General features: G+C 48.7%; 52 protein-coding genes (1 of these 52 running past the window's edge). 10 read left to right on the forward strand and 42 right to left on the reverse strand.

Going from position 1 to position 57,671, the window contains the following annotated elements; all coding sequences use genetic code 11:
• Positions 1-462: 462 nt before the first annotated feature.
• The 6 genes from B5F94_RS07745 (at position 463) to B5F94_RS07770 (ending at position 3,338) form a co-directional block, all read left to right on the forward strand.
• Positions 463-840, forward strand: a complete 378-nt coding sequence (locus B5F94_RS07745) for a TnpV protein (protein ID WP_002586617.1) — start codon at positions 463-465, stop codon at positions 838-840.
• A 127-nt stretch (positions 841-967) separates the two neighbouring features.
• Positions 968-1,276 carry an ArsR/SmtB family transcription factor gene (locus tag B5F94_RS07750; protein WP_002586618.1) on the forward strand — a complete coding sequence of 103 codons (309 nt, stop codon included), beginning with the start codon at positions 968-970 and terminating at the stop codon, positions 1,274-1,276.
• 88 nt (positions 1,277-1,364) lie between these two features.
• Positions 1,365-2,378 (forward strand): permease, encoded by a 1,014-nt coding sequence (locus B5F94_RS07755; RefSeq protein ID WP_002586619.1) that lies wholly within the window; start codon positions 1,365-1,367, stop codon positions 2,376-2,378.
• Between the two features lie 18 nt (positions 2,379-2,396).
• The gene (locus B5F94_RS07760; protein ID WP_002586620.1) at positions 2,397-2,774 is read left to right on the forward strand and encodes a thioredoxin family protein; all 378 of its coding nucleotides are present in this window, start codon (positions 2,397-2,399) and stop codon (positions 2,772-2,774) included.
• A 2-nt stretch (positions 2,775-2,776) separates the two neighbouring features.
• Positions 2,777-3,169 (forward strand): arsenate reductase ArsC, encoded by a 393-nt coding sequence (locus B5F94_RS07765; RefSeq protein WP_002586621.1) that lies wholly within the window; start codon positions 2,777-2,779, stop codon positions 3,167-3,169.
• A gap of 1 nt (position 3,170) precedes the next feature.
• Positions 3,171-3,338, forward strand: coding sequence for a cysteine-rich KTR domain-containing protein (locus tag B5F94_RS07770; protein ID WP_074141147.1), 168 nt, complete (start codon positions 3,171-3,173; stop codon positions 3,336-3,338).
• Positions 3,339-3,391: 53 nt separating this feature from the next.
• On the opposite strand, the gene B5F94_RS07775 is transcribed toward B5F94_RS07770, so the two are convergent.
• Together B5F94_RS07775 and B5F94_RS07780 are read right to left on the reverse strand one after the other, a co-directional pair.
• The gene (locus B5F94_RS07775) at positions 3,392-4,828 is read right to left on the reverse strand and encodes a MobA/MobL family protein (RefSeq protein ID WP_002586622.1); all 1,437 of its coding nucleotides are present in this window, start codon (positions 4,826-4,828) and stop codon (positions 3,392-3,394) included.
• A 234-nt stretch (positions 4,829-5,062) separates the two neighbouring features.
• Positions 5,063-5,278: a helix-turn-helix domain-containing protein gene (locus B5F94_RS07780; RefSeq protein WP_002586623.1), complete on the reverse strand. Its 216-nt coding sequence runs from the start codon at positions 5,276-5,278 to the stop codon at positions 5,063-5,065.
• Positions 5,279-5,450: 172 nt separating this feature from the next.
• On the opposite strand from B5F94_RS07780, the gene B5F94_RS07785 reads away from it, so the two are divergent.
• Both B5F94_RS07785 and B5F94_RS07790 read left to right on the forward strand, forming a co-directional pair.
• On the forward strand, positions 5,451-6,125 hold the full coding sequence (locus B5F94_RS07785) for a helix-turn-helix domain-containing protein (protein WP_225363674.1): 675 nt from the start codon (positions 5,451-5,453) through the stop codon (positions 6,123-6,125).
• 107 nt (positions 6,126-6,232) lie between these two features.
• A complete protein-coding gene (locus B5F94_RS07790; protein ID WP_002586625.1) occupies positions 6,233-7,531 on the forward strand; it encodes a tyrosine-type recombinase/integrase in 1,299 nt (432 codons plus the stop codon).
• Positions 7,532-7,808: 277 nt separating this feature from the next.
• Here the strand turns inward: B5F94_RS07790 and B5F94_RS07795 are convergent, their stop codons facing one another.
• From B5F94_RS07795 to B5F94_RS07970, 37 genes are all read right to left on the reverse strand, one after another.
• Positions 7,809-8,051 (reverse strand): hypothetical protein, encoded by a 243-nt coding sequence (locus tag B5F94_RS07795; protein WP_087329178.1) that lies wholly within the window; start codon positions 8,049-8,051, stop codon positions 7,809-7,811.
• A gap of 370 nt (positions 8,052-8,421) precedes the next feature.
• Positions 8,422-9,654 (reverse strand): tyrosine-type recombinase/integrase, encoded by a 1,233-nt coding sequence (locus B5F94_RS07800; RefSeq protein ID WP_087329180.1) that lies wholly within the window; start codon positions 9,652-9,654, stop codon positions 8,422-8,424.
• Positions 9,655-9,667: 13 nt separating this feature from the next.
• A complete protein-coding gene (locus B5F94_RS07805; protein WP_087329182.1) occupies positions 9,668-9,955 on the reverse strand; it encodes a hypothetical protein in 288 nt (95 codons plus the stop codon).
• 746 nt (positions 9,956-10,701) lie between these two features.
• Complete coding sequence (locus B5F94_RS07810; RefSeq protein WP_087329184.1) at positions 10,702-10,881, reverse strand: hypothetical protein; 180 nt, start codon at positions 10,879-10,881, stop codon at positions 10,702-10,704.
• Positions 10,882-10,932: 51 nt separating this feature from the next.
• Entirely contained in the window at positions 10,933-12,807 is a 1,875-nt protein-coding gene (locus B5F94_RS16190) for a hypothetical protein (protein ID WP_143383258.1), read from the reverse strand.
• 20 nt (positions 12,808-12,827) lie between these two features.
• The gene (locus tag B5F94_RS07815; RefSeq protein WP_087329186.1) at positions 12,828-13,421 is read right to left on the reverse strand and encodes a hypothetical protein; all 594 of its coding nucleotides are present in this window, start codon (positions 13,419-13,421) and stop codon (positions 12,828-12,830) included.
• Between the two features lie 342 nt (positions 13,422-13,763).
• Positions 13,764-14,546, reverse strand: coding sequence for an IS21-like element helper ATPase IstB (gene istB / locus B5F94_RS07820; RefSeq protein ID WP_087189598.1), 783 nt, complete (start codon positions 14,544-14,546; stop codon positions 13,764-13,766).
• A complete protein-coding gene (gene istA / locus B5F94_RS07825) occupies positions 14,539-15,762 on the reverse strand; it encodes an IS21 family transposase (RefSeq protein ID WP_087189599.1) in 1,224 nt (407 codons plus the stop codon). The genes istB and istA overlap by 8 nt, the downstream gene beginning before the upstream one ends.
• Before the next feature lie 558 nt (positions 15,763-16,320).
• Positions 16,321-17,826, reverse strand: a complete 1,506-nt coding sequence (locus B5F94_RS07830) for an S-layer homology domain-containing protein (RefSeq protein ID WP_087329188.1) — start codon at positions 17,824-17,826, stop codon at positions 16,321-16,323.
• A gap of 102 nt (positions 17,827-17,928) precedes the next feature.
• On the reverse strand, positions 17,929-19,560 hold the full coding sequence (locus B5F94_RS07835) for an ABC transporter ATP-binding protein (RefSeq protein ID WP_087329189.1): 1,632 nt from the start codon (positions 19,558-19,560) through the stop codon (positions 17,929-17,931).
• Positions 19,541-20,020: a hypothetical protein gene (locus B5F94_RS07840; RefSeq protein WP_143383259.1), complete on the reverse strand. Its 480-nt coding sequence runs from the start codon at positions 20,018-20,020 to the stop codon at positions 19,541-19,543. The genes B5F94_RS07835 and B5F94_RS07840 overlap by 20 nt, the downstream gene beginning before the upstream one ends.
• An 11-nt stretch (positions 20,021-20,031) precedes the next feature.
• On the reverse strand, positions 20,032-20,952 hold the full coding sequence (locus tag B5F94_RS07845; RefSeq protein ID WP_087329193.1) for a hypothetical protein: 921 nt from the start codon (positions 20,950-20,952) through the stop codon (positions 20,032-20,034).
• A 91-nt stretch (positions 20,953-21,043) separates the two neighbouring features.
• Positions 21,044-21,310 carry a PqqD family protein gene (locus B5F94_RS07850; RefSeq protein ID WP_087329195.1) on the reverse strand — a complete coding sequence of 89 codons (267 nt, stop codon included), beginning with the start codon at positions 21,308-21,310 and terminating at the stop codon, positions 21,044-21,046.
• On the reverse strand, positions 21,307-22,008 hold the full coding sequence (locus tag B5F94_RS07855) for a hypothetical protein (RefSeq protein ID WP_087329197.1): 702 nt from the start codon (positions 22,006-22,008) through the stop codon (positions 21,307-21,309). The genes B5F94_RS07850 and B5F94_RS07855 overlap by 4 nt, the downstream gene beginning before the upstream one ends.
• A 2-nt stretch (positions 22,009-22,010) precedes the next feature.
• The gene (locus B5F94_RS07860; protein WP_087189271.1) at positions 22,011-22,199 is read right to left on the reverse strand and encodes a hypothetical protein; all 189 of its coding nucleotides are present in this window, start codon (positions 22,197-22,199) and stop codon (positions 22,011-22,013) included.
• A gap of 18 nt (positions 22,200-22,217) precedes the next feature.
• Complete coding sequence (locus B5F94_RS07865) at positions 22,218-30,716, reverse strand: beta strand repeat-containing protein (RefSeq protein ID WP_087329199.1); 8,499 nt, start codon at positions 30,714-30,716, stop codon at positions 22,218-22,220.
• A gap of 40 nt (positions 30,717-30,756) precedes the next feature.
• On the reverse strand, positions 30,757-31,482 hold the full coding sequence (locus B5F94_RS07870) for a tyrosine-protein phosphatase (protein ID WP_087329201.1): 726 nt from the start codon (positions 31,480-31,482) through the stop codon (positions 30,757-30,759).
• On the reverse strand, positions 31,479-32,240 hold the full coding sequence (locus B5F94_RS07875; protein WP_158100265.1) for a CpsD/CapB family tyrosine-protein kinase: 762 nt from the start codon (positions 32,238-32,240) through the stop codon (positions 31,479-31,481). Before B5F94_RS07875 ends, B5F94_RS07870 begins: the two co-directional genes overlap by 4 nt.
• A 166-nt stretch (positions 32,241-32,406) precedes the next feature.
• Positions 32,407-33,117: a YveK family protein gene (locus B5F94_RS07880; protein WP_087270039.1), complete on the reverse strand. Its 711-nt coding sequence runs from the start codon at positions 33,115-33,117 to the stop codon at positions 32,407-32,409.
• Between the two features lie 285 nt (positions 33,118-33,402).
• The gene (gene galE / locus B5F94_RS07885) at positions 33,403-34,422 is read right to left on the reverse strand and encodes a UDP-glucose 4-epimerase GalE (protein ID WP_087270036.1); all 1,020 of its coding nucleotides are present in this window, start codon (positions 34,420-34,422) and stop codon (positions 33,403-33,405) included.
• Between the two features lie 70 nt (positions 34,423-34,492).
• On the reverse strand, positions 34,493-35,857 hold the full coding sequence (gene glmM, locus B5F94_RS07890) for a phosphoglucosamine mutase (protein WP_087329203.1): 1,365 nt from the start codon (positions 35,855-35,857) through the stop codon (positions 34,493-34,495).
• A gap of 35 nt (positions 35,858-35,892) precedes the next feature.
• Positions 35,893-36,555: a UDP-N-acetylglucosamine pyrophosphorylase gene (locus tag B5F94_RS07895; RefSeq protein WP_087329205.1), complete on the reverse strand. Its 663-nt coding sequence runs from the start codon at positions 36,553-36,555 to the stop codon at positions 35,893-35,895.
• A gap of 69 nt (positions 36,556-36,624) precedes the next feature.
• Positions 36,625-37,038 (reverse strand): adenylyltransferase/cytidyltransferase family protein, encoded by a 414-nt coding sequence (locus tag B5F94_RS07900; RefSeq protein ID WP_087329207.1) that lies wholly within the window; start codon positions 37,036-37,038, stop codon positions 36,625-36,627.
• A 52-nt stretch (positions 37,039-37,090) separates the two neighbouring features.
• A complete protein-coding gene (locus B5F94_RS07905; protein ID WP_087329209.1) occupies positions 37,091-38,245 on the reverse strand; it encodes a CDP-glycerol glycerophosphotransferase family protein in 1,155 nt (384 codons plus the stop codon).
• Entirely contained in the window at positions 38,229-39,764 is a 1,536-nt protein-coding gene (locus B5F94_RS07910) for a lipopolysaccharide biosynthesis protein (RefSeq protein ID WP_143383260.1), read from the reverse strand. Before B5F94_RS07910 ends, B5F94_RS07905 begins: the two co-directional genes overlap by 17 nt.
• Before the next feature lie 107 nt (positions 39,765-39,871).
• Entirely contained in the window at positions 39,872-40,840 is a 969-nt protein-coding gene (locus B5F94_RS07915; protein WP_143383261.1) for a glycosyltransferase family 2 protein, read from the reverse strand.
• Between the two features lie 25 nt (positions 40,841-40,865).
• Complete coding sequence (locus tag B5F94_RS07920; protein WP_087329215.1) at positions 40,866-42,413, reverse strand: DUF1919 domain-containing protein; 1,548 nt, start codon at positions 42,411-42,413, stop codon at positions 40,866-40,868.
• A gap of 35 nt (positions 42,414-42,448) precedes the next feature.
• Positions 42,449-43,444 carry a glycosyltransferase gene (locus B5F94_RS07925; protein WP_087329217.1) on the reverse strand — a complete coding sequence of 332 codons (996 nt, stop codon included), beginning with the start codon at positions 43,442-43,444 and terminating at the stop codon, positions 42,449-42,451.
• Positions 43,407-44,549 (reverse strand): hypothetical protein, encoded by a 1,143-nt coding sequence (locus tag B5F94_RS07930; RefSeq protein ID WP_087329219.1) that lies wholly within the window; start codon positions 44,547-44,549, stop codon positions 43,407-43,409. Before B5F94_RS07930 ends, B5F94_RS07925 begins: the two co-directional genes overlap by 38 nt.
• A gap of 11 nt (positions 44,550-44,560) precedes the next feature.
• The gene (locus B5F94_RS07935; protein WP_087329221.1) at positions 44,561-45,457 is read right to left on the reverse strand and encodes a glycosyltransferase family 2 protein; all 897 of its coding nucleotides are present in this window, start codon (positions 45,455-45,457) and stop codon (positions 44,561-44,563) included.
• Between the two features lie 31 nt (positions 45,458-45,488).
• A complete protein-coding gene (locus tag B5F94_RS07940) occupies positions 45,489-46,037 on the reverse strand; it encodes an acyltransferase (RefSeq protein WP_087329223.1) in 549 nt (182 codons plus the stop codon).
• 27 nt (positions 46,038-46,064) lie between these two features.
• Positions 46,065-46,820, reverse strand: coding sequence for a glycosyltransferase family 32 protein (locus B5F94_RS07945; protein WP_275533182.1), 756 nt, complete (start codon positions 46,818-46,820; stop codon positions 46,065-46,067).
• A complete protein-coding gene (locus B5F94_RS07950; RefSeq protein WP_087329227.1) occupies positions 46,820-47,623 on the reverse strand; it encodes a glycosyltransferase family 2 protein in 804 nt (267 codons plus the stop codon). Before B5F94_RS07950 ends, B5F94_RS07945 begins: the two co-directional genes overlap by 1 nt.
• A gap of 17 nt (positions 47,624-47,640) precedes the next feature.
• Positions 47,641-48,726 carry a glycosyltransferase family 4 protein gene (locus B5F94_RS07955; protein ID WP_087329229.1) on the reverse strand — a complete coding sequence of 362 codons (1,086 nt, stop codon included), beginning with the start codon at positions 48,724-48,726 and terminating at the stop codon, positions 47,641-47,643.
• Positions 48,727-48,840: 114 nt separating this feature from the next.
• Positions 48,841-49,821 (reverse strand): ATP-grasp domain-containing protein, encoded by a 981-nt coding sequence (locus B5F94_RS07960; RefSeq protein WP_087329230.1) that lies wholly within the window; start codon positions 49,819-49,821, stop codon positions 48,841-48,843.
• Positions 49,821-50,486, reverse strand: coding sequence for a sugar transferase (locus B5F94_RS07965; RefSeq protein WP_204247478.1), 666 nt, complete (start codon positions 50,484-50,486; stop codon positions 49,821-49,823). The genes B5F94_RS07960 and B5F94_RS07965 overlap by 1 nt, the downstream gene beginning before the upstream one ends.
• A complete protein-coding gene (locus B5F94_RS07970; protein ID WP_087329234.1) occupies positions 50,486-51,712 on the reverse strand; it encodes a DegT/DnrJ/EryC1/StrS family aminotransferase in 1,227 nt (408 codons plus the stop codon). Before B5F94_RS07970 ends, B5F94_RS07965 begins: the two co-directional genes overlap by 1 nt.
• A gap of 577 nt (positions 51,713-52,289) precedes the next feature.
• Here B5F94_RS07970 and B5F94_RS07975 point away from each other — a divergent pair.
• Both B5F94_RS07975 and B5F94_RS07980 read left to right on the forward strand, forming a co-directional pair.
• Positions 52,290-53,831 carry a phage tail sheath family protein gene (locus B5F94_RS07975; RefSeq protein ID WP_087329236.1) on the forward strand — a complete coding sequence of 514 codons (1,542 nt, stop codon included), beginning with the start codon at positions 52,290-52,292 and terminating at the stop codon, positions 53,829-53,831.
• Positions 53,832-53,842: 11 nt separating this feature from the next.
• Positions 53,843-54,268 (forward strand): phage tail protein, encoded by a 426-nt coding sequence (locus B5F94_RS07980; RefSeq protein WP_242965629.1) that lies wholly within the window; start codon positions 53,843-53,845, stop codon positions 54,266-54,268.
• Positions 54,269-54,341: 73 nt separating this feature from the next.
• Here the strand turns inward: B5F94_RS07980 and B5F94_RS07985 are convergent, their stop codons facing one another.
• The 3 genes from B5F94_RS07985 to B5F94_RS07995 all read right to left on the reverse strand — a co-directional run.
• The gene (locus tag B5F94_RS07985; RefSeq protein ID WP_087329238.1) at positions 54,342-55,808 is read right to left on the reverse strand and encodes a recombinase family protein; all 1,467 of its coding nucleotides are present in this window, start codon (positions 55,806-55,808) and stop codon (positions 54,342-54,344) included.
• Positions 55,809-55,917: 109 nt separating this feature from the next.
• Entirely contained in the window at positions 55,918-57,666 is a 1,749-nt protein-coding gene (locus B5F94_RS07990) for a DUF927 domain-containing protein (protein WP_143383262.1), read from the reverse strand.
• Positions 57,609-57,671, reverse strand: partial view of a hypothetical protein gene (locus B5F94_RS07995; protein ID WP_087272358.1) — the 3' end only. It continues 294 nt past the right edge of the window; 63 of the gene's 357 nt are visible here — the last part of the coding sequence; its start codon lies off the right edge, out of view — the gene reads right to left on this strand; its stop codon occupies positions 57,609-57,611. Before B5F94_RS07995 ends, B5F94_RS07990 begins: the two co-directional genes overlap by 58 nt.

A 57,671-nucleotide genomic window follows, 5' to 3' on the forward strand; every position in this document is an offset into this window, starting at 1 on the left:
TCATGAAGGATATGGCCCCCTCTCGTCAAGTTGTTGTCTGCAACTCCAACTATAACCGATGAGGCCTTATCCTTCATCCTTTTTTATCCTTCTGTCCAATATCTATTGTAGTCCTACAAGGCAGGAAATCGGGTTAAAAAACAGGTTATTTCCACGCTCTCGGAATTGTGGTAAAATGATAAGTATAAAAAGACAAATCGGAATTTGAATATCAGTAAATTATGACCTCTCAACAGAGGTTACAGTGTTTTAATAAAATCCTCCAAAAGCCTTGAAAATAAAGGATTTATCGCAATGTGTCTGCCTTATCTCTTTATACGGTTACACACAAGTTTACTCTTTCCCTCATTGCTCATAAGGGCAAATACAAGGGCAAGAAAATCTCATAACAAGATATAACAAAGTGTGGCAATCGGAGAACTGTGATGTATGTGCGAATATATTATAACGGAGGATTTTTCAATGGACAAGTACATTTACGATGATAAAAATGGTCTGTGGTATGAACTGCAAGGAGATTATTATATCCCATGTCTTATCTTACCAGCCGAAAAAGAACAGCCTATTGGTTTGTGGGGACAGCGGCACTTGCGGTATCTGAAAGAATACCGCCGAGCCACCTACATAACCTTGTTCACAAGCGGCAGACTGAACAATTACCTTGCTGACATCGACAGGCAGGCGCAGGAACGCATGGAAAGGCTCACAGAGCAGATGAAACGGGTGCAGGGTATTACGGAGCAGTTAAAGGCGGAAAACGCTTTGGAATGGACACAGAGAATGAATAACATACGGGCGTGTGCAAAGGAGATTGTGGAAAAAGAAATCATCTTTGCATAAGAAGACAGCGGTAGGATTTAGTTTTCCTACCGCTGTTTCACTTAAATCAAAAAAATATATTGACATTTTTCTATGTGTTGCATATAATAACACATAGACATTTATCTATAGGAGGTGATTGAGAGAGATGGATGAAAAAAGAATTGCGGCAATTTTCAAAGCGTTTTGTGATGAAAACCGCATTAGGATTATAAAACTGCTGCGTTCAGGTGAAAAATGTGCTTGCAAGTTGCTAGAAGAAATCAATGTCACGCAGCCTACGCTTTCCCACCATATGAAAATTCTTTGTGACGCTGAAATAGTTGTCGGGCGCAAAGAGGGAAAATGGACACACTATTCTATTTCAGAAAAAGGTGTGGAGCAGGCAAAAGAATGTTTGCGGCAGTTGACAACACTTGATGTTGAAAGCGAAAACAAGTCGTGCTGTGAAAAGTGAGGAAGTTTATTGATTGCTTTTCCGCACGGCTTATATTCGGGACGATAAATCGACATATTTCAATATAACTATATGAAAGGGGCTTTTTATGGAGACACTAAAAACAATTTGGGACTTTTTTCAAAATGAAGTCCTTGGTATGAACTGGCTGAATCGCCTCATTGAAACATTTTTGAACGCTTGCGGTTTAGATACCACGGGTAAAATAGGAGCGAGTATTCAGTTTTTCATCTATGATACCATAAAAATTATGGTACTGCTCGGCGTTTTGATTTTGATTATCTCGTATATTCAAAGTTATTTCCCGCCCGAAAGAGCTAAAAAGATACTCGGCAGATTTCACGGAATATGGGCGAATATCATCGCCGCTCTGCTCGGTACGGTAACACCGTTTTGCTCGTGTTCTTCCATTCCGTTGTTTATCGGGTTTACAAGCGCAGGTTTGCCGCTTGGCGTTACATTCTCCTTTTTGATTTCTTCGCCGATGGTTGACCTCGGAAGCCTTGTCTTACTGATGAGTATTTTCGGCTGGAAAGTTGCTGTTTTATATGTAATATTCGGTTTGGTAATCGCTGTGGCTGGCGGAACGCTAATTGAAAAGTTGCACCTCGATAATCAAGTGGAAGAATATATCCGAAACGGTCACTCGATTGATGTTCCGCAGGAGGAACTGCATTTCAAAGACCGTATGAAATTTGCGTGGGAACAGGTTGTTGAAACCGCTAAAAAGGTTGCTCCTTATGTTCTGATCGGCGTGGGCATTGGTGCTTTCATTCACAACTGGATTCCTGAAGAATTTATTGTCAAAGCACTTGGCGAAAATAATCCGTTTGGCGTAATTCTTGCTACGATAGTCGGTATTCCGATGTATGCGGATATTTTCGGTACAATTCCGATTGCAGAAGCCCTGCTTGCAAAAGGTGCTTTGCTCGGCGTTGTCCTTTCCTTTATGATGGGCGTTACTACGCTTTCGCTCCCTTCAATGATTATGCTTCGCAAGGCGGTCAAACCGAAACTGCTTGGTATTTTCATTGGAATATGTGCTGCTGGTATTATTATTGTAGGCTATCTTTTCAACGCAATACAATATTTAATTGTTTAATTTTAGGAGGTTATTATTATGGCATTATTTAACTTTGGAAAGAAAAAGGAAGAAGAAAAGAAAACACCTGCTTGCGCTTGTAGCTGCGGTTGTGCTGCCAGCGAAGCAGAAAGCATTACAAACGATTGCTGTCCTGATTTGAAAGAGGGAGAAATCTGCTGTATCAAAGTGTTGGCAGGTTGTAAATCCTGTCACGAACAATTTGAATACACAAAGCAGGCAGTAAAGGATATGGGACTTTCCGTAGAGGTCGAATACATTACCGATATGCAGAAAGTAATGGAATACGGTGTTATGAGTATGCCTGCCCTTGTTGTCAACGAAAAGGTTGTTGCTATGGGTAAGGTTTTGAAAGCTGCTGATGTGGTTGCTCTGCTGCACAAGCTGGGGTTTTAACGATGGATAAGAAAAAGGTAGCCTTTATTTGTGTGCATAACTCCTGCCGCAGTCAGATTGCAGAAGCACTTGGAAAACATTTGGCGGGAGATAAGTTTGATTTCTATTCTGCCGGAACAGAAACAAAATCACAAATCAATCAGGACGCTGTGCGGCTTATGAAACAGCTTTATGGGATAGATATGGAGCAAAGCCAGTATAGCAAGACGATTGATAAAATCCCTACGCCCGATATTGCGATTTCAATGGGGTGTGATGTCGGTTGTCCCTATATCGGTAGAGCGTTTGATGATAATTGGGGACTTCCCGATCCGACGGGCAAAAGTGATGAATGTTTTATACAGGTCATTGAGAGAATATCTCAAAAAATAAAAGACTTGAAATTAGAAAAGTAACATGAAAGCCACAGAATGGATATATTGCCCTATCTGCGGCAATAAAACTCGCACAATGATACGGGAAGATACAGAATTAAGAAACTTCCCTCTCTACTGTCCGAAGTGCAAAAAGGAAACAAGCATCAATGCTCAGGATATGAAAGTCACGCTTGCAGAACACAAATAAGATTTTTATGTATGCCGCCGCATGGGTGATACCATAGCGGCGGTTTTTCGTGCCTATCGGCTGTCTCTGTCAAAGGATTTCTTTCTCTGTCTCGGCTGGTTTCTCTGCTTACCCTCCGCCTGAAGCTGACGCAGGCGTTTCAGCACGCTCTCTCGTTCAGGCGGCTTTGCCTGCTCTTTTTTGGCGGGTTTCTGTTTTTCCCTGACCTGTTGCTCCCATGCGGCAAGGTCACGATTGAACTGCTCCACAACAGCCTCCGCCTTACGGTAGGTTGCCATGTACGCCTGCACATCGGGATAACCGTCCTCTTTCAGAACATCGGGCAGTTTATCCAGCTTTTCAGCGATTTCCTTTTCTGTCCGCTGTATCTGCTCTGTGAGCGCCTTGCGCTCCTTACCCTTGAAAATCCCTTTTGTATCGGCAAGCTGTTGTTTCAGCTTCGGAAGTACCGTATCCTGCAAATGCCGGATTTCTTTCGCCTTATCCTGCGCCTTTATCATCAGCTTTTGCATGGTACGGAACTCTGCCATATCTATTTCAAGGACAGGCTTCGGCGGCATATCGTGTTCACGGATTAAGTTTTGCAGGAAGTCCTTAGCCTTGTTTACGATACTGCGGAACAGACCCGGCAGCCAGCCCTTGCTTTTGATAGACTGGCTCGCCTTTTCGTGTATCTCTGTCTGCTTGACTTCTAAAATCTTTGCTTCGGAGATACCTGATAATAACGCCATATCCGCTGTCCTGTTCCATTCCTGCCTTGCGGCATTATCGGCTTTGATTTCGTCCTCTTTGGGATTATTTTTGCCGATTTTCTTGGCCGGAAGATAGACGCTGTTTTTATCAAATACCTTTAAGTGCTGCTCAGGATCGGAGATATGGCAGTTAATAAGTTCTGTATACACTTCCTTTATCTCTCGGAGAAAAGGCTCTCCCTTAAAGCGTGTATCTTTGGTAGTAAACAGATGGCTTTCGTATACCTCGCCTTTTTTGATGACGGTACAGCCTTTCCGTATCTGCCCGTCCTCCCCCGTGATTTCCTTTTTGGTGCGGACACGCTTTCCAGTCTCGTCAAAGAACACGCTGCGGGAAGCAACCTTTACATCAGGTTCGGGGAGCAACCTCCTCTCGCTGAAAATCAGATGGATATGATAATTTGTCTTGCGCTTGTTGTGGTGGAGGGCGGACACGCACTCCACACCGTACCGCCTGCGGAACTCCTCTGTAAAGTCCGTGAGTACCTGCTGCGGCTCGTATTGCGTATAGATTTCGGGCAAGGCGATAATCAGTTCCCTTGCTTCGATACATTTGCCCTCTGTGCCGCTGCGCTGAAACTCCTGCTGGCTTTCCCTTGCAAGGTTGCTCCAAAAGGTGCTGTCGGCGGTGCGGTAGGTGGCATAGAGATTTTCCTGCCTTGCATGGCTTGTAATATACGATATTCGCCCTTTGACATTGGGCAGTTTTGACATCTGGATAAAACTGTGTCTCGGCATACATCATCTCCGTTTTCTGTTGTCAAGGTGCGTCCTTTTTTTGCAACCGTTTACGGTTGTGGCTGTCGCTGCGGCAGCGGTGACAGCCCCGTATCATACGCCGCAGGCGGTTGATACGGAAGCCCCCTGCAAGGGCGAAATACCCGGAGTACAAATCGAAGATTTGTGCGAGGGGTGTATTTCGCTCTCAAACGCCGAGGGCTTAGGGTTACTTTCCGAAAAGAGAATGGATGGTCATTCCACTCTGCGGACATCATCGGGCTTCAGAAGATTTCTTCCCTGATTGACCGTCAGAAACCGTTCCAGCGTGTCCCTGCGGATAATGGTCTTGCGCCCCACTTTGAGGACGGGCAGCTTTCCCCATTCCACCAGCTTCCGCATGGTGTTCCTGCCGATACCCGTACATTCTGCGGCTTCCTCTATGGTAAGTCCCATTTTGACTGCGCTCATTCTATCAACCTCCTTTTAGAATACTCATTTTGCAACTACTGTTTTATCATTATACTTATTCTGCCATCTCTTGTCAACCTATTTTGCAACCATTCATAGTTTATTTACAACTTTTATTGAGATAAAGGTTGCAAAATAAGTATCGGCGTGTTATACTGATACCAGTCAGGAGGTGAACACCTTGAAAAAAGAAACCACATTCACCGCAAAACAGGTCGGTAGGAGGATTAAGGAACGCCGCACAGAGTTAAACATTACCATGCCGGAACTTGGCAGGCGTGTAGGCGTGAACAAATCCACCATTCAGCGGTATGAAGCGGACGGAGTTGATCCGAAGCGCACAATGGTTATCAACGGTCTTGCGGAAGCGTTGCTCACAACTCCCGAATGGCTGACAGGTCTTTCCGATGATAAGGAATATGACACCTATACTCTTTGCCAGCGGGATATTGAGGAACACATCAGGAAATATCTGGACACAGTTTCCTATACAGTAAAGGGCGAGCCGCACCAGCAGCTTCTCACGACATTTCTCGGCAAGATGGTTGACCTGTATACGGTTATGACCTGCTACTTTGCTGATGCTATGGAGGAAGTTGACCGTGTGGCGGAGGACAAAGGGCTGAAAGAGTCTCTTGGACGGTACGCCATAGAGTCCGGGGCAATCATGGAACAGGTATACCGCAAGAAGATGGAAGTACCGATTGAGGATATGAAACGGTTTTTAGACGGGATTTTACATATCCACGATGAGGGGCGCACAAGAATGTCGATGGGCGCACTTTTCGGGATAGTGGAGGAAGCCGAAGAAAGGCTTTCCGAAAAAGAAAATTCCGTGGCACCTTGACAAGTAAAGACGCCAGTTGACTTTCACTGGCGGAAGTGACACAATTACTTTACGCACACCATATGTCACAGTCCCGATTGCCACGGATAGAAAGGAGTTTTTTATCTATGGCAAAAGGTTCTGTAAGAAAGAAAGGCAAAAAGTGGTACGGACGCTTTTATATTGAAGATGAAAGCGGCAGAAAAGTGCAGAAAGAGTTTGCAGGCACAGAGAGCAAGGCGGAAACAGAAGCCATGCTCCGCAAAGCGATAGCGGACTATGAGGAAAAGCAGTTTGTCGGGAAAGCGGAAAACATCACGGTAGGCGATATGCTGGATATGTGGGTAGAGGAAGAACTGAAACCCGGCAACTTAAGCAACGGGACGGTCATGTCCTATCAGGGAACGGTCAACCGTATCAAGCAATATCCCATTGGCAAACGCAAGCTGAAAACCGTGACCGCCGACCATTTGCAGGCGTTCATTGATTTTCTGAGCTACGGTGGGACAAACCCGGACGGGACAACTTCAAAGCCCATGAGCAAAGGATATATGCTCCTGTTCTCGGCGGTGTTGCAAAATTCCTTCCGCTTTGCGGTTTTCCCGAAAAAACTGATTACCTTTAACCCTATGCAGTATGTGAAGCTGAGGGGCAGGAAGCAGGAAACGGATATTTTCTCGGACAGTGAGGAAGATACTTCCAGTATTCCTACTATCACCCATGAACAGTTCCAAAAGCTGGAGGAATTTCTCAAGGCAAAAGATAATCCCGCCTTGCTGCCTGTGCAGATAGCGTACTACACGGGGCTTCGTATCGGGGAAGTATGCGGCTTGACTTGGCAGGATATTAACCTTGAGGAACAATATCTCACGGTACGCCGAAGCATGCGCTATAACGGAACAAGGCACACAACCGAAGTGGGAACGACAAAACGGAGCAAAGTCCGCACCGTTGATTTCTGCGACACGCTGGCGGCAATCCTGCGGGCGGCGAGAACAGAACAGCGCAAAAACCGTTTCCGCTACGGGGAGTTTTATCACCTGAACTACTACAAAGAAGTAAAGGAAAAAGGGCGCACCTATTATGAGGTTTACAGCCTGCAAAGGACAGAGGAAGTCCCGGAGGATTACAAGGAAATCTCCTTTGTCTGCCTGAGAGCAGACGGGGCGTATGAAGCGCCGAGTACGGTAGGGATTATGTGCAGGGCGGCAAAGAAGAAAGTGAAAGGGCTTGAAGATTTCCATTTCCACACGCTCCGTCACACCTACACAAGCAATCTGCTTTCCGGCGGCGCAAAGCCGAAAGATGTGCAGGAACTTCTCGGACACTCCGATGTCAGTACCACAATGAACATCTACGCTCACTCTACAAGGGAAGCGAAGCGCACTTCCGCAAGGCTGCTGGATAAGGTGGTCGGCGGGGAATAAAAAGTTGCCCTTGTTTCGGCTCGTAAGGGCAAAAACAAGGGCAAACAGATAAGGTTTGAATGAAAAACAGGCGTGAAGCCTTGAAAAATCAATGGTTTTTGAGGATTAGATAGTTAAATCAGAATTTGAAAGGAGAAAACTCATATATCCGTTAGTATCTGTTTTTATTATAGTGGTCGGTGCGCTACTATTGGTTTTTGCAAATAAAATTATAAAAAACAACAAGGTTAATCGAATTGGCATTAAAGTGGTTGGCGGTATTTTAATTATAGTTGGTTTACTTCAGGATACCCTTACCGTCTTGAACCGTCCAGGTCACGGAGTGGCCCGTATGACCGCAGTAGTCGCTGGGCAGGGCTATGGTTTCTGTCCCCTCATATCCCTGGGGCGCAAACAGGCGGATCACGCCGTCTGATACGGTGTAGCTTTGCCCGGACAAACCGTCCGCTGCCCAAGCGCCAGTGGTCAGGCCCAGGGCAAGGCAAAAGGCCAGTGTTATAGACATCAGTCTTTGCTTCATTGTTATGCTTCCTTTCACTGCTTGATACGGTCAAGTTATGATGTAATGGTAGCATATATCAGTCCAATACGCAAGGAACGCAGCAAAATTGAAAATTCCTCATTTTTATATTTTTCAGAACAAAAAAGACTTAAAACCGTAGTTTCAAGTCTTTTTTCACTCTCTCGAGTTGGTGGAGATAAGCGGGATCGAACCGCTGACCTCTTGAATGCCATGGAAATAATTTGAATTTTACCCCAATTTCAACATTACTTTATGTACCACCAAAAAAGCAAAAATGCCACATCAAAACTAAACTATGCTACCCAAATCCCATTCACTTTAATTAGATAAATTTTAGCCAAATCGGGAGCCACCCCCAATTAGCCATTTAAAAGACTAACCCTTTTGAAATCTGCTCCAACATCTCTTTATTCTTTTTTGCCCTCTCTTCTCTCTGTTTATCTACATACTTCTGAGCCATACGACTATCCTCATGGCCCAATAGTTGCATAACATGAAAGACCGTAGCATCAGGCTGATTACTTAACAAGGTTGCAGCGGTGTGCCGCAGACGGTGAGGCCGTAACCTATCCACTCCAGTTCCTGACTTCTTCAAATAACGATTAAGAGCAGTTCGGAAGCCGTCACAAGTCCACGATGGCCCCTTAACCGTTCCAAAAACAAAATCTTCATCAGAGGTTTTTGTTTTGCTAACTGTAGGTGCTTTTTTTCTCCACTCCATCAGATACTCAATTAAACTATCAGGTACAAGAATTTCTCTTGTACCCGCCTTAGTTTTCGGCAAGCCAACTACTGTTTCCGCAGATGTTCGATTGCCGTGTTCATCAAACACCATCTTTTTTGTAAGGGCACGGCTAATGCTAATACAAGCACTTTCAAAATCTATATCTCCCCATTTAAGCGCTAATGCCTCCTGTGTTCTCATACCTGTATGAATCATAACATTTACAACAGGATATATTGTGTCATGCTGTTTCAATGCAGACATGATATCGGACAGTTCATCAGCAGCTAAAGCCGTAATTTCCTTAGAAACCTTTTTTGCCTTAGGCTTTTTGAACTCACCATTGTCCATTGGATTATGTGGCAGATAGTTCTTACGAACAGCCCTCTTAAACATTCTGCCGACCAAATATGCAGTGCGTTTTAAGCTCGTCTGCCCATACTGATAATGCCCATTTACCGTTTCATTTGACATACGAGCAAAAAACTTGTTTATCTCGTCAGTGTCTATCTCACCTATATGCCACCCAGTAAAAGCAGAAGCAAAGGGACGCAACATATTACAGTAGTTATCATAGGTCACATCAGAAATGCCGCTGTCCTTCAAACCATATTTTTTGAACTCCTCCACAAATTCCTCCACAGTGGTCTGTCCGTTAATAACCACCTTTTCCTCCTCTAAGTACCCATTCTTACTGAGCCAGAGGTGCATTTTGTCCAGGGCTTCTTGCTCCGTTTTACCTGTCTCCACATGACGGAGCCGCTTGCCGCCTTCATCTTTGCCAAGACTGTAAGCCGCACCGTACCGCCCGTCTTTCATCCGGTAAACGCTGCCCTCACCGTTTGGCCGTCTAACAATTTTCTTACTCTTACTCATTTTTATGCCCTCCTTAACAAATTCCGGTAACTAAATAATTGGCAACCGCTATAATTGGCACCACTTTGCGGCGGCCTATTGTCCGCACAAAGCGGCACTTCTTCAGCCAGTCGTAGACATTGCTCTCCCCGACATTGAGGACAGCCTGCAACTGCTTTGCGTCCAGGCACTCCACTTTATAGGTGTCACGGAGCAGTTTGGCCTGAATTTCAACTAAACGGCCAACATCAATCCGCTGAAGTTGTTTAATTTCTTCATGTTTCTTCTTGTTGAAAAGCACCCCTGTATAAATGCGATCCATGGTAAAAACCTCCCTAGATATGTCTTTCACCATGGAATACAAAACTGCTTAAATACTAAGTCCTTTCATACACGATCTAATTTTTGAACATTATAACGCCATGAAATATGGGTGTCAGCGGCGAGAATAGCCAGAATATCTCCCTTGTAATTAGACGATTATCCAGCATAGGGAAGAACCCAATAAACTCATTCAAGCCCTATACGATAGTTCAGTTCAATGAAACAGGTCTGAGCGTTTATGCTTTTATCTGTGTCATTTCAGGCACTTGGAACATTTGGAACATTTCCCGCCCACATTCTCAACTAGCCTATTCCATGTAGGACTCTTATTTTTTCTAACTTCTCCCACTTAATCTTTCCATTTTAAATATCCACCCATTTTACCTACTCTCACAAGGAAAAATTCTCTACTCCCTCTTTTTCGTCTTGACCTAGATATTTTTCTTACAAATACCTTCAAACAATAAGATTTATCGTTGTCTGTATCATCTCTTGTGTCTTTTTTTATTGAAACATCCTAGATAAACCATCAACCCATCCGCGTATTTAATAGTGCGTGTATCTTTCTCGATCTCAACTAGCCCTCTGCCTGTTCTTGCTTTTCCAGCAACTCAAACAGCAAATTTATAAAACAGGTCAAATACATCATTACAACTAGCCTAACTTACGTATCAAAAAAAGTGCTTGAAAAAGTATAAAAAGTAGGGGAACAGCATGGTGTGCTGCCCCCCTGGTCGGGTGTCTTTAGTCCTTTGGATTTACGCCCCAACGCTTTGCCAGTGCCTTGGTGATCGGGCCAAGAGCCGCCACGTCCTTGGCGTACTGGCCATCCTGTCCCAAGAACAGAAGACCGATCTGTATGCCCTGAGGCGTGAATATGGCATACTGCTGCCCCCGCTGAACCACGTACAGGTTGTTTATCATGTTCATCTCACTCCTAACAAAAAAATATACTCCATCTGCAAATGGAGTATATCAAGCGGCTATATCACTATTAACAACTGTCCTGCCTGCTATTGGCTCATCTTCCCACTTTGTACTCTCTGTTCCACCCTCTGTTACTGGGACATATTGGTCATAAGTGTATTTCCACTCAACCATTCTGTACTCTGGCATTTCATCTTGTACTTCTATCTTTGGAAGTGTTTGCTCTCTTACATGAGTGGATACGTGCTCAGTACCCTTAGTAAGAGTGAGTTCTCCATTTTCATCAATAGATGCATACAGTACTTCCTGGTCATATACCTTTACTATCCTATAATGTAGTTTATCTAATAGACTGTTTATTTTATCAGATGTGCATGGGTCTGTCTTTGGATCAGGTGCTGGGTGCTCTTTATAGTTTGGATTATCTCCATGAGGCCCAGGATCAGTTATTGGATAATTATGGCTATCATAAGTATGAGTACTAGACTCTCCAGCTGACAGTATGTAGTAGTGTAATCCAAAACCCCACCACTGAGAATTGTTTAAATTTCCATTAGGTATTTCGTCATTAAAATTAGGATGTTTAGTTCCTCGTGTAATAGGTGCCTTGCCTTCTAACTGAAGGTCATTCTCTGTATACATTGACCAGGCTAAAGATTTATGCAAAGCTCTGTCAAGGTTACCACCTACATCGTCACCGTTACTCCAACCTTGATTTAAGTTTTTATCGTTTATAAATTTTCCGTAGTTACTAATTGTGCCATAGAACATAAATGTAGAAGCATATCCATTTCTATCATTTAATCGGCTATAGAACAATGGCTCCATAAATACTATGTATCCATGTTGAGCACAAGTAGCTATAAATGATGGATTATTGTTTTCAGGATTTATTGCCCAGTCAGACTTTTTTATACCTGAAGCTGCGTTGAAGTCAAACAATGGAACACTAGTATTTGGTATTACGAAGTCCATTAAGTCTATTAAGTATCCATCATCATATAATGGAGATAGCTGAATTCCATCTGTATTTTCGTCAGCATAAGCTACATCCACTGTTAAACCAGCAGTTAGCAAATTACTTGGTAAATCTAACCCCATTGTTTGAGTCTGGCCAGCTTCATACTTCTTCTTAAAGTCATACATAGCTGATACCATCACTGAAATTTCGTCCTGGCTAAACATTGGCTCTCCTACAGAATTTGTAGCAGATACTAAATCATTAGTTATGCTAATTATATCTTCACCAATCATAACCACTATAGCAGAGTGCTCATAACCAGCTTTTGTGTAAGCATCAACTCTAGATTGAAGAGCGGCTGTTAAACTGTTTACTGCCTCTCCTATATTGTTATCTTCCTCTACGTTTCCGGTGGTTCCTCCGCCACCTCCAGAGTTACCACCTCTCCAAGGATTTCCGCTAGAACCTAACATATAGTTTTTAAGTGTTTCACCACTAGTAGTAAAAACCTTATTTTTATAATCCTGTATTGGCATACCATTCCCTGTTAAACCTACATCATCTGCTGTCGTTATAATAACGTCAGTAGTCTTTGTACCAATCATATTAGCTGTGCTATCATATAATTCATTAGCTTTTATGCTTCCTGCATTATATATCTGAGTATGCCCTATACCTCTTGTACCAAAACAGGCTGCTGTTTTATATTGTGGTATCTTAGTATCAGATATAATGTCAACAATATTTGACATTAAGTTTCCTGATTTATCCACCACATAGACTCTTATACCTGTTCTGTCAGAACTCCATGTACCAGACTTTGAACCACCAGAACCACTTATGTTACCAGCACCGTCACCAGCACCACCATCAGCATATGCTAAATTTATAGAATTAATAGAAACAGTGGCCAGAGTCAGTATGACAAGCATAAAAGCTATTAGCCTTTTACCTATTTTCATTAAGTTTCACCTCCAAGTTCTTACTGCTCTGCTGATTCCTCTCCTCTAGATTCTGCTATAGATTGTGCCAACTCTTCCATTGTTTGAGAGTTATCAACTGTATTTCCTTCCTCTGGATCAGGCTCATCATAGCTAGCCATGGAGTCATCTACTCCACTATAATCTCCATCAATTATAGCTTGCAAGTATTGATCTATTTTATCACTTTTAGCTTTAAGCTCATCCTCTGTCATATTGAGCAATTCTTCATTTGGTTCTTTTACTACAATGTTTCCATTACCATCTTGATATGTCATTGTACCATCTTCAGCTATATCTATATCATCTGGATCTGGCATAGATATGGACCCAATCATCTGACTAGTATAGTCTTTTTGCTCATCAGTCAAATCAGTATCCAATATCTCCTCAATTTCTCCCTTTGTATAGTTTGGAAGATAAGGTGATAAGTCCTCTGCTATCTCTGAATTTGTTCTTCCATCGTCAACTCCAGTATTACCATACTTAGCCACCATGATGATTGCTAAAATAGCTATCAAAACTACAGCGGCTATGGCTATTGGTATCAATATTTTCTTATTAAATGTCTTTCTATCTGGAGCCTGCTCAGTCATAACATATTGACCCCCTCTACAAAATAAATTTAGTTTATAATGGAAACACAGTAGCTATATGAGCATCCGACACCGGAATAGATGCTACATAACTACTGTGTCTCCATTTATTTAGTATACCTATATTTAATTAAGATGCTATATTCCAGTGTCTAAACGCAGAAGTTTGAAAACTACTAAGTAAATTTACCTTTCTAGACTGATACTATCAAGGTTAACCGCCTACATTTACTTGACCCGATGTCAACGCCGGACGGTAAAAAATCTAAAACGCCGGCCAGAAAATGACCCAAACGCCGGAAACATAGAGCCGGTTATTTACGCCGGAACTCTGTCAGCCGGTCAGTTGTCCGCCGGAAGCTCAGCTGGTGGAACCGGCTGGACACCGGCCTTCCACCGTTCCCTCAGCCGGTAAGTCTGGCCGCGGATATTCACCACATGGGCGTGGTGGAGCAGTCGGTCCAGCAGCGCAGTGGCCAGAATGTTGTCGCTGAGCAGTTCCCCCCAATCGCTGAAATACTTATTGCTGGTCAAGATGATACTGCCGTGCTCATACCGTTCCGAGATCAGACGGAACAGCAGCTCAGCCTCCTGGCGGTCCAGCTGCATGTACCCAACCTCGTCAATCACCAGTACAGCCGGACGCAGGTAGACCCGCCACCTGCGTTCCAGGCGTCCCTGCAGCTGAGCTTTCTTCAAATCCGTAATGAGGTGAGAGAGGGTGGTGTAATAAACCACCATACCGGCGTCCAACGCCTTGAGTGCCAGGCCAACAGCCAGGTGGGTTTTGCCCACCCCAGGGGGTCCCAGCAGGATGACATTTTCCTCCCGGGCAACGAAGGCCAGCGTACCCAGCTCCTCTACCTGCCGTTTGTCAATGCTGGGCTGGAACGCAAAGTCAAAGTCCTCCAGGCCCTTGCGGTGGGGCAGCCTGGCCAACTTCAGCCGGGTCTCCCGGCTCTTTCGCTGGCGTTGCTGCTGTTCAGAAGAAAGCAGTTCATTGAGAAACTGCACATAAGTCTGCTGTGCGTGGAGGGATTGCTCCAACTGAGCATCCAGAAGTTGAGCCGCAGTCTGCAGCCCCATTTGTTCCAGAAGGGCTCTGGCATGTTCTAATTCAACCATGTGCAGATCCTCCTAACAAACGGTCATAGAACTGCAGGGGCCGTACTTCCACCTGGAGATCCTGCTGCTGGGCTGCCGGATACGGTGCGGCAATCCCTTTGTGCTCTGCCAGGCCTTTGTACTGTCCGGGAAGCCATATGATTTTTCCGGCATGGTACTGGACCTGGTGCCTGGCTAAAAGCATCTCTCCGTCATAGATTTCCAAAGAGCCGCTGCACAACCGTACCTGGACCTCCTTGCCGCTGTACTGCCATGGTACACCATAACGGATCCCGTCAAAGCTCACCAATCCTTCTCTGGTTACGGTACGTCTCTCCCAGCGGTAGCGGTCCTGAATCTCCTGAGCGGGTAATGGAAGCAGTTCTTCCGCAGGCAGCACCTGCAATGGGACCTTACCGGTGGTACCATGGGGCTTGGAGTCCACCGTTTTACACCAGAGCTGCGCCTGCTGGTTCAGATCTTCCAGGTCAGTGAACTTGCGGCCGGGGAAGAAGTTCTCTTTCACATACCGGACCAGACGCTCTACTTTCCCCTTAGTCTGCGGCTTCCTGACCCGACAGACCTTTGGCAGAAAGCCCACCTCTACCGCAAAGTCAGAGAATTGGGTATTCCAAATCACCTTGCCAGCCTCACGCCCTGCGACAACTGTCTTCATGTTGTCGGTCAGGACTTCCTTAGGCACACCCCCGAAATACAGAAATGCGTTCAGCATACACCGTTCCATGCTACGCAGGTCACAGCGGCTTACAAACTCAATGTACTTGGTACGAGAATATCCTAATATCATCACAAAAACAGCCACTTTGTGCAGGGCCCCGCTTTGGTCCCGATACTGACAGATACCCCAATCCATTTGTGCCTGCTTGCCGCTGGGTGTCTCATAGCGCCGCACCGCCGGCGCGGACTTCGCTGGCCGGTACGGATGTACATATTCTTTCAGGATACTCATCCCGCCATCATATCCCAGTGCCCGCAGCCGCTCCAGCAGCACCACACAGTTGAAAATACCTTGCTGCATCCAGATGTCCAACTGTGGTTTGTAAGGGTCCAGCTTGGAGCCTTTTCTAACCCCCTTCAAGCCATGCGGCTGCGCTGGCTGTGTTATGTACTTCCGGACAGTGTTTTTCGATACTCCAATTTCACGCCCAATGGAATATGCACTCTTGCCTTTTCCTGCTAATTCTTTTATCATTAGTATCAGCCCACTCCTAATCATTCGGCCATCTCCCTTAAAAGTATTGCACACACTTTTAAGATAGCCGGTCTTTAGGCGTGGGTCAATTTTTGCCCGGCGTATAGGTCTATTTTACTCCGGCGGTGACAGGAGAAATAGGTGGATACCGCTATCCCATTTTCCTGGCACCATTGACCTACCGGCAGCCCGCTGCTCCGGCAGGCCTCCACACGTCGGCTCCATTCCGCTAACCGGTGTTGTTGATTGGCTCTCTGTAAACTCTCCATTTGCTCCATGCCTGCACCTCACTATCTCAGAGTCTTGAATACTCTCTGGTACTACCTTGTACTACCATGCACTTCCTCAGACTCTTATAGTTTGGCAGAGCCATTTTACCCTGACAAGCCGCCGACTGTTTTTACGCTTACTTCACAACACCATCGGCTGCGCTCTTGGCGGCCTGGCTGCATCGCTGCTGAAGCAACCGCTCCCTGAACCATAGCAGCGTAGCTGAACAAAAATAGTGAAGGAACACTATACAGCGTTCCTTCACTATTTTTTCATGAGAGTCTATTTGCTGCTCGCTTCAGCAAGCACTTCTCATTCAGCGATATTCTCCATAAAACGCATCAGTATAGTGGCCACTTCAGCCCGGGATGCAACGCCCAGAGGATCCAGAAGGCCGCCATCCTTACCATTCAACAGGCCGGAACCCACTGCCCACTTCACAGCATCCACAGCCCAGGAGCCGGTCTGATCCGCATCCGGGAACGCGCTCAGGTCATCGGAAGCACTCACATCATAGCCCTTGTACTGGGCATAGCGATACAGGATAGTAGCAAACTGCTCACGGGTGATCAGGTCATTGGGTCCAAAGTTGCCATCGCCGTAACCCTTTACGATCCCTTCCTCGGTACCCCAGCAGATAGCCTCAGTATACCAGGTATCCGCCTCCACGTCGGGATAGGACACGGTGTTGTCCGTCTGGGGCTGTCCCTCGGCCCGCCACAGGATGGTGGTCACCATGCTGCGGGTGGTGGTGAGCATGGGGGCAAACGTAGTGGAGGAGGTGCCTTCCATCAGACCGCTATCATAAACATAGTACACGGCGTCATAGAACCAATCATTCTCCGCCACATCCACAAAGGGCATATCGTCCGAAATCTCAGCAAAGGTGACGTTTACGCTCACCTCGGAGGCAGGCATGGTAAAGGTGTACTTGCCGTTGCCCTTATCCGTAACCTTCACTTCATTGCCGTCCTCGTCTATGACGCTCAGAGTGGCAACTTCATAGCCGGCCTTAGGAGTAACGGTGATCGTTACCAAGGTTCCCTTGGAGGCGCGGGTAGGAGTGGTCTTTACTTCGCCGTTGGAGGTGTCCTCGGTCTCAACGGGATAGGTGGGGCTGGAAGAACCACCGCTGCTGGCGATAGGATAGATGGTGGTGGTGCAGACAGCCTCTGCCACGCGCACAGATGTGCCAGCAGTAAATCCATTGTCTTCAGCCATGCTCTCATCATATGTAACGAGAATATAGCCGGTGGTAGGGATGCTGTTGTCACCGCCAACGGCATTCCACACTTCGCTGTTGGTGAGCGTTCCGGTAAAGGCAATGTTCATTTCCTCAGCCAGAATGTCAGCAACCCCTTCCGCGCTGAGCGTGGAATCACTCAGTCTTTCCACCGCACCCTCTGTCAGCTGATATGTAGCACTGACGCCATTTTCAGTCTTCACAGGGTTGGTGCTGACTGCCTCATAGTTATTGGTTCCGGTAATTTCGAGAGAAACACCCTCAAGATCGCTCTCCGTCAGGGCATCTTTGAGGAGGGCATCTTCCAGATAGCAGGTAAACCGCAGAGATTCCAACCAATTCTCATTCACGCGAGCGGTATTGACCAGAGCCACAATTTCACTGGTTTCATTCAAAATCTTCAATGAAGCAGAGTAGCTCACATCATACTGCCCATTCGCACCGGTAGCAGAACCTTCAATCTCCAGAACTGCACCGCTGTAATCCGCCGCAGCCTGAGCACCAGGAATCAGTCCGACGGTCAAAACTGTCGCCAGCGCCAGGGATGCCAGACGCTTCCACATTTTCCTCTTCATAATTTCTGTCCTCCTTCATTTGAGTATCCACTCAAAAGAAACTTACTCATATGATAAACCATTTCTGGAGTATTTTCCAGTGTTTTAACAAATTTGTCATATTCAATATGAGGCGTTCAAATTCAGATGCCGGACTGGGATCTCCTTGAACACATCCTGCCGGTGTGTGGCTGCAATTGCAACGGGCCAACGGGCTGTCAGACTGTTCCACACCTGCATCTCCGTATCCCGGTCCAGGGCGGATGTGCTCTCATCCAGCAAAAGGACCTGCGCGCCGGAGAGGAGCGCCCGGGCAATGGTGATCCGCTGCCGCTGGCCTACAGAAAGTCCTTCCCCGCCTTCGCCTACCAGCGTATCCAGCTTCTGAGGCAGGCTGTCCACAAAACCGCACTGCGCCAGTTTCAGCGCCCCTTGCAGCTCCGCCTCGGTTGCGTGGGGGCAAGCCAGCAGGAGGTTCTCCCGCAGGGTCCCGGAAAACAGCACCGGCGTCTGAGGCACCAGAGAAAACAGGTGTCTGGTGGCTGCGGAACAGGGAAAGCATCCCTGATCGGTCTCCAGCACGATTTCTCCCTCCTGGGGACGATAGAGCCCAAGAATCAAGCGGTACAAAGTACTCTTTCCGCGGCCGGAACTGCCGGTCAGGCAGGTCCATCCGCTCAGATCCACGCTGGCACTCAGATTTTGGAAGACCGGTCGTTCCTCCCCCGGGTAGCAGAAGGTCACATTACGAATGTGTATGGCCTTGCACACAGCCCCCTCCGGCGGGCACTCTCCGTCCGGTTCGTCCGCCAGGTCCCACAGCTCCAATACACGGTCCTCCGCCGCATCCACAGCCGCAAGCCGGCTGTGCAAGCCGCTCAGGCCCGCGACAGGTGTGCGAAAGAGATTGGCCAGCTGAAGCAGTGCCGTCATGCCGCCGAAGGTGAGCCGCCCGGTGCCAATGGCCACGCCGCCCCAGATCAAAAGGGCTGCGGATGCCAGCTGGACAAGCACAGAAAATCCCGTGCTTCCTCCTATGGTCACCAGGCGCAGCCGCGCCCGGTCCTGTCGCCAGCACTCCTGGTATGTACTCAGGCGGTGGGCTCCCTCTGCGGGGTCCACCGCACTGCGGCGCAGTTCCAGGTGTTCCAGGCTCTCCTGTAATTCAGAGGTCAGCCGGTCTCCGCTGGCCAGCACAGCCTTGTGTTTCCGCTTCAGATAGCCACGGAGCACGCTGGCTACCGCTATTGCCAGGCAGCCCGCTGCCAGCACCACTCCCGTAATCATGGGAGCCAGCACCGCCAGCGCAATCAGCGCCCCGCCCAGCCGGATCAGCTGGCCCACGGTGGCCGGAAAAATCACGGTGTAGCGCTGACACAGCATACGGCAGTCGCCAACCAGACGGCTGAAAATATGGCCGCTATGATACTGCTCCAGACCGGCGCAGTCCTTTTTGCCCAGCCGCTGCATACTGATTTGCTGGAGCAGCAGCAGGCCCTGATCTGTCAGGCGCTCTGACCAGGCATTGGTGATCCCGTTCAGCACCGGAATCCCTATTGCCAGCAGGCCCAACGCCACGCACCAGAGTGCAAAACGCCCTCCTAGTCCCATGGCGCTGTCCAGCACCTTTTGGCTCACCAGTGCCAATGCCACCAGCAGCCCAGAAGACAGCGCGGTCAATATACTCAGCACAACACCTTTCCGCCGCCAGGGCTTCAGCAACTCCTTGAGCTGCTTACGGGAGGTCTGACACACGATCCTTCCTCCTCCCCACGATGCGCCGCAGCCGACGATACACCCCGCTCACCAGCCGCCGGACCGGCCGCACAGCCAGCCAGAATCTCCAGTACAGGCCATAGACAGGGCTGGTGCAATCCACCCAGCGGCCTCGCCAGGTAAAGGCCAGCATTTTGGCAATCACACAGTCCCGTCCTACACCCCGCTCCAGAATGCACTGGGCATCTCCGCAGCAGGTACAGCCGGTTTGGGTTACAGCGGTGATCCGATGGAGTACATACGCACCTGAGGGCCGCCGGTAAAGGAGCACATCCCCGCGGCGTAGACATTCTGCCGGGGCAAGGCGCACCTTGCTTTTCCCGTCCCACAGCATGGGTCGCATACTGCGGCCGGTGGCAGTCAGTTCCGCCTGCCCGCCGGAGCATATGACTTCCTCCAGCAGGGGAGAAAGGTCCGCCATTGAGATGATGCGATCCACTCCAAATCCCCTTACTGTCCCAGCAGATCGCCCAGATCCACAGATTCACCAGGGCCGATCTCGATTACATTCTGGGACTCCTCATACTCCTCTTTGGCCGCATTGTACCAGGTATAGAAGTCGGAAACGCTGCCAAAGCGGTAATACAGTGCCTCCTGCTCTGCCGGAGTCATGGCCTGGTACTCCTCCCAGGTATAGTCCTCCGGGGCCTTGTCCGGCGTGGTGGTACCGCCGGTATTGCCGCCGGTGCTTCCACCGCCACTGCCGCTGCTGCCGCCGGTGGAAATGGACTCACCCTTCTGAATCTTGCGGGCCTCAGCCAGTTCTGCACTGGTAAAGACCCCGTCTTCAATCAGCTGATCGGACAGCGTCTTATCCACATCTTCCATGTCGGCGGACAGAGCGTTCCAGAATACCTCTACCGCGTCGCCCCGGGTAAAGGTGCCGTTATCCGAATCGGCATCGGTCAGTCCAACCTGCTTGGCCAGCGCATACGGCTTGTCCCAGGTAAAATCAGCTGCCTCGCCGCTGTCCTCATAGCCCAGAGCCCGCAGCGTCATGGTGAGGAACATGGTCTCCGACAGCTCCATGGTGCTGCCAAAGCGGATACTGGACACGCCGTTGCTCAGTCCCTCGGACCAGGCACAGCTGACGTAATCGTCCGCCCAGTCGTCCACATCCTGGAAGGGATGAGCGGGCGCCTTATCGGCCTCGTCCTCCAGGCCCAGCATACGCACCAGCATGGTGACGCCTTCCACGCGGGTCATCTGGCGGTCCAGTTCAAAACCGGAGCCGGTTCCCAGAAACAGTTCCAAGTGATTCAGTGCCTCTGCCGTATTCTGCTGGGTACTGCTGTACGCCGCCGCAGGCATGGTAGTTGCAGGAACCGCAAGCAGCGCCGCGGTAAGCGCCATAGAAACTGCTTTCTTCATAGCACGACCTCCTGTGTTTTCTATGTTTGTTCCGCGTACCGGGACAGGCCGGAGTCTCTCCGGCCCATCCCGCGGCGCGGAACGCGCCGGGTCATTCCGTCAGGCAGTTGGCCTGACGCAGAATTTCCAGAAATTCATCCAAATCTTGCTCCGCCTGGACCGGATCCACCTCATAGGTGTCGGTGAGGGCAGCAATCAGTTCCGCTCGGCCGCCCCCCTGCTCCAGGGTCCGCCACAACAGGGCCCCCGAGTCATTGAGGCTGATCATCCCATCAAAGTCCACGCAGGCACGGCCGGCGGGTACGACTACCCAGCTGCCGGCCACCTGTCGGAGCATAAAGCCTTCTTTGAGTCTCATCCAAACCGCTCCTTTGCCGCCCGGGTCATAGTATCCCGGCACAGTGCGGCCGTCTCCTCATTGGGCGGGCCGCTCATTTCAAAAATAGGGATCTCGGTCACCAGCCCTTCCACCAGAGGAAGCAGCCGGTCCATCTGCCGGGGCCAGAGCTGATAGAGGGTCTGGCTCATCAGGCTTCGGATGGCTTCCAGCGTCTCCATGGGATGGATCTGGATGTTAGCATCGTCCCGCTGAAGGAAGCAGATCCCACCCAGGGGTACCTTCCGGTTCTGGTTAATGCCGTCCTTGCCGCACCAGGGCGTGCCATAGGCATACCAGCCCTCCTCCATGCGGCGGAGTGCCGGTTTGTCGTCATTGAAAATCACCGCGCCGAATTGGTCTCGCCACAGCCGGGTACGGGTGGATTTCCCCGCCCCACAGGGGCCGGAAAACAGGTAGGCCCGTCCCTCATACTCCACCGCCGAGGCGTGGAGCATCAGGCCATGAAAGCCCAGCAGCCCAAGATAGAACTGGATGCCGGACTCCATGTAGGCCATATAGTCCTCGCTCAGCGTGGGCCAGACTTCGGGACGGTAACCCTCCCGGCGGATCACAATGTCCGCCGGGAGGTCAAATTCCGTCCGGTAGTCCCGGCAGCGGCGGTCCATACCGTCCGCCGCCGGGATTTCCACCAGAAGTTCCGCTACTTGACAGAGCATGATCAGTCCAGCTGGTAAGAGCTCTTGTCGTTCAAAGCATCATCATTGGAAAACGGTATGACACCGGCTCCGCCACCGACAGTTGGGTCGGAGGTCAAATTCAGATCTGCACCTCCGCTCATCAGTTCTTCTTCCAGCCGAAAGGACAACACCTGCGCCTTCGGCTTTTCATATGCTGTTTTTTTGCTCATACTTCTGTCCTTTCACAATTACTCCTCAAGATTCAAGGAGTAGGTCATTTGCTGGGATTCAGTACCCACCGACGGCACACTATCCACTGCGGGAGTAACTGTCATAGTCCGTTCACCCAACAGATTCGTGTTAGTAACATTGAGATAGAAGCCCAGTTGATCCTGCGTATGCTGGCTGCTCACTACTTGATCAGCAATCCAATGGATAAACTCGCTGTTGAAGCTGAGCCAGGACTCACTCGCCGTTTGGCCGGAGAATTGATATTTGCTCTTAACTGTTATGCCATGATTCTCATTACCGGTCTTCAGCAACTCCCAAGCGTCCTCATTGGTAAAGGTAAGCTTAAACCAGAACTGCACGGTATTGGCCGTTCCAGGCTCATACGTCTGCAGAGTAGTCAGCTGATAGGTATACAGCCGATAGCCGCCAGCAGTTCTGTCATAAATGGGCAGGCTGGGGTTATCTTTCTCGATGGTATAATACTCTGCGGGAAGCTTCAGCAAGCCCCCACCCTCGGTGGAATCCACGACCTTGCCATAGGCGGTAAAGTCGCTTCCGGTTGCATCAAGCTCATGGCCAGCCAGATCCAGGGTTACGCCGGCGGAAACATGAATGCCACTGGCCGTCACATTCTGCAGCAACGCAACGGTACCAGCTTTGGCCTCGTTGGCCTTGATAAGCATAGCATTCAGTGTACCGGCCTCAAGCGTTTCGCCATTGGTCCAGGTCGCCTCATACTCCTCTGCCACATCGACGGTCCAGTAATTATCGCCGGTCGTGTTCTGGGTAGCCTCATAATACGGGGCCAGGTAGTCCTTATTCGGCTCCTCAGAGAAGCTGCCGCCGGAGATGGAGATGGTGGCACTGGTAGTCTCACCCTCACTGGGCTCCTGAATACCAACCGCACCGGTAAATTTGCCGCCGGAGATGGTAACCGTACCCTTAGCCGCATCCTTGCTGCTCTCTGTACCATTATGGGTAACCGCAAAGGCATAACCCGTGGTAACAGAGCCATTGTTGTTCATGCCAGAATCGACAGGAGTACCCGTGGCAGTCAGGCAAGTATCATCACCGCTGATGGTCACGTTGGTAAACTTCACTTCCAAAGCGGTATTACCTGTAATCGTGCTGTTCTCAATAATCAGGTTCTGGAAGCCCTGGTCAGGATTTTCAGCATTGGTACCGTTATTGGAGACATAAATGCCTGTTCCGTTCTCACTCTCATCTGTAATGGTACTGTTCTTAATGGTGATCGTAGTACCGCCAAACGAGCCGTTTTGATATACACCGAAATACTTGGATGTAATGGTTGCACCCTCAATATGAATGGTATTGTTCGGTCCCTGACCCCAAACAGCCACATCTTCAGAATCAATGGTTCCGTAGACATTAATGGTTGCATTTCCCTGCTCAAGCAGATTGTTGGTCGCCGTGATACCAGCCGCACCGGCGTTAATCGTCGCGTCGCTTGCAAGTGTAACCGTACTGCTCGTCAGGCCGAACACGCCGTTTTTGGATGCACTCAGTGTACCGTTTTCCAGGGTAAAGGAACTTCCGGTGTTGACAATAAATGCATAATCCGCCGTGGAGCTGATGGTCTTGTCATTCAGATTCAGCGTAATATTCTTAGAAATAATAACTCGGTCAGTCAGTGCAACATTTTGAAGCAGTTTGATGGTATCTCCGGATTTAGCCTCTTTCAGAGCCTCTTCCAGAGTATCATACTTGGTGCTGCCGATCTGAGCCACCGGGCTCTTGACTATGCTCACAGTGCGGTTGCCATTGAGCTTCTTCTCGTATCCCTCGGCGATGGTAATGTTGTTTTCGTTTTCGATCCACCCCGTAGCAGTACCAGTTTGCATATTGTATTTGCCGCCATAGAGGGTGATCTTTCCGGTCAGAGTGTGTTCATACCATGTTCCATCATCGAAAGCGTTGGCCTCAATGTAGGGGGTGTTGGGATCGCCGTGGATCGAAACGGTACCACTGGCATTGTTGATACCGTAAGCGGAGTTATACCGGCCCTGGTTTTCAACGGTGATTTTTCCGCCGTTCACTGTAGTCTGGCAATTGTTGCTGTTGTAAATGCCGTATACATCCCAGGCTTTGCTATATTCGGAGTAACTATTCAGTCTGCGCACCTCAATAGCGCCGCCATTCATGACCATCGTGGTACCACTGCTATACACACCAGACAGCGGCTTCTTCGAGCCTTCGCTGCCGGTCAGCTTCAGGGTGCCGGCCTCCAGGGTAAACTTGCCACTACTATACCCATTGTAAATGACGCTCGTACGCGACTTTTCGGCAGAGCCGTTCTCAGTCACCTCGATGGAGCCACCCTTGCCCTCGCTGGTGTCCGTAATGGTCAGCTCGCCATAGTTCTTGATCAAATCGAATCCTTCTGTGTTATCGAGCGTTGCCGTGATCTTGTGGCCGTTCAGGTCCAGGGTCATGGACTGGCCGTTATCAATCAACAGCGCATAGTCCTGATTCTCGATCGGCTTCAGCTCCACATCCGCCAGCAGCTTCACGGTCTGGCCGGCAGTGGCGGCCTCGACCGCCTCGATCAGGGACTCATACTTCTGACCGTCGACGATCTCAGCCACAAAGTTCTCTTCTACGACTACCCAGTCGCCTTCGTCGTTCTGCTCAGGAGCATAGCCATCAACCAGATAGGTGTCGTCGGGCTTCTCAGAGAAGGTACCGCCGGAAATCTCAGGCAGAGAATCGGTCAGGTAGTTCACGATACAAGCAGTTCCCTCCGGAGAGGTAAAGCTGCCGCCGGTAATGGTCATCTGGCCCAGATCCTGCGCGCTTGCGGAAGTAGAGAACGCACCGTTCAGCAGGCAGTTTCCGGATCCCGCCGTAAAGGTGCCGCCGGCGATCGTAGCAATGTTCCAGTTCAGCACGGTCGCCTGGGTGGTGTTGGTAAAGGTACCATCATTGATGGTCAGCTTGCCGCCGTCATCGTTCTTAACCGTATTCAGGCCGCCGCTGAAGGTACCACCGTTGATGGTCAGTTCAGGATTGACTGCGTTCACGCCTGCCACATAACCGCTGCTTGCGTTACCAGAATTATAGCTATAATAGCCGTTCTCGATCATGCTGGAGAAACCGCCATTCTGGGTCACACTGACGCCGCTGTTGATGGTCATGGTGCCGTGGTTGACGATGTTATAATAGCTGTTCGTGCCGGAGACATCAGGACCGGTTCCCGTTTCCTGGCTGCGGGTATATGCGCCGCCATCCAGCGTTACCGTGCCTTCGTTCCAGATAGCCGCCTTTGCATGGGTCACATTGTCCACCGTACCGGTACCAGTAATGGCCAGGGTGGCGCCAATCTTGACCGTGATCGTGTGATCGGCAACATTGGTGATCTTGTGCTTATTCAGACCCAGAGTGATGTTCTTGCCCGTGGGCACCACCACATCCTCGGTCACATCGGCCAGCAGGGTGATAGTATCATTGTCGCCAGCAGCAGCAATGGCATCCGCCAGGGTGACATAGCCGGTCTCACCGATCCGGGCCTCAGCCTCAACCACGGTATAGATGGTGTTGCCAGACTCGTCAGTGGTGGGAGTCGCGGCGTACTCGGGCGTACAGAAATTATCAGCGGGGCTTTCCGTATCGCTGTTGGTCGGATCGTAGTTCTTAAAGGTACCGCCAGAGACATAGAATTTCGCACCTTCGTTGTCCTGGAGGTTCAGCAGCCACACACGTCCGTCAAATTTCGCGTACGCGGAGTACTCACCGCCCTTGATGTACACTTTGGCACTCTCGCCGGCACGCACACAAACCAATCCTGCATAGAAGCTGCCGTTCTCAATGGTCAGAGTTGCATTCCCGTCCACACCGATCAGCTGGCCGCTGCTGCCATCGTTCATATAGTCATCATTGAAGGTGAAGCCGCCGTTGCCGGTGATGGTGACATTGGAACTGCCGTCGAGCAGAATTGCGCCGGCACCGTCGGAAATCTTACCCAGAGTAATGGTCTTTCCGGCCATATTCAGGGTAAAGGTCTTGTCGGTGATGGTCAGCTGATCGTCCTGCACAAAATCACACAGCAGGGTAACCGTGCCGCCGTTTGCAACCTGGGCGACAGCCTCCGCCAGGGAGGTGTACTGAACATCGCCGACCTCGGCTACCTTGACCTTGGCAATCTCAAAGCTGCCATCCGCGTTCACAACCGCCTCAAAGCCCTCGGCTACGTAGGAACTGCCCTCGCCCTCAGGATTATTGCTGGGATCGAAGCAGAAGGAACCGCCCTGAATGCTGATGTTGGCAGAATCGTCGTTCCAGTTGGCATCGATGGCATTCACCACATACTTCGCCTGTTCAGGCTTATCCGTGGCCACCGTTTCAGCCAGCTTAAATGTACCATCCAGAATGGTCAGTGTTCCCTTTTCTACCTGGATCGCCGTGGGGGCACCTGTAAAGGTACCGTTTTCAATGGTCAGCTGGTTCTTGGTGGAGGCGGTCATATTGATGCCATAGGAAGTATTGCTCCCCAGTTCTGTATCAATGGTACCGTTGCCAGTGATCGTGATATTGGCACCACCACTAATAGAAAACATCACAGGAGTCGAGCTGAGAGTCTGATCGGCATAAGTCTGATCCCAGGAAATCGTCTTGCCATTCAGATCCAGAGTCAGATTAGGCTTGCTTACTCCACTAATGGTAATGGCATTCTTCAGACCCGTTCCGGTTATAGTGGGTGTCAGAGTGGTATCCTTCAGCAGCTTGACGGTATCTCCGTCCTTGGCCGCGTTGATGGCCGCGCTCAGAGAAGTGTACCAATAGCCGTCGATCTCGGCCACATGAGGGCCATCCTTGACCACGGTCCAAAGATCACCGGACTTCTGCGTGGTATAGCCATCCGCACACCAGTCAGTCACTTTCTGAGCAAAGCTGCCGCCGGTAAGGGTGATGGTGCCGGTGTTGGTAATAGTGCAGGGATAGGTGCCCTTGGAAATGGTCATGGTACCGCTGTTGGTGATGCTACCGGTGACCTTGGCATAGGTGTAGCTGGTGGCTTCCATTGTGGCGCCCTGGTTGTTGATAACAGACTTCACCTCATGGCCGAGATTCAGGCTGCCGTTGTTCACCACTTCCGTGCCGGTCATGGCGTAGTTGATGATCTTACAGGTGCCGTTGTTGGTAATCTTTCCAATGGTGCACTTGCCGGAATTGTAGAAAGTCACATTTTTGCCTGCGGGTACTGTGATCTCGTTCACATCGGCCAGAATGTAAACTGCGGAAGCGGTTGTGCTCTCGCTTACATCTTGCCACAGCTCATCCCACCTTGTGTAGCCCACAGTGCCGAGCCGGGCCACATAGGTGCCGTCCACCACATGATAGTAGCCGTCAGACTGCATTTCGTAGATCTTGCCCTCAGGCAGATAGGCCGCGGAAGGCTGTACGGAGAACAGGCCGCCAGTAACTTTACCAATGGCCGCCTTCACCGCACCGTTGAAGGTACCGCCGGAGATGGCAGTGTTGTTGCTGGAACCTCCGCCCACAGCATAGCTGGTGCCCTTGCCGTTGGCCTTGAACGTGCCGCTGGAAATGGTGACCGGAGTGGTGTTGCTCCCTCCGTACACGCAGACGACAGATTTGGTATCCGGAACTGCGCTGCCATCCACGGTCACTTCCACGAGGTTTACTGTGGCGCCGCCACTTGCATAAACGCCGTAAAGGCTTGTACCAGCGGCCTCAGCATCAAACGCGATGTTCACACCGCTGATGGAGTGCTGGCCATTATACAGATAAAGGGCATAAGCGTAACTCCCGAGGCTCGGAACCTTCACCGTACCGCCGGTCATAGTCACTGCGGAAGTTTCTCCGGTAGCGCCGATCACATGGCCCCGGTTGCTGGAGATAGTACCGCCGGTCACTGTCAGCTTGCCATTGGTGTAGACATAAATACCCTTGCAGGAAGTGGAGTTGTAGCTGGTAACGAAGTTCAGTGCGCCGCCAGCTCCGCTGTCCTGAATGGTCAGGCCGCCCTTTTCCACCTTGAAGACATACTGGGCGGTGCTGTTCCAGGTCACAGTCTGGCCGTTGAGGTCCAGCGTGATGGTCTTGCCGGTAATCGCATAGGTTTCGGTCATCTCCACAGTGGCAGGAGCAAGGACCTTAATGGTCTCGCCGTCCTGAACTTTGTTCAGGGCCTCACTCAGAGTGGCATACTTGTTCTCGCCGATCTGGGCCACATAGGTGGTCTCCGCCACAACGCCCCAGGTGCCGTTTTCTTCGTTATACTCAGGAGCATAGCCCTCGGCGAAAAATTCTTCGCTAGGCATAGAGGAGAAGGTGCCGCCGGAAATGCTGGCTCCGCCCTTGGCATAAGCCGTGTTCTCCACTTTAACAGCGGTTTTCTCCTCATCGCCGCCGATAAAGGTGCCGCCCTTGATCATGACAATGGATGCTTCACCGGCGCCGCTGTCGGGGGGAGAATTGTCATTGCCCACCAGCACGGCGGTCTTAGAGACGGACTGGAAGGTGCCGTCATAGATGGTAACTGCGGTCTCATAGGACTCGCCGGTAAAGTATCCGGCGTAGAAGGCACTGGATCCAGTGGTGTGCACATCACAAGCCACAGTCTCATAGACGCCGTTATAAATGTCAGCCGTACCGCCAATCACAGCCAGGCCGCCCTGAACGCCCGTGACCTTCACGCTGTCTGCGGCAGTGCCCTCAATCTTCAGGTAGGCATTTTCAGAGCTCTCGCCGCTGCGGACGGTATAGCCCCATTTGCTACCATCGCAGGAAGAGCAGGAGGTGTTCTTGAAGGTACCGGCGGTGATGGTCATGTCACCGCGATTCTCAACGGCGGGGTAAGTCTCATTCTCATAGTAACCGCCATTGATGGTGGTAGTAGTATTCACCTCGGTACCAATGCAGCCGCCGCCGCCATAAATGGTGGGATTTCCAAAGGTAGCGGTACCGCCATTTCTGTTGTAGAAAGTACTGGCATTGGACTCTTTCAGATTCTTATAAGTGCCGTCCACAACATTGAGGGTGCCGAAGTTGTTGACAGCGCCGTAGCCGCTTGCACCAGCAGCGGTCACGTCAATGGTACCATTGCCAGTAATGGTGAGCGTACCATTGTTGGTAAATACGCGGGTGGAGAAGCCCTCACCAGCGGTAATGGTGTGGCCCTTCATCTCGAAGATCACACTTTTAGCCTCACCAATGGTGATGGGAGCGGACACCGCAATATCCTTCAGCAGGGTGATGGTTGTCTTCTGGTTATCTTCCACCGCAGCAAAGGCCTTTTCCAGGGTGGGATAGGTCTGGTCGCCGATCTGGGCCACGCCTTCAGGGACAACCAGATCCTGGTCCTGTTCCATGGTGTCCGGGAGTGCCACGAGCTCACCGGCAGTGGTGTCACGCATACCGGCAGTCAGATTACCAGTAGTAACGCCTTCAGGCGCATCAAAGGTTAAACCGCTCACAGAGCAGTCTGTCAGACTGCCGTCACCGGCGCCATTTGCGGTATACACACCCACAATGCCGCCGATACCAGCGGAGGAGGCATTGGCTGCAATATAGTCCGCAGTCGCATTGCTGGCCACAATAACGTCGGTTACATCGCAGCCTTCGACATGGTTATTGGTAAATGCAGAGCCTACAATACCGCCCACCTTGCGGGTACCGGTGACGGTCAGGCCACTGACGGAGCAGTCGGTAAGGGTGGTGTCGCCCTCGCCCAGGAAGCCGATGAGGCCACCGACATTGTCGCCTTCCAGATCTGTTGCCTGATAAGTACCGGTAACCGTGCTGCCGGTGTTTGCCTCAACATGGCAGTTGGTAATATCGGCATAGCCGCCGCCGGACAGACCGCCTACCTTGTAGTTGGCAGTGATGTTCACATTGCCGCTTACCGTGCAGTTCTCCAGCGCGCCGGTGTGGGAGGTACCGATCAGAGCGCCGGCCTCAGACTTGGCGGTAACGCTGGCATTCTGGATGGTCACATTCTTGATCACGCCGGGAGTGTTGAGCACACCAAACAGGCCTGCGTTGGTCAGGGCCTCATCATCAATAGACAGATTGGAAATTGTATACTTGCCATTCTGACCATCAAAGGTCCCCTTAAAAGGAGCATCCTTCTTGCCGATAGGCGTCCAGCTATAATCCATCAGGTTAATGTTGGCGCCCAGGGTAATCGTCCACCCCTGGAACGTATCAGTTCCATCATTGACCAACTGAGCCAGGCCAGCCAACTCAGCAGCAGTAGTGATGGTATACTCCTTGGTCGCAGAATTTTCCTGATACCAAGATGTATTTACCATACTATCCTGCTCAATGGAATCACTCGCATCCAGCAATTCACCACTTTCAGTTTCAACTGCTGGTTCCGTAGTCTCCACCGGAGCGCTCTCTGCCAGAGCATTCTCTGCCGGGGCGGTGTCTACCGTCCCCTCATCTGCTGCCAGTGCGCTTACAGGCAGCATGGTGAGTAACATGCAGAGTGTCAGCAGGACGCTTACTACTTTTCTTCCTACTTTTTTCATGCAGTTTCCTCCTCACTTCTTCTAATGCGCTGTATCTATATTATAATTCTTCCCGCTTTGAACTCACATCCTCCGCCCGGCGGCACAGGAGACGCGCCTGCCTCCATCCCAACTGCCGGGCCAGAACCTTTACAGCAGGCCCCAGATTGGGTGGGCGATGGTGGAGACTGTGGCAGTCCGACGCCAGCAGAAAAATCTGTCCACGCTGGATCATCCGCAACGCTTTCCTGCGAGAGAAGAATTTTAACAATATATTGGCACTTAACTGTATGGGAACACCCAACCGAAGTAATTGCTCAATCTGCTCCTTTCGCTGCCTGTCCCAATAGCGGTCCAGGTGAGCGATGACCGGGATAAACCGGCCCCGGCCCAGCAGATCATAGAGCTGGCTGATCATCTGGTCCCTCCACGGCGTAAAGGGCAACTCCAGTAGAAAATAATTGCTTTGGCCAAGGCAGAGATCCTTTAGTTCCTCTCTGTCTGCCAGATTCGGCATCCAGGCCACTTCTGCGCCCAGCTCCCACCGGGGCAGCACCGCCCGCTCCCGTGCCGGCAGCTGCGATGCAGCCTGCTCCAAACGGGAAAGGGCCTGACGCCGCCGGCACAAAAAGGAAGATACATCCTCCTCTTCCCGGTAAAAATGAGGGGTAAAAATGACCCTGTCCACACCCTGGTCCCATTCCATCCGGAGCATCTCCAGGCTGGTTTCCACATCCCGGGCTCCATCATCCATGCCGGGAAGAATATGGGTGTGTAAATCGGTCATTCCGTTTTCCCTCTCTCTTCCGGTTCCGGTTCTCGGCTGGAGGGAGGACTGCTGTAGCCGTAGCCGTAGCCATACCCATAACCGTAGCCATATCCCTTATACTTCTTGTACCTTCTGTACTTTCCAGAACCATAACCGCCGCGCTCAGAATCCACCCCGTTCAGAACGTAGCCCAGGATTTTGACCTTGGCATATTCCAGCTGTTCGACAGCATCCTGAACGCTTCCCTTCTCCGAGTGTCCGGCCCGCACCACAATGAGCACGCCGTCGCTGCGGGAAGCCAGCACCACTGCATCGGTCACCATATTGACCGGCGGCGTATCGAGAATGACGTAATGGTAGACCTGCCGCAATTCCTCCAGCAGCGCCGTCATCCGCTTGGAACCCAAAAGTTCCGAGGGATTCGGGGGGATCTCTCCCGATGTCATAACGCTCAGGTTGGGTACTTTGGTGGGAAGGATGGCCTGCTCCAGCAGCGTGTGGTCCACCAGAACATTACTCAACCCCACATTTGCACCCAAGGAAAGCAGACTGGCCAGCTTGGGCCGACGCAGGTCGCAGTCAATGAGTAAAACCTTACGATCCGTTTGCGCAAAGGATATGGCCAGGTTCACCGAGGTAATGCTCTTTCCCTCACTCATCATAGCGGAGGTAACCTGAATGATCTTGTTTCCCTCTTCTCCCGTCAGGGAAAAAATAATATTGCTGCGCAGCGTCTTGTAGGCTTCCTGGGTAAAAAAGTCATCCTTTTGCGTCAAAAGGTGCTTACGTTCCTCCAAAATAGAGATACTTTCTGTACTTCGCTTTTTCGTCCGTTTGGACACATGCGCACCGCCTTTTTTCTTCTTGACTGAAATCATCATGCACCCTGTCTCTCTTCCTCAACCGTATATACCAGCACATTCTTCCGCGTGCGTACCCGTATCATTTCTGGCCCTTACCAGAAGTAAACACTGGGATACGCCCCAGTACAGGCAGGTCAGAAATCTCCAGCAGATCTTCTTCCTTTTTGATCCGTACATCTAGCAAATCCCGAACGGTGAGAAGGGCCACAATCAGGATAACGCCAACCGCCGCTCCCAGCATCACATTCTTCCGGTAGCTGGGAGAATAGGGGGCGCCGGGCACCTTGGCATAGTCTACAATCTTGGTAGAACTGCCTTCCACAAAATTCTCAATCTCCCCTGGCGCAACCTCTGCCACCGCATTGGCAATCAAGGCAGCCATTTCAGGATCCGGATGAGAAATATAAACATCAAAAAGCTCTGTTTCGCCAACCTGTGAAGCTGACATAATGGAACGGATGTATTCAGCAGAAATATCCATTTCCATGCTGTCCGCCACTTTTTCTAACACAGTATCGCTGCGGATAATGTTGACATAGGTACTGACCAGCTGCTGAGAGGCGGTCAGATTGCTGCCGGAGATATAATCGATCTGCTGTCCGCTCTCCACATTATTGACATAGATGGTCACTCCAGCCTGGTACATGGGGGTCACAAAGTTTGTCGTGTAGAAATACATAATGCCTCCGCCCGCAATGGCACACAGCAAAATCAGCCACCACTTTCGCAGATAGAGGAACAATAGCTTTGTCAGATCTATCTCCATATTTTCTTTTTTTCTTTCCACCATATCCTTGCCTATCTCCTTACCCGTATTATTTTGCAAAATCCACGCAGATTATATCAAATTTTACATATAACCTCAATCATGTATTTGCAAAACCAGGTAACCCATTTGTATAATCAAATATTTACGTTATAACATATCGCTACCAGAGATTCCGGCGCCATTTAAGCCTTAAATCTTTTTTGCCATTTTAGCACATAATTCCATTAAATTCAAGGTGGCTTTGGCACCTTACCGAATTAAAGATCGCAGAAAATCCGTATTTTCTATATGATATAACAGGAAATCTTAATTGCGGTATCCATTTGGATTTGTCGCCTGCCACTTCCAAGAGGAAGCGCACATTTCCTCCAGGTCATACTGTGCTTTCCAACCCAGTTCTTCCTGAGCCTTCGCGGGATCGGCATAACAAGCCGCAATATCTCCCGGTCTTCTGGGGTCAATCACATAGGGCAGAGGCTTTCCACACGCTTTTTCGTAGGCCTTGATCATCTCCAGCACAGAATATCCTCTGCCCGTTCCCAGATTGCACACAAACAGCCCGCAGTTGGTCTCCAGCTTTTGAAGCGCCGCAATATGTCCCCGAGCCAAATCTACCACGTGGATGTAATCCCGCACACCGGTACCATCGGGCGTCGGGTAGTCATTTCCATACACATGGATCTGCTCCAGCTTGCCTACGGCTACCTGAGCAATATACGGCACCAGATTGTTGGGGATCCCATTGGGATCCTCGCCAATCATACCAGACTCATGGGCTCCGATGGGGTTGAAATAACGCAGCAGCGCAACATTTAAAGTAGGATCCGCCTTGCAGTAGTCCATCAGGATCTGTTCCACAAACAGCTTCGTGGTACCATAGGGATTGGTCGTTCCGCCAGTGGGAAAGTCCTCCCGAATGGGTACGCTGGCCGGATTCCCATATACCGTCGCAGAAGAGGAAAAGACAAAATCCTTCACTCCGTGTTTCCGCATGGCATTGAGCAATACCAGCGTACTCATCAAATTGTTGCTGTAGTATTCCAAGGGTTTGGATACGCTCTCTCCCACTGCTTTCAGACCCGCAAAATGAATGACGGCCTCGATCTCAGGGTGGCGGCAAAACACTTCCTCCACCTGGAGCGGATCACACAGGTCCGCTTTTTCAAAAGGAACCGGCTTTCCTACAATCTGCTCTACCCGCCGGACTGCTTCCTCACAGGAATTGACCAGATTATCGGCCACAACGATCTCATAACCAGCCTGCACCAATTCTACACAGGTATGGCTTCCAATATAGCCTGCACCGCCGCTGACTAAAATCGACATAATAAAGCACTCCTATCTCCCACCAGCATCTAATTGGCCGGATCGCACCGCCGCAGAGTTTATCTGCATCTTACACTGCGTGTCCCTTCTCTTTGATCACGTCCACCACACGCTGGGCCAGCGTCTGGCACTGCTCCTGAGCAGGAGCTTCCACCATGACCCGGACCAGAGGCTCCGTACCGGACTCTCTCACAAGGATCCGACCGGTATTCCCCAGCTCATCTGCCACCGCAGCAACAGCGGCCTGAACATCGGGGTCTGCCTGGGCTTCCTGCTTATCCTTGACTCGCACATTGATCAGCACCTGAGGATAGACCGTCATGGCAGCCACAAGCTGACTCAAGGGCTGCTTCCGGGCCAGCATGGCCTCCATCACCTTCAGGGAGGTCAGGATACCATCGCCCGTCCGGGCATATTTGGTGAAGATAATATGGCCGGACTGCTCGCCGCCGATGCGATGGCCGTACTTCACCATGTTTTCGTAGACATACTTATCGCCCACGGCGGTCTTTTCATAATTGATTCCCGCCTCTTCCAGTGCCTTGTACAGTCCGAAGTTGGACATCACGGTTGTCACTACCGTATTGGTGGTCAGCTTGTCCCGCTCTTTCATATAGCAGGCGTACAGATACATGATCTGGTCGCCGTCCACCAGGTTGCCCTTCTCGTCCACCGCCAAGCAGCGGTCGGCATCACCGTCGTAGGCAAATCCCACATCCATGTGATTTTCCACTACATAGCGCTGGAGTCCCTCAATGTGGGTAGAACCGGCATCGCGGTTGATGTTGGTGCCGTCCGGATTGGTATTGATGGTAAACACCTCCGCCCCAAGAGACTCAAAGACCTGGGGCGCAATATGCCAAGCACTGCCGTTGGCACAGTCCAAAGCCACTCGCTTACCTTTAAAGGAGTACACGGCCAGCGAGACGAGGTAACCCATATAGCGGTTGCGGGCAGCCACTTCATCTACGATGTGACCGACCCGTTCCTCTGTGGCCATAGGAAGCGTATCCACGGGCTGTCCATCCACCATCAGCTTACCGTCCAGATAGTCCTCCACCAGCGCAATAACGCTGTCCTCCATCTTCTCTCCTTCGCCGTTGAGCAGCTTGATTCCGTTGTCATAGAAGGGGTTGTGGGAGGCGCTGATCATGACACCGCAGTCAAAATGATCGGTGCGGGTAACATAGGACACGGAAGGCGTGGTGGTCACGTGGAGCAAACCCACATCGGCGCCAGACGCCGCCATACCGGCGCTGATGGCATACTCCAGCATATAGCTGGAGCGACGAGTGTCCTTGCCTACCACAATACGGGCCTTGTGCTCCCGGCCGTAATACCAGCCCAGAAACCGGCCGATACGGTAAGCATGATCGGTAGTTAAACCTTCACCGGCCTTTCCGCGAAAGCCGTCTGTTCCAAAATATCTTCCCATTTATCTCACTCTTTCTTTATTGTTTATTATTGTTGTCAGGCTTTGCGCTTGATGATATGATCCTTGTCCTTATAAATGCTGTCCTCGGGCACAACGCCCCGGACACAGGAGGTGGGATAGACACTGCTGCGGCGGCCGATCACCGTACCCGGATTCAGCACCGAGTTGCAGCCGATCTCCACATAGTCGCCCAAGATGGCGCCCATCTTTTTTCGGCCGGTCTCAATGGCGGTATCGCCCTTGACCACCACCAGCGTCTTGTCCGACTTCACGTTGGAGGTGATGGAACCGGCGCCCATATGGCTCTTATAGCCCAGGATGGAGTCGCCCACATAGTTATAGTGGGGGGTCTGCACATTGTCAAAGAGGATTACATTTTTCAGTTCCACGGAGTTGCCCACCACACAGTTGGCGCCCACCAGCGCGGAACCACGAATAAAGGCACAGTGGCGCACCTCGGTCTCCGGACCAATGATGCAGGGGGCACCCAGATATGCGGTAGGGGCAACGGTAGCACTCTTATGTACCCAGACGTGTTCGGCAGGCTGATCGTACTCTTCAGGAGAGAGTCCAACCCCGAGAGAGAGAATCAGTTCCTTGATGCCGTCCAGCGCCTCCCAGGGATACTGGAACTGTTTTAGGTAGTCTCCCGCCATGGTGTGGGACAGGTCTAAAAGTTCGGTAATCTTAATGTTCATGTGCATGACCTCATTTACACTAAACTATAGTCTAGCAAATATATATTGCATTTGTTTGCTTTCTCAATGTCAATTTATTTTTTCCAACTTTTCTCTAAGCACTGTGGAAGAGGTGCCCTTTGTATAAGGGAAATACATAACATCAACGCCACGTTGTCTAAATGTCTCTTCTACCTGTGAAAACAAGGGCGATCCTTTCCAATCGTCGCCTACAAACATAATATCAAACCCCAAGCGCTCCTGCGCCGCAACTTTATCCCGATCCACTTGGGGTACTACTTGATCCACATACCGAATTGCCTCGACAATTGCAACTCTCTCATCAAACGGAACAATTGGAGTTTTATGCTTGTAGTTTTCTACCAGCTCATCAGTACTAACACCAACAATTAGATAGTCACAATTCTCTTTAGCCCGTTTTAAAATATTTAAATGTCCGATATGGAACATATCAAACACACCTGTTGTATATCCGATTTTCATCTGCGATTCCTTCTCCCCTTCATTCTACACTTCTATATGTATAAAATATTTCTCACTTACTTTTTGAGTCAATATAGGCCACCACACAAGCAGCAGCTTGTCCATCTTCATAACTACCTACCGTCTGCAACAAAATATCTACATTTTGCTTGTACGTTTTTTCTTCAAAGCGGCAGATCGCATTATTTAACTCGCTCATATTACGGCATGCAGGAAAAGGTAAATCCAAAATGTTAAAATATAGTCCCCGTTCACGTCTTATATAATCATCTAGATCTGGAACATATAAGAAACATGGCTTTCCCGCAATCGCCATATCAAACATACAAGAAGAATAATCTGTAATTAGGCAATCAGAAGCGGCAAGAAGTTCCTGCATATCAGGATATCTGGACCTGGACATTGATGTTACCCCATCCGTTACTGCATCTTCTCTAATATTGGGATGAAGTCTGCATGCGATGATCCATTTGGCTCCAGTCTTTTCTTCAAGCGCCTTTTTTAACGCTTCGAAATCCATTCCATGGGTTTCAGCTCGTTTATTATTTCTAAAAGTAGGTGCATATAGCGCAAGCTTTGTATCCAACGGTAGATTGTAGTAATGAAAAACCTTTTCGCGAATTTTTGGCGTAGACTGGAAAAACAAATCGCAACGAGGGGTCCCACTCTCTAAAATCTGACCGGTATACCAAAACGCCCGGCGAAAAATTTGGGTACTTAATTTACATCCGGAGAGCAGCAAATCTATTTTCAACGAATCTTCCTTTGCCGCTTCAATATAGCTAGACGGCAAAGTATCTACTGCATCACATTCAATCTTTTTCAGCCTAAGGGAACTATGCCAGGTCTGAATATAAATCTGTTTTGATCTTTTTTTCCAATAGTGGGCCGGACCTGTACGCATATTACAAATCACAAATTTCGCGGTATGCAGTTCCTTAAGATACTCCATAGAAAAATAGTAAACAATTCTTACCTTCTTATGAAGATCTGCAGGTATATTTGCTCCCGGTTCAAACACCCATACCAAGTCAAACTTATTAGGATAATGCTCTAAAATATACTCCGTAATATACTTTGGGCTACACCCATATTGTTTAAAGCTATTTGACCAAAGAATAATTTTGTTATTCTGAATTGGCATATGTCTATAAAATTCAATGTACACGTCATGCCGAAATTTTTTTATTTTACTTAACAGCTTCATCGTTTTTCATTATACCTCTGAAGTTTTTCATAACACCAAATAGATATTTAAATTCTTCACTTCTAAAATAGCACACAAATATAACGATATTTGCAATAATAAAAGTAGTTGCTGCCTTTAACGCCACCCACAAAAAATTTGTACTGGGTATATATTGTGCAACAATCCAACACACTGCACCAAGAGCAATAAACAATGCTGCTTTTTTTAAATAGTCAATATAGTAGGGCATTGGAGATGTATGCATGCCACGTTTAAAGATCAAATATGGATCAAACCAAACATTGGTCGATAAGCGCGCAACAGCCGTACCCCAAAGTACGCCCGCAAGGCCCCACCACTGCACAAATACAACTGAGGCGGCGATATTAATAATCGCAGAAACAATAGGCCGCCACCTTCCTTGAACAAACAATCCCATTGTCTGGCGATAATTGAATGGCGCAAACAGCATTCCTGCAATATAAACATTGAGTGCAATAATCAATGATGTAGATATTGGCAGCAAGTAGTCGCTGCCGATCCAAACATTGATAAATGGCGTCATACAAATAAACAAACAAATTGAGCAAACTGAATAAAACCAAAATGTGGCTAAATTTATTACCCGAAAAATAAATAATTTATGTTCGTCGCTTTCTTTCGCATTTAAATTTCCAATGCTGGCGGTAAGATTTCCAAAAATACTGGATAGAAATCCGCTAACAGTTGAGGTAAGCAGTGTATAATTTGAGTAAACACCAACCGTTACAATACCTACAAAAGAGGAAATAATAATATTATCTGTCGAATTTAACGCCAATGTTCCAACCTTATACATAATTAGGGCCTTAACATTGTCCTTGATCTTTTGTAGTTCCTCCTTCGGCAGTGGTGAAACGTTTTTTTTGTTTAAGAAAGGAAACTTCTTCCCCGAATAGATGTAAGATACTATGTTCGGAATAAAGCCAAACGCTATCTGAATCCCAAGATAAACAAAATAATTTCTAAAAATCAGCAGAGTAATAACCTGAGTCGTACACATTACGATGTTACACACAAAAGAAACACCGTTAATGATGTAGTTCTTCTGGCAAGCAGTAATAAAGCTGGTACGGTATGCAAATAAATATGAAAAGGCTGAATTTACTACATATAGCGCATAAATAATGTGAATATTTGGAATTCTGTCTATATCCTTTATAATATATGGCAGCAGCGGCAAAAAAGCCAATCCTACCCCTAGCACAAAAACAAAGAGAAATCGATATACTTTTTCATACAACCGCATCAAAGCGCATATTTTATTTTCATCATGCTCCGCGATGGGCTTATATAAACTGAAAATGATGGCCTGACCAATTCCAAGTTCTGCAAAGGATAGTAATGTTAAGATGTTAGAGAAAAGCCCACTCACTCCCAGGTACGTCGACCCCAAAACATAAATAAAAAATGCTCTGGAAATAAATCCCGTAATTGTAATAATCAACTGGCCAAAGAGGCCCGTTACTATATTTTTTATCGAATTTTTAACCCTCACAAGGTAGTCCTCCGTACTGCGTAACTTGTCTGTACTTATCGTATCCCTATATACTATATATTTTATTTCAGTTATACGTTTACTTACAAAGTCCTCTGGTCCAATGCTCATCGGCCCTGTATCTTACCAACCAGATAATACAGATAAAATGGCAGATTCTTGCCCATCCTTGCAGCCAAAAGAAATAGCTTCCATTTTCCCTGCATGGCAGCCTTATGTATGATTAAATTCCTATATTCCAGAAAACAGTTTATGATCTTTACTTTAGACGTATCATCATAAACATATTCAGCCGCTCGATATAATGTAAGCAACGAAAAAAACAGTTTGCCAATCTCCTGGGATTCCAGTTCTTCCAGCCCCAATTTATTCAGTGCTTCTATCCGCTGCTTTCTTACTTCAAGAATGTCGAGCATAGATGGTTTAAACTGACTGTGAATAATACTTCCCTGGCGCATAATATATCCGTAAAGTATATCAGGGATATAAGTTATGGTCAACTCTCTCTGGAACACCCTCGTACACCACATCTCATCCTCGTGACGGATATTTTCAAAAGGAATCTCTATCAGCAGCTGTTTCCGGATCAGCTTTGTACAGCCCGAAGCATATACTCCGCCGTACTCATACAACCTTGAGAATGCCTCTTGTGCAGTATGGGACTGTCCGATAATCTCAATCTGCGCCAGGTCAGGCAAGTTCACCGTTTCTTCTACTTCTTGATATTGAAACTGGACAATATCTGCCGGAGCAATACTAATGGCCTCCAGCAGCCGCTCTACCGTTCTTGGATGAATGTAGTCATCCCCGTCTAAGAAGAGAACATAATTAGCATGTGCTGATATTACTCCTGCATTCCGAGCTGAGGATAGGCCGCCATTTTTTTTATGGATGACTTGAATCCTTGGATCGCTTTCAGCGAATTGGTCACAGAGTCGACCACTGCCATCCGTAGAACCATCATCCACCAAAATGATCTCAATATCTTTCTCACTTTGATTTATTACAGAGGTAACAGCAGCGCTCATATACTCTTTGACATTGTAAATTGGAACTATAATTGATACTTTAGGCATATTCCTCAACCCATTTACTTCGTTATTAAAGACTATTTAGGATTTTAAGATCATCCGTATATCTCTGGACAACAGGAAATTCATCGCCCACGAAACCGTTTAGTTCAGGGACATGGATAGTTCCAGGCACATCATCATATGCGAAGCATAACTTATTTTTTAGCGGCAGCTTCATGAAGCGTTCTACATCTTCTTTACTACACCCTTCACGTTGGGACAACTTAAATAGCATTCGATCGGGGTTGAGTCGTTCTATTCGACGATACCACTTTTCAGCCGCTTCCGCCTCAGTTTTATAGTGCATAAAATAGACTTCAATATCCCCCAGCTTTGCAACCGGATAGGCCTTTTGCTCTTTCAGTTCATCATAATATGTGCATGATTCCCATGGAATAAATACAAGTTTCATAGAAAAGTACGTTTTCCAGTCAGAGCACAGCTTAACAAAATCATGTCCCAGGAAAAACAATCCTGCTGTAGGAGATCGATATGGCAAACCGTATTTTTGATAAATAAAACTTCCCCAGCAGTTGTTAGAGATGATAGTAAAATTTTTATTTTTTAAACGTACCTGCAAGCGTGCAACTTTTACCTTATTGGATACTTTGCTTTTTACACCATGAACCATTCTCTCCGCAGTATATAAAAAGGGATTCAAACCAAATTTTTGTATTGATTTAAACGCCAAGCTGCGTGGATAAGCAGCAAGAATTCTTTTCACAATACTAACTATACTATTTCTCAAGGCTTTCGGTTCATAAATGTTCTTGCCATTGTTTGCAACAACAATTGCGCTTAATAATTCCAGGCACACGTCACTTTGTGATATATTCAGGTCTTTTTGACCTATCAACAAGAAACCAGGCAAATACTTTTCTTGATTTAACCCAAGTTCAGTGAGCATTTGCTCTTTTAATACTCTGATCTGAACTTCATATTCCTGACCATAATTTTGGGTTACCTGCATGGAGTGGACTCTATATTTCAGCAGCACATCTCTCAACGATGCTAAGGCATATTTACGAGAAATTCTCACCCACATCTCGTAGTCTTCCATCTTATCAAAATTTTTATTGTAATAATATTTCTCGTTTTTTATTACGCTTCCGCGAAGCATAACTGTAGGATGTGCAAAACAATTACCAAAAAGCAAATCAACTTTTAACTCATTAGGTGTAGTAGAAAACACCCTATCTACCTCTACTGCACCAAATAAATGTACAGCCGTTGCACATACAGCAACTTTAGTATGTGCATCCATAAACGCAACCTGTTTTTCAAACCGCTCTGGCAATGAAATATCATCCGAGTCCATCCTGGCGATATATTCTCCGCTTGCCAACTCCAATCCCAGATTCAGTGTTTCAGCCACACCCATATTGTGTTCATTGATATAGAACCGGATCCTCGGGTCAGAATAAGAGCGCACGATCTCCGGCGAAGAATCGGTAGAGCCGTCGTCAATAATGATGAACTCAAAATCCCCATAGGTTTGATTTAGGATACTATCAATCGCTTCTCTCAGGTATTTTTCTGCGTTATATACCGGCATAACTACGCTGATTTTGGGCATCAAGTAATTCCCCCACTCAAAAGTTATGGTTCCCCTTAGCGCTTATATTTCCAATTTAATATGCGTGCGCATAGTTCCAAAAGCCAGAGTCTGCTCGCCATAATGCACTTTCCTCGAATTCCGCCGTATCCCGTTTCACGAATCGCAGCTCTTAACGATTCGTCCTCACAGAGTTTTTTAACTGCAAGTCTCTTTTCTGGTCCTGAGAATGTGGAGGTTCGATAGTAATAGTTATTAATCGCAGCAATTGCTCCGCTAATAAATTGCTGCAAATAGGCCCGCTTATATTCTTTATCTCCACCCCATGCTAGGTCCAAGGCTCTCTGCGTTGCTTTATGTGCGTTTTTGACCCGTTCAAAATAGTCCGGATGGAAACGATGTACCGCACTCTCATCATTCATAAAACGCATATAATACGCTTCTTTCAGGTAGTACAGTTTTGCACAGTACCCCATTGCGTACAGGTTAAAGATGCGGTCTTCCGAAAAATGGATGCCAACTGGATACTGGAGTGTTGATTCATGAATAAGATCACTTCTATAAATACACCGCCATGTGGCCCCAGCTAACTCCAGGAGCAGTTCTGGTCTCAAGTCACTACGCTCAAGCATTACACTTTGAGAAAGCTGCTTTATCGTATCCAGCTCCTCTCTGCCATCTGCATACACGGTCTTGGCATCGCACATTACAATGTCGGCGTGATTTTGCTCTGCTTGATTCACCAGTTTTCCATACATATCTGGCAAGATCCAGTCATCCGCATCGACAAAGCCGATATATGTTCCCTGCGCTAATTTAAACCCGTCATTTCTAGCTGCGCTGACCCCACCATTACTCTTATGTATCACCTGAATGCGGCCATCCCGTGCCGCGTACTCATCACAAATCTGTGGGCTGCCGTCTGTAGAACCGTCATCAATCAACAGCAGCTGCCAATTTTTGAGTGTCTGATTTTGAATAGAGTCTATACACTTTCTTAGAAACTTTTCGCCGTTATATACTGGTACAATGATCGATATTGTTGTTTCCATGTTCTCTCTCCAATGTCCTTACTCGTCCAATCAGCAAGCCCAGCATTGCATAGGGGATCGCATTGGCTTGACCTGCCACCAAGCCTAGTTCTACTGTCTGTTGAAGCCAGATACAAATAAACCCCAGCATGAGACCATACACAATATAATCGTCCAGAAAGTCTATTCCCTTCTTTAAAATATTGTGAATTACAAAAATCCAGATACAATATCCAATTGCTCCGCCGCCTACCAGCATCGTAACAGCCGAATTATGCCAGTTTGCAGCAGATAAGTTTCCATTTCCAATCAGAGGGCTTTGTAACCATCTAAGGAAACCTTCATACCAAAGTGTATCCCGCCCGTTAAAAATCGGCTTTTGAAAGGTCATTCTGCTCCAAGAGTCTAAATCTTTAACAAACTCCTGATTTCTAATTAGTACAATAAATACTGCTATTATCAGCGGAAGCAACGAAAGCAGCAAAATCATATTTTTTTTACTTAGTAGCTTATGAAACGGTATTATTCTCCAAATTCCCAAAAACAAAATAATGGCAAATAAAGTTCCGCTTCTGGAATTCAAGCTTTCTGACCACACAAAATACAGGAAAATATATCCAATCAAGATAAATATAACAGTAAGTTGTTTCGTTTTTGTAAAGGATACAATCATTACAGAAAAACTGAAAAAGGCAATCATTGCAAGGGAGTTTTCATTCCAGCCGCGAAATGCGCTGCCATAATTCCAGATATAAAGCACAGCCATACCCAAGGCACCATACATGAGGGAAATCATTCTTACAGGTCCATCTTCAATAGGCAAAAAACTGATTAGATATGTAATCCCAAACAACCAGATATAGTCCAGCATATTCCATTGATTTAAGAAATAGGTAATCATTGAGATAAGGAGAAGATATACTACTATTAAAAAGGCTTTAAATGGAATACGTTTTAAAACCCCAGTAAGCACCATATGTATGATTACACATACAATTACAAGTACTTTTGACCGCCCATATATGTCATATACTTGTCCTATGCCTGCTCCGTAAAGCAAGGCAAGCAACCAAATAAATAACATTAAAGGTGTAATCATCCATTTTTTGATGATATTATCTGTCATGTGTTACTTCCTTATCCTGATTCACCATTTCTTTTGTGCTTAAACTTCATCTTATAATAAATTGCACCCATCATTCCCGGTAAATAAGCTAGCCTTGAGCACCACATATGTGTACCACAATAGCAACAGGCTTTATCATCGCTAAGAGCCCGAAATGCTTGATACTGAACCGCATGGCGTATCCGTTCCTTGACGCTGAGCACCAGGTCAATTCTCTGCATATGATAATAGGCGTATCCCCCAGGATTATACATCATGATTTGATAGGCTGAATTTGACAGGCCGTCACTTTGATATTCACATATTGTAATATTTTCAGGCAACGGGCACAACGTGTAGCCCTTCATTTCAAGTGCATCATACAGCACACATTCCCCTATAAATCGCTCGCCAGAAATAATTGGATACAAATTTTCTTTTAATGGCTCAGTTTTAAAAATAAGGGAAACTTCTCCCTGGACTCCATATAATCTATTTAGGCTATACAACCCCCTATGAGCAAGGTTCTCTTCAAGCCCTTTGCATAGCGGTACTCCCCGTGTATCTATCTTTCCAGCAATTAGGCCACAGTCGTTTCTCTCCAACCACCCCAGCCTGTTCTTAATTTTTTCTACTGCAGTGGATTCAAGAAAATCATCTGAATCAACACAGAAGAACCACTCTCCACGCGCAAGTCCTACAGCATTGTTGTGTGCAGACTGCTTTCCGCTGTTTTTTTGCCAATAATATCGTATATGTATCTTTTTTTCTTTTATTATTGAATTAACATATTCTTCTGTTTTGTCAGTGGAGCCATCATCTATGATCAACCATTCAAAATCCCGCTCGGTTTGTTCAATAAGGCTTTGATACAGCCTTGGCAACAGGTCCACTCGATTATATGTAGGTGTAAAAATGGTAAGCATCATATCTTAGCCCTCACCTCATTGCAGCAACAATCTATTTTACATATCCAACTCCGTCATGGAGATCGCAGTATTGCTGTTTCTTCATCTGTTGAGATATATTCTCCCGCAGAGTATACTCACTTCCATAGACAGGTCTGGTACGCATCGCCTTTTCATGCTTTTTAATATAGTCGTCAACCGTCCCAATTACTGTAGCCGGATTTCCTGCCGCCAGCATACCGTCAGGAATAGACTTTGTTACAACAGATCCAGCTCCGATAATAACACGATTTCCAATAGATACATTTGGTAAAACTATGCTCCCCGCGCCAATAAAAACGTTATCACCAATTGTTACGCGTCCAATTTTAGCATAGCCTAATTCACAGTATGTACTTGCATCATGGGCTAATATTTGAACGTGCGGACCAAAAGTAACATTGTCACCAATGTCGATTAGCCAGCAATGGGAGGGATCCAATTCAAAACCCAACTGAGGATTAAAGTTGTCCCCTACCTTTAACCCCATATGAATCAGTTGCTCAACCGCATATTCTCCCCGTAGTCTATAAACTATTTTTCTCAGCCATTTTTTTAACATAACAATCAATTCCTCAGGTACTAAAAATCACTTCTGCTTGTTTTTTAAGGCCTTAAAACAGTTCACACCAAATATTTTATGGAGTGGCCTTGTAATTTTAGCCCGCAAAATTGTTCCTTTGCTTAGCCAGCTCATGGAGTACCAGTGAACTGACACTGTATTAATGGTCCGTTTTAGTGTTCCAGTAGTACTCTGATAGGGGTTAAAATATTCAACAGGATACACCTCTGCTCCAGCTAACGACTGTTGCTTTCCATTCAAAACAAGCCCCAACTCAGTCAGCGCCGCAGTATTTAATTGGGGGCAACTAATGATAGGATAGTCGCCCTTATTATCAGGTATTAAACATGTGTACTGTTCCAACATGGCTTTAATGGTACATTGGTGCGCTTGGGAGCCAAAGCCCTGCCCAGTGTTAACATGGCTGTGGTTCTCAAAGCCATAGAAGGCCTCATGTTCCAACAGAAAATCCGGCCTTTTCAGCAACTCTACATCAGTGTCAAAATAGATTCCTCCATGCTTTTCTACAACCACCAGTCGGACAAAGTCACTGAGAAATGCCCACTTTTTCTGCTGATAACAATACTGCGCATACGGATAGGCAGAAACATCAAAATTGTCCTCGTTCCACTCCACGATTTCATAATCCGGGCAATACTTTTTCCAGCTGGCAATACACTTTTGCGCAAGCTTGGGCTTTTCTCCCCTGCCAAACCAGCAGTAATGTATCTTTTTGGGTATCATAGGCTCCTCCCCAACTACAGAATCAAATTTTAGTTCGATTAGTTTTGTCTCATCTTCCGTTTGTGAAGCACACTATAAATGCCTTTGGGTAAAAGCCCCACAATGATAGGGCGTACTATCCAAATATAATTTTTAGTTGAAAGATGTAGTCTGCGAATCGCAGAGATAGTTACTCTTGCTTCGTTGATTCGATATTTGAATTTTCTGCGGGCTGTAGCGTTTCTGTCATCACGCATCATATAAAGGGGCTCTTTTAGTACATACCCTCTGTAGCCCCGCTCATACATACGCACCCACAAATCCCAGTCTTCCACACGCAACCGTTTGGGATCTTCACTATATCCATTTACTGCCCGGTATGCCTCCGCCCGCACCATGCAAGGTGCATGGCAGAAGGGCGTAGACCGTGCCATAGTTTCAATACTGGGTTCCCCTCCTCCAGTACCTGATCTGAAAATACCCTCTTTATCAAAATAATGCATCGGTGTACTAACAATTGCATATTGAGGATGCTCGTCCAAAAAGGCTACTTCCCGTTCAAAACGCAATGGCAGCGAAGTATCATCGCCATCCATACGTGCAATATATTCCCCGCGTGCCACTGCCAAGCAGCGATTCAGAGTATGGTTCAGCCCCATATTCTTTTTATTGTGAAGAAGTATAAATTTATCCGGGTACTGCGTTATATACTTCTTTGCAACTTCATAAGTCCCATCTGAAGAACCGTCATCGCACATAATCATTTCCCAGTCGGAAAATGTTTGATTGAGTATTGACTCAATTGCTTCAGGCAACGTATTCGCACAATTATAGATCCCCATGATGATAGATACTCGTGGCATTTCTCTTCTCCCTTATCTCACCTGCGAAGCAATCCTTCCAAAGTCTCTTTTACAACTTTTTGCTTATCAAAAACCGCTTCCATATGCTTTCGCCCAGCCAGGCCCATCTGCTTGCGCTGCTCATAATCCAGCCCAGCAAACCGTCTCATAGCCTCATACAGGCTGTCTGAATCTTTACGCTGGCAGAGCAGGCCGCTGACACCATCAATCACAGCTTCCTTGCAGCCATGAATATTACTGGTGATCACCGGCCGGCCGCTGGCGGCGCACTCCAGATTGGTATTAGCCATTCCCTCATGCCAAGAGGGCAGCACAAAGCAGTGACTCTGGGCAATAAAGGGCCGCACATCCTTCTGATAGCCGTGATAGTGAAGCCAGCCGTCCTTCTGGTACCGCTCCATTTTTTCGGCGTAGTTCTCCTCAAACCCGCCCAAAACATCCAGCGTACAGGCAATTCCATCCCGGTTCAGGAGATCCATAGCCTCAAACAACTCATCAATTCCCTTTTCCTGCATAACTCGTCCCACAAATAGAAACCGAGTTGGGCCGTCGCAAGTCGGGTATTCAGTCACCTGATAATGATCCAAATTAACACCCGCTCCATTTAAGAGGCAAGTTTTTTCTTTGGCTACAATTTTCTCATCAATGAAAATCTGCTGGTTTTCTGCATTCTCAAAGAAAACAACTTTGACTCTTTTTAACGCCATACGGTACAGATGAGTTACCAGTTTACGCAGCATACCGGGATTCTGAAATGCAGTGCCCAGCCCCGTAATATTGACGGCATAAGGCACCTTAGCCCATCTGCATGCCAGGCCACCATAAATATTGGGTTTAATGGTATAGGTAATGACCAAATCAGGCTTTTCCTGATTAATAATACGTCTATATTGTCTAAATAAAGCAAGGTCTTTTAGCGGATTAATTCCACGCCGATCAACCGGTATGTCAATACAGTCACATCCATATCTAATGAGGCCGTCCACTTGTTCTCCATATGGCACAGCTACAATAATTAAGGCCTGCTGCTTCAGTTTTTGGATTAATTCACCTCGGAATCCATACAACCCGTCACTATTATTTGCTAATATAACAATTTTCATATCTTATCCTATACAAATCGTCATCATTTTCCTAATCGTTTTATCATAATGTCATGATATTTTGTAATAACGCCGCGTTCGTCATATTTTACAATGCATTAAAGGCAACACCTTTCATCTTTCAGCTAATTCTCCTGTTTTTTTTATTACAACACTATCATACATCATCATGACCACATCATCTTCATAATCTCCAAAACTCGGCTCATTGGCTATTCCATGCAAATTATTCTCAATCAATTTAATAAAGTCAACACCGGCACCATAGGCGTGCAAATATGCTCCGCCAAATCTAGGATTTACTTCAGAAAGAAAATATTGTCCATTGCGATAAAAGAAATCCATATCAACCGGGCCATTAAACTGAAGTGTCTTGACAATTTGAGATATAAAATCAAATAGCTTCTCGTCTTTAAAAGATATAGTTTTACTTGCTCCACCAATGCGAGTCTCGACTTTTTTCTTTGCGAACACTGATACGGCTTCATGTGTAATAGTATCAATATACACATCTGCATCCAGATCCAAGCAATCCATGAATTCCTGCACAATGAGGCTAGGATCTTCCTTCATAGACTCAGTAAGCTCTTCATAACTATATACTTTTCTTGCTCCGACACTTCCACTGCCCTCCCTGGGTTTTACAAAAACAGGAAAAGACACCTTCTTCTCTCTAAATGCTTCGTCAAACTCTTGTAGTGTTCCCCATGTTGTAACGGTAGGAATACCACTTTTCAATAAATGCTGATACATCAAATACTTATTAAAGCAAATTTTTGCAGTTTCTTTATATGGTGCTAATACTTCAACGCCCACCGCTACAAACCTATCTCTATTCAATGCAAGAATTTCAATTTCAGGATCAATGAAAGTTGTTACTGCATCAATAGATTCCCGTTTACATATATCTAATATTATATCAACATATGCTGGATCATCAATTCGTGGAACAAGATACTGTTTATCTGCAAAATACAGTGCTGGTGCATATGGGCTCAAATCAGTTGCAATAATTCTTGATTCTTTGCTAATTGACTTTCTAAAATTCTTTAAAAGTTCACCACGTCTTCCGACGCTTAACATTAAGTAATTCATTATAGTATCTCCTCTCTTGTCCCCAAAAACTCTTCCATAGTAGCAGAGGTCTCAGAGCTAATTCCCTCCCGCTTGACAAAGGCCTTCATGACTGTACTAAAAATAATGTGGACATCCCCTAAAAACGTAATGTGGTCCACATATTCTACATCCAGTTTAAATTTCTCTTCCCACGACACGGTATTTCTTCCGTTTACCTGGGCATAACCGGACAATCCCGGACGCACCTCATGCCGGCGGTGCTGCTCCTTATTATAACGAGGCAGGTACTTTACCAGGAGAGGTCTGGGACCAATCACGCTCATATCCCCCTTGAGGATATTGAACGCCTCGGGAAGCTCGTCCAAGCTGGTAGCGCGCAGCAGTTTTCCAAATTTGGTCAGCCGAACATCATCGGGCAGCAGGTTGCCATGCTCATCTCGCGCATCTGTCATGGTGCGAAATTTATACAGCTTAAAGATCTTTTCATCCTTTCCGGGCCGATCCTGGGTAAACAGCACTGGGCTGCCCAGCTTGACCCGCACCAGGATGGCCACAATGAGGTACAGCCAGCAAAACACAATAATGGCAGCCAAAGCGCAAAAAATATCAATGGGCCGCTTAAAGAATCGCTCATAAGGGCCGTAAGGCTTATGCTTAGTCTTCAATCTTCTTTCCTCCTTGATCACACAAAGCAGCTGCGGATCATCTCAATAATGGCATCCTGCTCCTCAACCGTCATCTTATTGTCGCTGGGCAGGCACAGTCCTCGCTGGAAGATATCCGCACCCACATCTTCCACACCGCCGGCAATGTAGGCGTTGGTGCGCGCCCGGCCATTCCCCTGCCGGGTCACAAAGCCGTTCATCCGATAGATGGGCTGCATATGCATGGGCTTCCAGATGGGACGGCCCTCGGCATTATACTTAGCCAGTGTTTCCAGAATCTCTGTAGGACAGCTCTTGCCGGGTTCGCTGATATACAGAGCATCCGTCTCACCCCTCACCTGGCGGCACATGGCCTCCCGGTCGATCAGCAAGCAGGACAGCCAGAAGTTGGGCTCAGAGTTCTCCCCATCGTAGGGATTCATGGTAACAGGCAGATCCTTCAGCCCCTCCTGATAGCGCATATAAATGGCTTTCTTCTGGGCAATATGCTCCTCCAGGTGCGGATACTGGCCCCGCACAACACCGGCGATCACGTTGCTCATGCGGTAGTTGTAGCCCAGTTCCTCATGCTGGTACCAAGGAGCATTCTCCCGGCTCTGGGTGGACCACTTCCGCGCCTTGTTGGCCGCCTCCAGATCATCAGTCAACAGCATACCACCGGAGCTGCCGGTGATAATCTTGTTCCCATTAAAGGAAATCGCGTTATACATACCAAACGTTCCGGTCTGTACCCCTTTATAAGTAGCGCCCAGAGATTCGGCAGCATCCTCAATCAACACCGCTCCATGAGCATCGCAGATGGCGCGAATCTCGTCCAGCTTGGCCGGCGTGCCATACAGGTTGGCCACCACCACCACTTTGGTCTGTGGATAAAGCTCAAAGGCCTTTTCCAGCGCCACCGGGTCCATATTCCAGGTATCCCGCTCGGTGTCGATAAAGACCGGTACACCGCCCTCATATACCACCGGGTTGACTGTAGCCCCAAACGTCATGTCAGAGCAAAACACCGTATCACCGGGCTTTACTCCAGCCAGCTTTACACACAGATGAAGGGCGGCCGTTCCTGCCGAAAGCGCTACAGCATACTTGCATCCCACCTTTTCGCAGGTCAGCCGCTCCACTTCATTGATATTCTCTCCAACTGTAGACATCCAGTTGCTCTCATAGGCCTGGGTCACATAGTTCAGTTCTTCCCCGTGCATGGTAGGGGTGGAAAGCCAAACTTTTTTCTCAAAAGGCTTCATTTATCCTCTCTCCTGTAAAACAATAGTTGTGCACAGCAAATCGGCCCACAGCTCATAGATGGCAGTGGGTCGGTTTCTTATGTCGATTCTGTTTTTATGCATGAAAATAAGGCTTACTGCACCTTGCTCAGGAGTCTCTTTCAGCAGCCGTCTCATACACCCAAATCCGACCAAAACACTTACAGAAATACCACCTGCGACAATATGTATCTTCCTAATTATACCGATATTGTATTCGCCTTGCAATATTCTAAAGATAAAAAAACAGCAAGAAAAGTCTCACTTTTTACACAAACAGATGATTAAATGTAGCCCCTCACTTCCTTTTTTATCCTCGTTTTATTTTACTGTTGGGTTTAGCTAACTACCAATATCCTCTGAATATTTTTGATCGCTTATTTATGACCAGCTAAATCGCCAAAATTCGACCGCGTACAGAGGTCACATGGTGTCAAGCGGAGATAGCAGCTCAGAAAATGATTGTCAATATTTCTCGACCGGATTATAATGGAAACAACTATAAATGCAGGATAGCAGTGTCTCTATTCCGGTGTGTGCGTAGAAAGAAGGGACACATATGGCAGAATATCTGACTTGGGGTGCCACGCTCATGGGGGGTGTCGGCACCAGTACCGCGGGATTTATCGGTCTGGCGGAAAAGGGACCCACTGCGGGAACTCCTGTGCTCATTACCAGCTTTGCCGAATACCAGCGCCGGTTCGGCTCCTATCTCTCTCCTCAGCGGTACGGCAGCAACCGGTTCCTTCCCAATGCGGTAGAGCACTTCTTTACCAACGGAGGCAACACCTGCTATGTAATGCGGGTGGTACCCGAGGACAGCACCCGGGCAACGGTCACCCAGGGCCGCTTTACCTTTACCGCCAAGGATCCCGGTGAATGGGGCAACCAGCTGAGCATTGTAATAACAGCCGACAGCAAGAGCAAAAGCCAGGTTCAGTCGGTGGCCGGCAAAGCGGATGACGCCTGCACCGCGGAGCTCCCCGTCCTGAACGTCGTGGTGAGTCACGGCAGCATGACCGAAACCTATTCCGGCTGCACCCTCAATCCAGACTCTTCCGACTACTTGATAACCCGGCTGCAGCTATCCCAGCTGGTGACGGTAACGGCGGAGCCGGCAGATCAGAGCCAGAAGGACAGCCAGAGCGCCTCCCTGGCCAGTCTGGGCGAAACGGACAACAGTCTGACCCTCCAACTGTCCGGCGGCACTGACGGAACCCTGCCCCATCCAGCCGCCAGTCTGTATAAGGGAAGCGCCGCCATCCCCGGCCAGCCCACCGGTCTGGCCGCCTTTACCGAGCTGTTCGATGTGAATATCATGGCCATTCCCGGTGTGACCGACCAGGACGTGCAGGCCGCCCTTATCGCCCACTGCGAGACCATGGGCAATCGTCTGGCAGTGTTGGACACCCCCCAGGACAAGGTGAATATCGCCAGTCTGACAGCCTTCCGCGGCGTTTATGACAGCTCCTATGCCGCCATGTATGCCCCCTGGATCAAGGTGTTTGACCCCCTGTGCAACCAGTCCGTTCTCCAGCCCCCCTCCGGCGCTGTGTGCGGCATCTATGCCCGCAGCGATACCCAGCGCGGGGTGCACAAGGCCCCGGCAAACGAGGTGGTGCGGGGCTGTACCGGTCTAAGCGCCAACTACAATACCGCTGAGCAGGCCAAGCTCAACCCCATCGGTATTAACCTGATCCGCTCCATTCCCGGCCAGGGCACCCGGTTATGGGGCGCCCGCACCTGCTCCAACGACGGCAAATGGAAGTACGTCAACGTGCGGCGTCTCTTCTTCTTTCTGGAGCAGTCCATCCGGGCCCATACCAACTGGGTGGCCTCTGAGCTCAACGACGAGAGCCTGTGGACCAGGGTAAAGGGCACCATCACCATGTTCCTGGAGGCCCAGCGCCGCAACGGATCCCTGGCCGGTTCCATGCCGGACCAGGCCTACTATGTCAACGTAGGCACCGATACCATGACTCAGAACGATATTCTCAACGGGCAGCTCATCTGTGAGATTGGTGTGGCTCCGGTGCGCCCGTCTGAATTTGTGGTCTTCCGCATCACCCAGCGCACCCAAATCAACACCCAGCACTGCTGAGGAGGAATAAAATGATGGCGTATATTATCTCTCCATTCAAAAAATACAACTATAGGGTAACCATTGACGAGACAGAGGAGGCCGGATTTTCCGAAGTCTCCTCCCCCGACATTGCCGCCGACCCCATGGAGTACCGGCAGATGAATCCGGCACGCAAGACCCCCGGCATTCTGAAGTATTCCAACGTCACCCTGAAGCGTGGTACCACCGACTCCCTGGCCTTTATAAACTGGATGACCGAAGTGCAAAACAACACTATCAACCGCAAAACGGTTGTGATCACCCTGGTGGACGACGAGGGGAAGGTCTCCGCGTCCTGGCAGCTGAAAAAGGCCTGGCCCACCAAGTACACCGCCCCAGACTTCAACTCCACCAGCAAGGAGGTAGCCATCGAAAGCCTGGAGCTGGTGTGTGAGGGTATTACCCGTACCATGTAAGATGCGTGGAGCCCCCACTCCAGGCAGACAAAAAATCAGAGGGTATAAGATGTCCTGCTTTACACAGGGACACTTATACCCTCCAGATTACCTCCGCCTTCTCGCCGGACAGGCGGATCTCCCCTATGAACTGGGCTGCTACCAGTTTTTTCTGCTCGAAGGTCAGAGGACCAAATCTCAGATGCTCCGGCTTTGCCCTCGACGCCTTATGCAGCTTGCTCTGACGTTCCAGCAATTCCCCCCGCTGCCTCTCCAGCTTTTCAATGGTCCGGTTGATGTAGGGCATGGTCAAATCGCTGCTCTCGGCCAGCGCGGATATGAGCCGTTCGATTTTCTGATCGATCTGTGCCAGAGCCTGGGCCGCCCCCCGGTCCTCTGCCGGACCGGCTTCCGTATCCGGACATTCCGCCAGCAGCTTTTCCAGCTCCGCTTCCACACAGGCCTCCAGCTCCCGAAGATCCACCCGGATGGATGCGTCACAAAGACCCAGGTTGGAACGCCCGCTGCAGATCAGATAATATTTATCTCTGTCCCGGTTTACTTTGACGCTGTACCCGCAGCAGCCGCATTTCAGCAGTCCGGACAGCCAGGTGTGCTTTCCACGGCCTGCACCGCCCAGCTGCCGGTTGGCGTCCAGCTTGTACTGGCATTGGAGCCACAGGGCGGACGGGATCAGCCCGTAATGGGTGGACAGGGAAAAGTGCTGCTCTTTCAGGTCCTGGTACTTGCCGGCACTCCGGTCCCGCTTGCCCACCACCATGCCGGCGTGGAGACCGTCGAACTCCTCCAGCCGGTTGGCGAAATTGAGTCCCTTCCCTTGATAGTAGAGGTAGACATCCTCGTCTGCCATGACATATACCGGACTATGTAAAATCCGGGACAAGGATACGTTGTCCCACACGGCCCGTTTTGGAGCCGGGATACCGTCCGCATTCAGAGCCCGGGCCACACTGCCCAGGCTTGCTCCCTCCATGGCATAGTCCTGAAAGATCCGCTCCACCACGGGCGCCTGTTCATTGGGCAGCAGGCCGGGGAGCAGGTTTCCATCCGGCCCCGGCAGCTTGCCGATCTCAAACCCATAGGGTGCGGGACCGCCGGGCCAGGCGCCCAGCCTGGCCCGCTGATAATAGTTATCCCGCACCCGCTGGGCGGTAGTCTCCCGCTCCAGTTGGGCAAAGACCATGATGATGTTCAGCATGGCCCGCCCCATGGGAGTGGAAGTATCGAAGGTCTCATTGATGGAGACAAACTCCACGCCGTGCCGCTTCAAGAGCTCCCACAGCCGCCCGAAGTCGGCAATGGAGCGGGAGAACCGGTCCAGCCGGTAGACAATGATCTTTTGGATCCGGCCCCGTTCCACATCCTCCATCATGCGTTGGAAGGCCGGGCGATTGGTATTCTTGCCGGAATATCCCTTATCCTGATAGATCTGGACCTCTTCCCCCGCCTTTTGACGGCACAGATCAATCTGCCCCTGGATAGAGAGGCTGTCCGCTTTGTCCACGGACTGCCGGGCATAGATCGCGTCCAGAGCGGACACCTCCTTTTATCCCGTGATGTAAAAGCCGCTCCTTTAAATTGCCCGCCGCCTGCGCAATGCCGCGATGCAGGCACGGTAGACTTCCAGCAGGGCAGCGATGCGCTGGTCCTCAGAACCCTCTGAATGTGGATGCAGATGTACTACTTTCAAAACCATTCCCTCCTGTCTCAAATAATGCCGCTTTTTCCAGCTGGTCCAGCCGGATATGGTACACTCTGTGGAATCCTTGCGCCGGCTTCACGGTGTTGGCCTTGTCACTCTCGTGTGTGACCAGCACCCCGGCAAGCTTTAGCGCTCTCCCTATCCTATTCCGGTTGATCCCCCGATATCCATTCTGCACCGAGATGAACCATTCTGCCACGCCGGGCGGGAGAAACAGGTCCTGACCTCGGATAACAGCATAGCCCTCCTCCAGCTTTTTCAGTTTTTGGTGCACAGGAATTATTTTTTTCTGGATTCCCTTCCATAACAGACATGGGATGGATTCCTTGATAATGGCGGATTCGATGCGGTCAAGGATCTGCTTTTGCTTTTTGTTCCATATCTTGAGTGTCCGGTCAAAGAACCTGATTGTCTCTTTGTAGCAGGTTTCGTCTGTCGCCCCCGTCTCTACTGCAAAGCGCATGAAACGCTCAAAGGCCCACTGCAGGCAGAACTGCCCGGTAGCCAACCGATCCAGCCGCTTGTTTTCTGTTGTGGCTTGGTAACGCTCCCGCAGCAGCTGTGCCTCCTGCTCATACCGGGGAAGAAACCATTCCAGAAAGGCTGACAAAGCCCCTGCGGCAATGATGCGGTCATCCGTCCGCCCGCCTTTCATGGGATGGTCCAGGGATACAATAATACAACGGGTCACATCCGAAACCGTCTGCATATCAAACTCCGCGGTGATGGCTACCCCAGCCTCAGTGGAAGGAAACATCCCGTGTTCGCCCGCTTTGGTCCGTACGGCGCCTTTGTTAGAGGCCTCCCGGATGACTTGCGCGCCGGTTTGCAACCGCTTGCGCTGAGAATCCTTTCCCGTTGAGAGGCACAGATCGTCCAGCACGACAGGCAGATCCCGGGCCGCCCGCAGGTTTTCCCGAAAGCCAGCCATGGTGCTGCCCGCTTCGGTAATCAGCGCAGGACGGCCGGTATTGTCCTGGTCGTACACTGCGAAAAAGCGCTTTACAGTTTCTGTTTTTCCCAGCCCAGACCGTCCGCTGATGTAGAGCACACTGGCCAGCGGGATCCCGCACTCCAGAACCAGGCTCTGGAGTGCGGTCAGAATTCCAAATGCGAACACAGGGGTGGTAACGAATGGGTCGTTGGCCTGGAGGCGCTCCAGCAGTTCCTCTGCCTGCCGTCCTGACTCATACCGGGCTGGCTCCAAGTGCAGGCGGGCAATATCCTGTGAAAAGATTGCGTCTACCTCACATCCTCCGATCACCCGGTTCCCGGCTACGAATACGGCCCCCTTTTCCAACCGGTGCAGCCCCGTCTGGCAAAATGCCAGCCCCCCTGTGTTCCTTTGAAGATATTCTGACAGACGTTCAGAGAGGCAGGCGGACAGGCTATCCCGGTAACGGCGCTGGTAGAGGCAGAGATCGGGATGCCGCTTCAGAAACTCCAGCTTGCCGATGCACTCCGCCGGAACCCGCTCCTGATAGCAACCTGCATCCGAGCGCAAATGAAGGTCAATGAATGCCAGCGCGCCACAGTTGGGCCCATCTGCCCATCGATAGATCTGGGCGACCGCAACCTCAAAATTACATAGCCGTTTACCGTCACGATATATTCCCATACCACTCATAAAATTACCTCCTAATCGGGGAGAAGTTTGCGGCGCAAACAAATAATCTCGCCCTTGCTCCAGACCCACGCTCT

It is taken from the genome of Flavonifractor sp. An4 (assembly GCF_002161755.1).
GTDB classification, from domain to species: Bacteria; Bacillota; Clostridia; order Oscillospirales; family Oscillospiraceae; genus Flavonifractor; species Flavonifractor avicola.

Bases quoted from the DNA above. Each gene is read 5' to 3' on its own strand.
- B5F94_RS07745 (WP_002586617.1), top strand. From the start codon at position 463: ATGGACAAGTACATTTACGATGATAAAAATGGTCTGTGGTATGAACTG.
- B5F94_RS07750 (WP_002586618.1), top strand. From the start codon at position 968: ATGGATGAAAAAAGAATTGCGGCAATTTTCAAAGCGTTTTGTGATGAA.
- B5F94_RS07755 (WP_002586619.1), top strand. From the start codon at position 1,365: ATGGAGACACTAAAAACAATTTGGGACTTTTTTCAAAATGAAGTCCTT.
- B5F94_RS07760 (WP_002586620.1), top strand. From the start codon at position 2,397: ATGGCATTATTTAACTTTGGAAAGAAAAAGGAAGAAGAAAAGAAAACA.
- B5F94_RS07765 (WP_002586621.1), top strand. From the start codon at position 2,777: ATGGATAAGAAAAAGGTAGCCTTTATTTGTGTGCATAACTCCTGCCGC.
- B5F94_RS07770 (WP_074141147.1), top strand. From the start codon at position 3,171: ATGAAAGCCACAGAATGGATATATTGCCCTATCTGCGGCAATAAAACT.
- B5F94_RS07775 (WP_002586622.1), bottom strand. From the start codon at position 4,828: ATGCCGAGACACAGTTTTATCCAGATGTCAAAACTGCCCAATGTCAAA.
- B5F94_RS07780 (WP_002586623.1), bottom strand. From the start codon at position 5,278: ATGAGCGCAGTCAAAATGGGACTTACCATAGAGGAAGCCGCAGAATGT.
- B5F94_RS07790 (WP_002586625.1), top strand. From the start codon at position 6,233: ATGGCAAAAGGTTCTGTAAGAAAGAAAGGCAAAAAGTGGTACGGACGC.
- B5F94_RS07795 (WP_087329178.1), bottom strand. From the start codon at position 8,051: ATGAAGCAAAGACTGATGTCTATAACACTGGCCTTTTGCCTTGCCCTG.
- B5F94_RS07800 (WP_087329180.1), bottom strand. From the start codon at position 9,654: ATGAGTAAGAGTAAGAAAATTGTTAGACGGCCAAACGGTGAGGGCAGC.
- B5F94_RS07805 (WP_087329182.1), bottom strand. From the start codon at position 9,955: ATGGATCGCATTTATACAGGGGTGCTTTTCAACAAGAAGAAACATGAA.
- B5F94_RS07810 (WP_087329184.1), bottom strand. From the start codon at position 10,881: ATGATAAACAACCTGTACGTGGTTCAGCGGGGGCAGCAGTATGCCATA.
- B5F94_RS16190 (WP_143383258.1), bottom strand. From the start codon at position 12,807: ATGAAAATAGGTAAAAGGCTAATAGCTTTTATGCTTGTCATACTGACT.
- B5F94_RS07815 (WP_087329186.1), bottom strand. From the start codon at position 13,421: ATGACTGAGCAGGCTCCAGATAGAAAGACATTTAATAAGAAAATATTG.
- istB (WP_087189598.1), bottom strand. From the start codon at position 14,546: ATGGTTGAATTAGAACATGCCAGAGCCCTTCTGGAACAAATGGGGCTG.
- istA (WP_087189599.1), bottom strand. From the start codon at position 15,762: ATGATTAGGAGTGGGCTGATACTAATGATAAAAGAATTAGCAGGAAAA.
- B5F94_RS07830 (WP_087329188.1), bottom strand. From the start codon at position 17,826: ATGAAGAGGAAAATGTGGAAGCGTCTGGCATCCCTGGCGCTGGCGACA.
- B5F94_RS07845 (WP_087329193.1), bottom strand. From the start codon at position 20,952: ATGAAGAAAGCAGTTTCTATGGCGCTTACCGCGGCGCTGCTTGCGGTT.
- B5F94_RS07850 (WP_087329195.1), bottom strand. From the start codon at position 21,310: ATGAGACTCAAAGAAGGCTTTATGCTCCGACAGGTGGCCGGCAGCTGG.
- B5F94_RS07855 (WP_087329197.1), bottom strand. From the start codon at position 22,008: ATGCTCTGTCAAGTAGCGGAACTTCTGGTGGAAATCCCGGCGGCGGAC.
- B5F94_RS07860 (WP_087189271.1), bottom strand. From the start codon at position 22,199: ATGAGCAAAAAAACAGCATATGAAAAGCCGAAGGCGCAGGTGTTGTCC.
- B5F94_RS07865 (WP_087329199.1), bottom strand. From the start codon at position 30,716: ATGAAAAAAGTAGGAAGAAAAGTAGTAAGCGTCCTGCTGACACTCTGC.
- B5F94_RS07870 (WP_087329201.1), bottom strand. From the start codon at position 31,482: ATGACCGATTTACACACCCATATTCTTCCCGGCATGGATGATGGAGCC.
- B5F94_RS07880 (WP_087270039.1), bottom strand. From the start codon at position 33,117: ATGGTGGAAAGAAAAAAAGAAAATATGGAGATAGATCTGACAAAGCTA.
- galE (WP_087270036.1), bottom strand. From the start codon at position 34,422: ATGTCGATTTTAGTCAGCGGCGGTGCAGGCTATATTGGAAGCCATACC.
- glmM (WP_087329203.1), bottom strand. From the start codon at position 35,857: ATGGGAAGATATTTTGGAACAGACGGCTTTCGCGGAAAGGCCGGTGAA.
- B5F94_RS07895 (WP_087329205.1), bottom strand. From the start codon at position 36,555: ATGAACATTAAGATTACCGAACTTTTAGACCTGTCCCACACCATGGCG.
- B5F94_RS07900 (WP_087329207.1), bottom strand. From the start codon at position 37,038: ATGAAAATCGGATATACAACAGGTGTGTTTGATATGTTCCATATCGGA.
- B5F94_RS07905 (WP_087329209.1), bottom strand. From the start codon at position 38,245: ATGAAGCTGTTAAGTAAAATAAAAAAATTTCGGCATGACGTGTACATT.
- B5F94_RS07915 (WP_143383261.1), bottom strand. From the start codon at position 40,840: ATGCCTAAAGTATCAATTATAGTTCCAATTTACAATGTCAAAGAGTAT.
- B5F94_RS07920 (WP_087329215.1), bottom strand. From the start codon at position 42,413: ATGCCCAAAATCAGCGTAGTTATGCCGGTATATAACGCAGAAAAATAC.
- B5F94_RS07925 (WP_087329217.1), bottom strand. From the start codon at position 43,444: ATGGAAACAACAATATCGATCATTGTACCAGTATATAACGGCGAAAAG.
- B5F94_RS07930 (WP_087329219.1), bottom strand. From the start codon at position 44,549: ATGACAGATAATATCATCAAAAAATGGATGATTACACCTTTAATGTTA.
- B5F94_RS07935 (WP_087329221.1), bottom strand. From the start codon at position 45,457: ATGATGCTTACCATTTTTACACCTACATATAATCGAGTGGACCTGTTG.
- B5F94_RS07940 (WP_087329223.1), bottom strand. From the start codon at position 46,037: ATGTTAAAAAAATGGCTGAGAAAAATAGTTTATAGACTACGGGGAGAA.
- B5F94_RS07950 (WP_087329227.1), bottom strand. From the start codon at position 47,623: ATGCCACGAGTATCTATCATCATGGGGATCTATAATTGTGCGAATACG.
- B5F94_RS07955 (WP_087329229.1), bottom strand. From the start codon at position 48,726: ATGAAAATTGTTATATTAGCAAATAATAGTGACGGGTTGTATGGATTC.
- B5F94_RS07960 (WP_087329230.1), bottom strand. From the start codon at position 49,821: ATGAATTACTTAATGTTAAGCGTCGGAAGACGTGGTGAACTTTTAAAG.
- B5F94_RS07970 (WP_087329234.1), bottom strand. From the start codon at position 51,712: ATGAAGCCTTTTGAGAAAAAAGTTTGGCTTTCCACCCCTACCATGCAC.
- B5F94_RS07975 (WP_087329236.1), top strand. From the start codon at position 52,290: ATGGCAGAATATCTGACTTGGGGTGCCACGCTCATGGGGGGTGTCGGC.
- B5F94_RS07980 (WP_242965629.1), top strand. From the start codon at position 53,843: ATGATGGCGTATATTATCTCTCCATTCAAAAAATACAACTATAGGGTA.